We start from the raw sequence: 43,783 nt of genomic DNA on the forward strand, positions 1-43,783 counted from the left end.
GCGGCGGGCCGGATCGGTCAGCAGCGCCTGCAGCGCGTCCCGCAGCGCGGCGGCGTCGGCGGGCGGCACGAGCTGGGCGCACGAGCCGTCCTCGCCGAGCACCTCGGGCAGGGCACCGGCCCGGCTCGCGACGACCGGGGTGCCGCACGCCAGGGCCTCGACGGCCGGCAGCGAGAACCCCTCGTACCGCGACGGCACGCACGCCACCTGCGCCGACGCGACGAGATCGGCGAGTTCGGCGTCGCTGATGCCGGCGACGAAACGCACTCGGTCGCCGAGCCGCAGCTGCGCCAGCAGGCGCCGGGTGCGCGGGCCGGGCGTCGCGACGAGCACGAGTTCGCGCACCGCGGGGGTCTGCGCGACGGCGGCCAGCAGGGTGTCGACGCCCTTGAGCGGGGTGTCGGCGCTGGCCATCGCGACGACGCGCCCCTCGACGCGGGCCCGCTCGCGCGGCGCGAAGACCGTGGTGTCGACCCCGAGCGGCACCACGCTGACCGCCTCCGGGCGCACGCGGAAGTCGGTGGCGATGTCGCGCGCCGAACTCACGGAGACGGTGAGCACCCGCTGCAGCCGGCGCGCCACCCGCCCCTGCATGCGCACGAAGCCGTACCAGCGGCGCAGGCTCAGGCGGCGCCAGCCGCGGGCCGCGGCCAGGTCGGTGCGCAGGTCGCGGCTGATCGGGTGGTGGATCGTCGTGACCATCGGCCAGCGGCGCTGCACGTCGAGGAGCCCGTACCCCAGCGTCTGGTTATCGTGCACGATGTCGAAGCGCTCCCCGGCGCGGTCGAGCTCGCGCAGCAGGCGGGCCACGCGCAGGCTGAACGTCAGCGGCTCGCCGAAGCCGCCGGTGAACATCGTTGCGACCTCGAGCACGTCGATGCCGTCGCGGTACTCGCGCGGCCGCGGCACCCGGAACGGGTCGGGTTCGCGATACAGGTCGAGGCTGGGCACCTTCCGCAGCCGCACGCCGTCGCCGAGCCGGTCGAGTTCGGGGTACGGCTGCCCGGAGAAGACCGTGACGTCGTGGCCGAGCGCGGCCAGCTCGCGGGAGAGGTGGCGCACGTAGATGCCCTGGCCGCCGGAGTGCGGCTTGCTGCGGTACGACAACAGCGCGATGCGCAGAGGGCGTTGCTCGCCTCCACCCATGAGCACCGGCGGCCCCCGATCCGCAAGGGCGCGAGCCGACAGCGGCCGGCGCCTGATTCAGTCCTGTTCACCTGACGCTCCAGTATCCGTCACGGCCGGTACGCCCTCGCACAGGCCCCGATTCGGCCCGTCGCGAAGGCCCCCGACCCGGCTCGGGGCCAGAGCGCCGCCCCGGCCGTCGCCGGGGCCAGAAGACGGTGGGAGATTCCGCCGCGCAGTCGCGGCAGATCTACCACTGTCTTCGGCCGGTCTCGAGCGCGGCCGCGGCACGGGCGTATTTGGCGGTCAGCCGCTCCCTGGTCGCGGCGTCGAGCCGGGCCAATCGAGCCGGGTCGGTGTTGTCGGCGAGGTCGGCGCGCTTGACGCGCACCGCGATCGGGTCGGCCCGCACCGCGGCGTAGTAGTCGTCGAGATCCTGGCCGGGGAGCCGGGTCAACGCCCGCACGGCGGCCACGACCGGCGCCGGGAAACTCGCGGCGAGCTCGGCGGCCTCGATCGGGGTGTCCTCCAGCACGTCGTGCAACCACGCGGCCGCCACCGCGGCGCCGTCACCCCCGTCGCCGGCCACGCGCCGCGCCACTCGAGCCGGGTGCTCGACGTACGCCGCGCCCGCCTTGTCGACCTGCCCGGCGTGCGCACGTTCGGCGAGTTCGCGGGCGCGCCGCACCAGGTCCGCCTCGCTGTTCATGGTCACCGATTTTCTCGCCCGCGGACGCGAACCGGCCCCCCAACCCGTGGGGCGGGGGGCCGGGCGCGTCGGATCAGAAGCCGCCGAACGCGGTGCCCAGCGCGATGACGACGATGAGCGCCAGCACGGGGACCGCCACGGCGACGACGCCGATGTCCTTGTACGACTGCCGGTGGGTCAACCCGCAGATCGCGAGCAGCGTGACCACCGCGCCGTTGTGCGGCAGCGCGTCGAAGCCGCCGGAGGAGATCGCGGTGACCCGGTGCATGAGCTCGAGGCTGATGCCCTGCAGCTCGGCCTGCTGCCGGAACGTCTCGCCGAGCGCCTCGAGCGCGATCGACATACCGCCGGACGCCGAGCCCGTGATACCGGCGAGCACGTTGACCGCGACCGCGAGGTTGATCAGCGGGTTACCGGAGATGCCGAGCACCGCGTCGCGGATCATCATGAACGCCGGCAGCGAGGCGATGACCGCGCCGTAGCCGACCTCGCTGGCGGTGTTGAAGATCGGCAACAGCGAGCCCATCGTGCCCTTGTTGATCGAGTCCTTGGTGCTCTTCAGGCGCTTGAGGTTGAGCAGGATGACGAGCACGCAGGCGAGGACGAGCGAGACGATGATCGCCCAGATACCGGAGACCGCGCTCAGCCGCACGCCGCCGTACTCCTCCTGCGCGAGGTAGCTGGTGTCCAGCGACGGGATGATCCAGCGCACGAGGGCGAAGTTCACCGTGATGACGACGAGGATCGGCAGCAGGGCGAAAAGGAACGGTGCCCTCGGCAGGTCGGTGGCCGGCGCGCCGTCGACCTTGACGTCGGACTCCCGCTCGGGCTCGGCCTCCGCGGTGCCGCCGTGGCCCCCGGCGCCCCGCACGGGGGCGTCGCCCTTGCGCGGCCGCATGAGCGGGCCGTCGTCGTAGCCCTCGCCGGCCGCGTGCGCGCGGCGCTGGACCCACAGCAGCCAGGCCATGCCGCCGACGAACATGATGATGCCCGCGATGATGCCCAGTCCCGGGGCGGCGAACGCGTTGGTGCCGAAGAACGGGTTGGGGATGGCGTTCTGGATCGCCGGGGTGCCGGGCAGCGCCGTCATCGTGAACGTGAACGAACCGAGGGCGATGGCGCCGGGGATGAGGCGCTTGGGCACGCCCGCCTCCCGGAACAGGGCCGCGGCGATCGGGAACACCGCGAACGCCACGACGAACAGCGAGACCCCGCCGTAGGTCAGGATCGCGCAGGCCAGCACGATCGCGAGGATCGCGTGGCGGCCGCCGATCCGGTCGACGATCGCGTGGGCGATGGCCCGCGCCGATCCCGAGTCGTCCATGAGCTTGCCGAAGATCGCGCCGAGCATGAACAGCGGGAAGTACGTGACCACGTACTTGCCGAGCGCCGGCATGAACACCTGCGTGTAGGTGGCCAGCAGGGGCCCGGCGGCGAACAGCGTCGCGAACAACGCGCAGAGCGGAGCCAGCACCAGCACATTGACTCCGCGGTAGGCGAAGAAGATGAGCAGTACCAGCGACAGGATGATGCCGATGAGGCCGAGCATTCTGTCTCCTTAGAAGGGAGTGACGCGTGGCGTCCTTGTCTCACGTCCGGTGCCGTCGATCCGGCGGCGCCGTCGCGACAAGGTAGCCCGCGCCCGCCCCGCCCACCACACACCTTGCTGCCTCGTAGCGCAACCGTGATCCGCGCTCGCCCCGCTGCCCGGGTCGGCTGCGTTCGGCGGCCCGGCCCGGTCGGCGTGGTGTTGCCGACACCCACACCGCCATCGAGAATGGCCGCGGGGGTGGGGCAGATGAACAAGAACATGCTGCGGTACGCGGCGGTCGCGGCCGGTTTCGTGGCGTCCGCGCCGGCGATGGCCGCGGGGTTGCGGTGGCTGGTCACCGGCGCGCCGCCGCCCTGGGTCGAGCAGATCGACCGCCGCCGCTCCGCCCCCGCCGCCGGCACCGACTCCATGCCGCAGGTGCTGCACGAACTGGAGTTGGCGCGGCTGGCCGACGAGGTGCAGCGGGTGCGAGCGCAGGACCGGCCCGGTCGGCGCCTGCAGGTGCGCGCCACCACCGCCGCCTACGACGACGCCCTCGTGCAGGCCTGCCGGGCCCTGGGCCTGGAGTCGCCGGCCGGTACGCCGCCGCTGTCCGACGCGCAGCGCTACGAGGTCGAGACCGCGCTCATGGCGGCGGGCGTGCAGTGGTGAGGCCCGGTTCGTGACCGCCTCGGGCGTCGGGTTGTCGCCTCAGCCCGCGGGCGGCTCGTCGTCGATGTAGAGACAGAAAGGGTGACCTTCGGGGTCGAGCAGCACCCGCACGTCCTCCTGCGGTTGATGCGCGGCGAGCCGGGCGCCCAGCTCGAGCGCGTCGGCGACCGCCGCCTCCAGGTCGGTGACGCCGAGGTCGAGATGCAGTTGCTGCGTGGGCGATCCGGGCTCGGAGGGCCAGGTGGGCGGTTCGTGGTGCGGGTCGAACTGGAACGCGAGGTTGGCCGGGTGCCCGGGCATCGCGATCGTCACCCACGTCGGATCCTCGCTGCTGATCGGCCAGCCGAGCAGCCGCGAGTAGAAACCGGCCAGCGCCCGCGGGTCGCGGGCGTCGAGCGCGATGCCGAGCCAGCCGGACAGGCTCCTGATTCCGGTCATGGGTCGAGGGTGGCACGGCGGGCTACCGTGACTGCACCACACGTGTCAGGAGGCGGTCATGCGGTTCGCCACGCGCATGGAGCGGGTGCAGCCCTCGGCGATCCGAGAACTGCTGCGACTGGGGGACGACCCGACGATCACCTCGTTCGGCGGCGGCTACCCGGACCCGGCGACGTTTCCGGTGACCGCGCTGCGGGAGGCCTACGAGCAGGTGCTGACGACCTCGGCCCGCACCGCGCTGCAGTACACGGCGACCGTCGGGCTGCCGCAGCTGCGGGCCCAGGTCGCGGCCCGGCTCACCGCCGACGGCGCCCCCACCGGCTCCGACGACGTGCTCATCCTGCAGGGGGCGCAGCAGGGCCTGGACTTCGTCGCCAAGCTGCTGCTCGACCCGGGTGACCTCGTCGTCACCGACAACCCGACGTTCCTCGGCGCGCTCATCGCGTTCAACCCGTACGAGCCGAGCTACCTCGGCGTGCCCGGTGACGACGAGGGCATGGACACCGCGGCGCTGGAGTCCGAGCTGTCCCGCGGCGCCCGGCCCCGGTTCGTCTACGTCGTCCCGGATTTCGCGAACCCGACCGGCACGACGATGAGCCTGGCCCGGCGCCGCCACCTGCTCGAGCTCGCGGCGCGGTACGACTTCCTCGTGCTGGAGGACACCCCGTATCGGGCGCTGCGCTTCGCCGGGGAGCCGGTGCCCACGCTGCGCGCCCTCGATACGGCCGGGCGGGTCGTGCACCTGGGCAGTTTCAGCAAGATCCTCGCGCCCGGGCTTCGGCTCGGCTGGGTCGCCGCCGCGCCCGAGCTGCTCGAACCTTTGGGTCTGCTCAAGCTCGCCGCCGACACCCAGACCGCGACGCTGAGCATGAGCGTCACCGCCCGGCTGCTGACCGACTTCGACCTCGACGAGCACATCGCGGAGATCCGCGAACGCTACGGACACAAGCGGGATCTCATGGTCAAGACGATGCGCGAGACCTTCCCCGGCGAGGTGAGCTTCACCGAGCCCGACGGGGGCCTGTTCACGTGGGTCACCTTCCCGGAGGGGTTCGACGCCGCCGACTTCATGGCGCGCGTCGCCCTCCCGCAGGCCCGCGTCGCTTACGTGCCGGGCGCGACGTTCTACCCCGTGCGCCAGGAGGCCAACCACGCCCGGTTCAGCTACTCCGGGGTGGCCGACGACGTCATGGTCGACGCGGTGGGACGGCTCGGCGAGCTGCTCGGCGCCGAGTTGTCCCGGCGCTGATCCTCGCGCGGACGCACCCCGACGTAGACGCCGGCGATCCGGTAGCGCAGCGGCTCGGCCTCGTACTCCTCGAGCGCGTGCGCGACCCAGCCCGCCGTCCGGGCGAGCATGAAGACGAGCGCGCCCGCCTCCGCGCGCCAGCCGAGCACGTGGGCGAGGGTGCCGAGCCACAGGTCGCTGTTGCCGAAGGTCTGCGCCCACGGTTCGATCGCCTCGGTGAGCCGGTCCGTCGCCAGCACCGCGGGATGCTCGGGGGCGTAGGCGCGCAGCAGGCGGGCCAGGCACTGCGCGCGCGGATCGCGTTCGCGATACATCTGATGCCCGAAACCGGTTGGTGCCGAGCCTGATTCGACGATGTGCGCGATGCATGCGTCGGGTGAGTCGATGGCTTCGGCGACGATCCGGTAGGTCGCCCGCGGGCTGCTGCCGTGCATCGGGCTGTCCATCGCGCCGAGCGCGGCCCCGACGACCGCGTAGGGGTGCGCGCGGGTGCTCGCCGCCACCCGCGCCGCCCGCGTCGACATCGCCAGGTCGTGATCGGCCATGAGCACGAGCACCGCGTCGAGCAGCGCCTCCGCCTGCGGGGTCGCCGGGCCGCCGAGGGCACGTACGAGCCGCCCCGCCAGGGAGCCGGTGTGGCCCGGCCGGTCGGTGTCCGTGCCTCGCGGCTGGTTGGCGTCGGTGTGGCCCGGCCGGCCGGTGTCGGTGCTTCGAGGCCGGTCGACGCGGGTGCGGTCCGGCGGGTCGGCGTCGGCCGAGGCTCGCAGCGCGAGCGCGTCGACCGCGGCGCCGAGAATCCGGGCGCCCGCGCCGACGACTGCCTCGGGGCGCAGGTCGCCGCGCATCGCGTCGTTGGCGCCGAGCAGGTCGACGCTCACCTTGAGGAGGTCGATGGCGCGCGCCCGCGCGGGCATGGCCGACACCGCGGCGGCTACCAAGGGGGCGTCGGCGGGGCGCGCCCGCAGCTCGACCGGCTCCCCGACGCCCCACAGCAGGCCGCACACCTCCTCGTAGGAGACCTCGTCGGCGACGAGACGCTGCACCTCGCGGCCGCGGTAGGAGAGGGTGTCGTCCGCGCCGATGAGGGTGATCTGCGTGTGGATGCGTTCGCCCCCGCCCGCCGCGCGCGGGGTGCGGCCGCGCGAATGCAGTTCTTCGATCTGCGCGAGCGGAAAGTAGCTGCCCCGATGGCCGGCGATCGTGGTGCGCCGTAACAGGCCCCGGCTCACGTACGCGTACACCGTCTGGGTTCGTACCCCCAGGTAGGAGGCGGTCTGCGCGGTCGTCAGGTGGTCTCGCCCGTCGATGACCACCGGCTCCAGGCGGCCTCGTCGCCCCGCTCGCATCGCGCCTCCGCTCCCTGCCGGTCAACCCCGATGTTGACTAGATCAACGTTGACAATAGCGCGCGGGCAGGACGAACGTGTGCCGCAACGGCGGCCGGACCGAGCCGCCGACCGACAGGAGGGTTGCGTCATGACCGCATCCACCAGCACCCCGCCGATCACCTCGCAGACCATCCCGGTGGCCACCCCGGCGACCAGCCCGGGCGGCCTCATCGACGTGCCCGCCGGGCTGGCCGGTGTGCGCGCCGCCGACACCGCGCTCGGCGACGTGCGCGGCTCCGAGGGCTTCTACCACTACCGGCAGTACTCGGCCATCGACCTGGCCCGCACCCGCACGCTCGAGGACGTGTGGTTCCTGCAGTTCGAGGGGCACCTGCCCGACTCCGCAGAGCTCGTCGACTTTCGTGCGCAGATCGACGAACTGCGAGACCTGCCACCTCAGCTCGCCGACATGCTGCCGGCGCTGGCGACCGCCGGCAGCAGCAGCGCGATGCTGCCGCGGCTGCGCACCGCCCTGTCGATGCTCGCCTCGATCGAGGGCTCGCGGCCCGTCTACGGGGCGCGGCCCGAGGATCGTCGTCGCGACGCCATGCGGGTCGCCGCGGTCACCCCGACGCTGCTCGCCGGCATCTACCGGTTGCGTCGCGGGGAGAGCCCGTTGGCGCCGCGCCCGGGCCTGTCGGCGGCCGCGCAGTGGCTCTACCTGCTCACCGGGCAGGAGCCCGAATCCCGCGACCCCCGAGACGTATCCGCGATCGACCAGTACCTCGTGTGCACGGTCGACCACGGCTTCAACGCCTCGACGTTCACCGCGCGCGTCGTGACGTCGACCGGCGCCGACGTCGCCTCCGCCGTGTGCTCGGCCATCGGCGCCTTCAGCGGCCCGCTGCATGGCGGGGCGCCGGACCGGGCCCTCGCCGCGCTCGACGACATCGGCTCCCCCGACCGCGCCGAGGAATGGGTGCGGGCCCGGGTCACCTCCGGGGAACGGATCATGGGGTTCGGCCACGCGGTGTATCGCACCGACGACCCGCGGGCGGCCCTGCTGCGTGGCATCGCGCAGGAGCGCGGCGGCCGCCTGGCCGAATTCGCGACCGAGGTGGAGAAGACCGTCATCCGCGTGCTCGCCGAGCTGAAGCCCGGCCGGTCGCTGAACACCAACGTCGAGTTCTGGGCCGTGGTCGTCATGGAGCAGGCGGGGCTGGCCCGCGACCTGTTCACGCCCACGTTCACCGTGAGCCGGGTCATCGGATGGACCGCGAACGTGCTGGAGCAGGCGCAGGATTCGAAGATCATCCGACCGAGTGCGCGGTACACCGGGCTCCCGGCGCCGCAGCCGGTGCCGGAGCTCGATCAGGTGTCGGCCGCCTGAGCGTCGGGCCTGCCGCGCCGGTCGCCTCCGTCGGCGTCCGCGAGCGCCTGCCGGTAGGAGCGGGAGGCGGTGACGACGCGCCGGATCGTCACCGCCATCCGTTCCAGCTCCTCCCGCCCCACCGCGTCGCCGACCGCGGTGCTCCACGCGTGCTGCGCCTGGCGCAGCTGCCCGAGGACGCGGCGCCCCGACGGGGTCGGCGCCAGCAGGCGGGCGCGTTTGTGCGCCGGATTGTCTTGGTACTGCGCCCAACCCCGCGTGACGAGCAGGTCGGCGACGCGTTGCACGCTCTGCCGGGCCAGCCCCAGACCGACCCGCCGCGCGATCTCGGCGACCGTCAACGGCTCCTCGAGCGTGGCCCCGAGCACCTGCCACCAGGCGGGCGTGAGCCCGCTCGGCGCGGTGATGTCGGCCGCCGCGGCGAGAAACTCGCCGTTGAGCTCGAAGACCGGCAGCACGATGTCGGTCAGCGCGTCGCCGGCCGCGCTGCGGCTCACGAGCCCGCGCCGGTCAGCTGCTCGAAGTACCGCTGCTCGCCGGTGGAGTACAGGCCGTACCAGGCCGCCAGCACGTCGGGCGGGAACGCCTGCAGCGTCGCGAAGACCTCGCGCGCGAACTCCAGCGGCGCGGTGCCGCCCGCGGTGATGACCGGGCCGTCGGTGACCGCCCGCTCGGCGCGGTAGTGCGCCTGCCCCTTGTACTCCGGTGCCGCGGTGAGGAATTCCGGCGCGTTCGAGGTGTGGGCGCGCTCGTCGAGCAGCCCGCGACGGGCCAGTCCCAGCGTGGCGCCGCAGATCGCCGCGACGTGCCGGCCCGCGGCGATGAGTTTCTCCGCGAGGTCGAGCGCCTGGTCGTGGCCCGACTCCCAGGTCTGCGCCCCCGGCAGCACGAGCAGCGCGATGTCGGCGGGGTCGACGTCGGCCAGCGTGATGTCGGGCAGCAATCGCACGCCGCCCATCGTGCTCACCGGCTCCGTGTTCTCGGCGACCGTGAGGAAGCCGAACCTCGGCTGCTCCTCGTTGGCGAACGCGAGCCCGCCGGTGACGTAACCCGTCTCCCAGTCGGCCATGGAGTCGGTGAGGTAGAGCAGCACAGCGTTCATCGTGAGACCTCGCTTTTGACAGTGTGCTGTCACAGTACTGGATGACAGCACACTGTCAAGAGCCGAGTATCGATGAGCCTCAGGAGCCCTTGCGGCCTACCGCCCGTCGCGGCCGAGCAGGGCGAGGAGGCGCGTCTGCCGGTCGGCGTCGTCGCCGACGTCGACCGGGCGCCGACAGATGCCCTCGGAGTACAGCGCGTCGCCGAACCCCTCGACGGCGTTCTCGAGGATCGCCAGCTCATGGCCGGTGAACCGCTCGTCGCGCCCCTGCGAGCGGGCGATGTCCCAGCGGTGGGCGAGCAGGTCGAAGCCGTAGAACCGCACGGGGGTGTCGCCGACGCTGGCCGGCCCGAAGTGGCCGTCGAATTCGGCTGCGGCGACGGACTCGTCGGCGAGGAGTTCACGCACCCGGTCGTCGTGTGCGCGCCAGGCGGCGGCCGGATCGGCCGAGACATCCGGCGCGGCGCCGACGTCGGCGTGCGCCCCGAGAAAGCTGCGCTCGGTGCTGATCACGTGCTCGACGACGTCTGCGGCACACCAGCCCTCGCACGGCGAGGGTGCCGTCCAGTCGTCCGTCTGGGCGACGATGCGCCCGAACGGCTCGGCGAGCCTGACGTACTGCTCCAGGTGGGTGGTCATGCCGGTCTCCTACCGTCGATCGCTGTTGCCCTCGACGGTAGGAGACGGGTGCGCCGACGTTCTTGTCGTTTCCCGACAGGGCCGTCAGCCGGCGACGCAGGTGACGAGGTCGTGGGCGCCGTCGGGGCGGGCCGTCTCCAGGTAGTACCGCGTGGAGCCGTCCGGCAGTTCGACGGAGGCGGCGTAGCGGCAGGCGCCGTCGGAGTGCGGCGAGGCCAGCGGCTCGCCGCCGACGGGAGTGAGGCGGGCCGACCCCGACAGCGGGTCGCTCGTCGCGACGCCGGTGCGTTCGAACCAGTTGGAGGCGGCATCGGCGCGCCCGTCGTAGAGCGCGGTCACCGCCTCCCCGTCGGCGCCCAGTTCGAGCACGGTCGCGACCCGGGCTCCGCGCTCGTCCCACTCCCCCGCCCGGCCGGCGAGCACCTCGACGCGGTCGGTCCACTCGAGGCCGTCGTCGCTGGTCAGCCAACGGGTGGTCATGCGGTCCTCGGCGCCGGCGACGTCGAGCGGGTGGCAGCACAGCCACATCGACCAGGCCGTCGAGCCGTCGGGCCGCGGCCAGGTGCGGATGACCGGATCCTTCACGGCCACCTTGTCATCACCGGGCAGTACAACGCGCCGGTGCCCGTCGGGCAGCTCCTGGGGCGTCGGGGCGGTCAGACTGTCGACCCACCAGCGCTTCGACCCCTTTGTGGCACACGACAGGTATAACCGCCAGCCGCCGCCGGGCAGCGGCACGAGCACGGGCCGCTCGAACGACTCGCTGCCGAACTGATCGCGGTGCACCTCCGCGACGGTCTCGAACTCGATGCCGTCGTCGGAGCGCGCGACGGTGACCGTCACACCGCGGCCTTCGACCAGCGGGCGACGCACCCGATAGGTGAGCCAATAGACGCCGTCGACGAGCGCGGCGCTGGCGGCGCCGGCCCAGTTGCCGGGCCCGGCAGCGGGCGCGGCGACGACGACACGGGCATCAGCCAGGTCGGGCAAGGTCAAAGTACGCGGCATGTGTGCTTTTATCTCACGCCCGCGAGGCGAACGATCCGCGGCCCCGAAGGCCCTTCCAGTCCGAGCAGTCGCGGCCGAGCACCTCACCGAGCCGGTCGATGTCGTCGGCGAACGCGGGCAGGAGCCGCTCGCGCTGCTGCGGGGTGAGGGCCGGGCGTGGGAGCGGCGTGCGGTCCTGCAGCACCCGCACGATCGGCTTGGAGGCGGCCCGCCACACCTGCGGGCGCACGTGCGCGCCGGCCCGGGCGCCCACCCGCACGACGGGCGCGACGAGACTCGTGCGCAGTCCCGGCGTGGCGTAACCACGCGAGTTGCTCGGCGGGATGCGGTCGACGACACCGGGCTGTACGCCGATGAATTCGCTGACGCGGTCGAGGGTTTGGGCGGGCTCGTCGATGAGTTCGCGGTAGCGCAGCACCATGACGCGCGAGCGGTCGATCCGCTCGAACAGATCGGCGAGTTGACCTCCGTACAAACCGAGTTCGCGGTAGCGCCAGAACGGCGCCCAGCCGTCGTCGATCCGGCCTTGTTCGGCGGCGAAGGCCTTCTCGAAGTCGGCCTCCGGCTCCAGACCGTCGGACCACAGGTGCATCCAGTTGCTGTAGGCGCGATCGATCGGGTCGCGGATGACGGCGATGAACCGCGTGTTCGGCAGGCGCTCGGCGATGCGACGGCGGGCGCTCGGGCTCCACAGGTAGAACGGCGTGCTCTCCCCGCGTACCTGATCGGGGGCCGCCCCGGCGAACAGCGCCTCGTAGTCGCGTTCGCGCCAGACCCACTCCTGCTGGGAGTGGGCGTCACCCGGGCCGCGCCACGCGGGCGGCGGGGCGTCGTCGCACATCCAGTACTTCGGCTCCTTCGGCGTGGTCGTGAAGACCTGGGGGTGCTGCGTGAGGGCGGCGTGCAACGCCGTCGTGCCCGCCTTGGGCGCGCCGATGATGATGAAGTCCGGGCCGGTCGAACGGGCTGTCATGTCGGATCCCTGGAGGTGCGTGAACCGCTGATGGGGCGGGCGGACACCGCGCGTGAGGCGGGCCGCCGATGTCGATCGCCATGACCCTAGGCGCACCCCGCGGTCGCGGTCAAATTCCCATTAAACAGCTAGGAATAGCCGATGATTTGGCCGCTTCGGAGGCGGTCAGCGCATGACGGATTTCGGCAGGTAGGCGCTGACGACCCAGGTGCCGAGGTCGACGACCTCGCTGATCTTGAGGTCGACGGCGACGCTGCACAGCAGGTAGGCGTCGGCCGGCTCGAGCCCGTACTCGCGCCCGAGCAGGTCGATCATGGCCCGCACCGCGTCCTGGGAGGCGGTCATGAGGTCGGTCGTCACGCCCATCGTCGCGTGGTAGCCGGCGTCGCCGATGCCGGCGCGCAGCGGCCCGGACGTCTCGAACTGCGGGCCGGGGATGGCGCGGTCGCGGTGCAGCCGCACCCGCACCCGGCCGCACATCGAGCCGAGTTCGATGGCCGACACGCACACCTCGCCGTCGCCTTGGGCGGCATGGGGGTCGCCGAAGGCGAGCATCGCCCCCGGCACCTGCACCGGCAGGTAGAGCGTGCTGCCGACGACGAGGTCGCGGCAGTCGAGGTTGCCGCCGAAGCGCCCGGGTGGCATCACCAGCGTGGGCTCGTCGACCTGCGGCGTCACCCCCATGACACCGAGAAACGGCCGCACCGGGATCCTCGCGACGTCGTAGAAATCGGTCGAGACCGGGTTGTCGAGGGTCCAGCGGTACAGGTGCGACTCGGCGAAGTCGTCGGGCAGGAGCCCGAGGCCGGGGTAGGAGGCGGTCCAGCCCCAGTCTCCGGGCGCGTACTCCAGCGGCTCGAGTTCGACGACGTCGCCGGGGCGGGCGCCCTCGACGAGCACCGGGCCGGCCAGCGGGTAGATGCGGTCGAGGTCGAGGTCGGGCACCGGCCCCCCGGTGCGGGCATCGTCGAGGGCGCCGCCGGAGGCGTCCTGCACCTCGAACTCGACGATGTCGCCGTCGCCGATCGCGAGGACGGGCTCGTGCTCCTGGCTCCACAGCCGGAAGGGTGGTTCGGGGATCTCGTACGTCGTCATGTGCCGCCTCCTCGGGCTGTTGCACGGCGCCAGGGCTGCTCGGTCGGGGCCTGACGCTCCGTCCGGCGGTCGCTCTGTGACCGAATTGCTCCATTTGTACACCTGCTCGGGTGCCGTCGGCTTCCTCATCGGCATAGCGTGGGAGTTTGTGCCGCGACTACCCGGCGAAATCTCCCACGCTGATTCACGGGCTCGGCGGGTAGCGTGCGCACGGTGTCGAGCAGCGACCCGGCCCGCGGCTCCGCGGCCCCGACCCCGGACGACATCGAGCGCGCTCACCTGCGGGATCCCGCAGACCGCACGTTCTCGATCGCCCGCCACGGCGTCGCCGCCGACCTGTCCGCGCTCGCGCGTCGGTTCTGGATTCCGGTGTGGCACGTGCTTCCTGGGCGGGAGGCGCCGCAGCGGGTGCTGCAGTACCCGGTGTGCCTCGTGGTGGTCGCCGATTCGTACGCGCGGTTCTACGGAGTCGTCTCCGGGCTGTCGACGACGACGCTGCGCGGCCGCGGCTGGGCCGTCGGGGTGATGCTGCAGCCGGCGGCCGGGCTCCTGCTGACCGGGCGGTCGGTCGACGAATTCACCGACCGCCACGTCGATCTCGGTGAGGTGGCCGACCTGGGCGCGCTCGTGCAGCCGGTTCGCTCGGTGATGTCGGCGGCCCCGGACGACCCGGCCTCGCAGGCCCGGGCCAGGTCGCTGGTCGAAGCCGCGTTGCGGGAGCATCTGCCGGTGGATGACGAGGGCCTGCTCGTCAACACCGTCGTCGAGACGGTCGAGGGCGACCCGCAGCTGCTGCGCGTCGCCCAGCTGTGCGAGCGCTTCGGCATGACCGAGCGCACCCTGCAACGGCTCACCCAACGTCGCCTCGGCCTGTCACCGAAGTGGCTGATCCGGCGCCGCCGCCTGCACGAGGCCGCCGGCCGCCTGCGCGATCCGGCCATCGAACTGGCCGCTCTCGCCGCCGATCTCGGCTACACCGACCAGGCCCACCTCACCCGCGACTTCCGCGCCGCCACCGGCCTGACCCCCGGCCGCTTCGCCGCCCGCTTCAGCTGAGATCCGCAGCGTCAGCGGTGTCAACGTGCGGGCACCGCCGCGTGCTGGTCGTTCGTGGTCCGCTCCGTGACGACATCGAGCGGCGGCTCGACCGCCGTGGGTGGCGCGGTCAGGGACACGATCAGCGAGATCTGGCGGAACACCACGGACGCGAGGAAGGCCAGCGCGCTTCCGAATTCGACGACCTCTTCCGCTGTTTGCTCGACGCGTTCGAGGGTCAGAGCCATCGATTCGGGATCGATGCTGTCCATCGCGACAGCAACAAGGGCCAGGCCGATGCCGACGAGCAACGCCGTGCGCGCCCACGCGTCGCCTCGGTATCCACGCCAGAGCAGCGGCAAGACGGCCAGACCGGCGACGGCGAGCAGGATCATGAGGAAGTCTCCCGGTCCAACCCACGGCAGGAACGGGATTCGCACACCACTCGGGGCGAGGATGCGGTCGCGAACACGCTCGTGGATGGCGAACCGCTCGTCGAACGCCAACGCCGCGAATCCGAACGACAACAGGGCCCATGAGGCGCCGATCGGCAGCTGCAGGCGCCTGACCAGAACCGCGACCTGCAGGCTCGCCGCCGCCGTCAGCACGAGAACCACGCTTTGCAGCCAGGTCATCGGCGACTGCTCCAGCGCGATATAGCGCCACCAGGAGTCGCGGCCGGCGACGAGCAGGAGAGCCGTCGACACCACCCAGAACAGCACGAATGCGAGAAGCACTCGTACCCGGGCCGATCCTCCAGAGACGGTGTCGCGGTGTGCTGCGGAGACAGTGGTCTGCCGGGTCAGGCGCATGTCGGTTCCTCCTGGAGTCGAAGCGATTCGGCGCTCGGCGAGGCGGGCAGGGAGGCAGCCGGCTCCGTGGGCGGTGGGGCGGGAAGAGGGACCACGTTGATCGGGCGGCCCGCGGCCGCGGCGATGAGCGATTCCGCGAACATCCGTGCGCCTCGGGCGAGTACCTCATCGCGCCACCAGGCACTGTGGCCCGTCTGCAGGATCCGCCCCTGCGTGAGCAGGTCACCGTCGCGGGTCGTGTCGATGACCGCGTCGTCGATCGCGAAACCCCTTAGCCGACCGCCGCGCACCGCCTCGACGGCGGCCTCGGTGTCGGTGAGGGCGGCGCGAGCCACGTTGACGACGAACGAACCGGGCCCCATCCGAGCGATCTGGTCGCGACCGAGGATCGGCGGTGCGCCGCGAGCGTGACTGGCACACAGGATGACCGCGTCGCTGCGCTCCAGCAGGTCGCGTTGCGAGGCCATCTCGATGCCCAGCTGACGCGCCAGGAAGACCGCGTTGGGGTCGATGTCGCAGCCCAGCACCTTCATGCCGACTCCGGCAGCAAGGTGCGCGACCCGGCGACCGATCCGTCCGACTCCCAGGACGCCCGCGACGCGGCCGTGCAGCTCCACGCCGCGCAGGGAGGTGTCGTCGGGCACCAGGCCCCGGGCGCGATCGTGCGCGAGGTGGCTGCGGGTCGCCAACGACAGGGTCATGCCCAGGGCGTGCTCGGCGACCGCGGTCGTCGCGTACTCCGGGAGCACGCTCAGGCCCACGCCGTGATCGCGCAGCAGCTCAAGGTCGATGTGGTCGTAGCCGGTGGCGTAGAGCACGAGCCAGCGCAACCGCGGCAGCCGCGAGAGCAGCGCCGCATCGATCGGTGGCAGGCACCGATTCGTGCACCCCAGCACGTCGGTGTCGCGAAGCAGAGCGACGGCCTGCTCACGGTCCGGGCCGCGGTCGCACTCCCTGATGCGCACCTGTGCGAGCTCAGCCAACCGCGCCCAGGCCGGCTCGGCGATGCTGCCTCGGCCACGGTGGCTCATGACCGTCAACACAGGTCGCTGCGCCGCAGGTCGCGGGGCGTGACGAGCCGTCAGTGCCTCGGTGCGCATGGTGAGCCTCCGACTCGAGACGTGGGAAGTACCACACCCTTCGGAAGCCCCCGCTCCGGCCCGCGCGGCCTGGCCAAATCTTTGCGATTGTCAGACCTTTTCTTGACGGTTCAGCGCCCGCTGCGCCCGAGGAACTCCCGCAGCGATCGCGGGTCGGGCTGGTCGGCCTGCGCGAGCCAGGCCTCGTAGCCGGGGCGCAGGCGCGCCCAGTCTCCGTCGGTCATCGCGAACCAGGCGGTGTCGCGGTTGCGGTTCTTGTAGAACGCCGCGTTGCGCCAGGTGCCCTCGTAGGTGAAACCGAGGCGTGCGGCGGCTCGGCGGCTGCGCTCGTTGAGGGCGTCGCACTTCCACTCGTAGCGACGGAAGCCCAGGTCGTCGAACACGTGCCGGGCCAGCAAGTACATCGCCTCGGTGGCGGGGGTGGCGCGCCGCGCGCCCGCGCCGTACATGATCCAGCCGACCTCGATCGTGCCGCCGGCGGGCGCGATGCGCAGGTAGGAGGCGGTGCCGACGACCCGGCCGTGGTAGCCGCCGGCTTGGGCGTCGGTGACGATCGCAAAGGGCAGCACATCGGGGTCGTCGATGAGCGCACCGATCCCCTGCGCGTATCCGTCGGGCCCGTCCACGCGGTGGAACGGTCCGAATGGCATGTAGGTCCACTGCTCGTCGCCGGCCCCGGCCTGCAGGTCGGACAGGAGGCACCCGGCATGGTCGCGGGTCAGCGGCTCGAGGCGGCAGGAGCGACCCGTCAGCGTCACCGGCTGCGGGGTTTTCGCGCCGGCGTAGGTCAGCTGCTCGCCGATCGGCTGGCCGAATTCGTTGACTCGCGGCTCGGGCATGGGGAACCTCCGGTTCGGGCATCGAGGGCGGGCGGGCCCAGATCTCCGTCACCGTAGCCCGCCGCGCGGGTCGGGCGCCGCGGGGCGCAGGACGTGAGGCTGGACACCGGGTCCGGACGCCGCCGGGCGCCGGGCGCGTTGAGGAACAGCGGGTCCGGACGTCGCCGGGCACCGCAACTGGGCGCATTCCAGCCCTCGACCGGTTATCCACAGGGGTGTGGCCACCGTTCGGACTATCACCGCGCTCGGCCGGCGGGATCCGTTCTGGCAAAGGTGCAGGTCAGCGTGGTGAGACCTTCGGCGGACCGCGCGCGGTGATAGTCCGAACGGTGGGCGCTCGTAGTGAGCCAGGCGCAATTCGTGCAGAGCTGTCACGACTCGCGCCTTCGCGACATGTAGGGGCATGCACACCGATGTCACGATGAGAGTCGTGCCAGACGCGCCGCCGCCGCAGGCCCGCGGCGCCACAACCAATTCGGCGACGCGGGACGATCCGGCGACGCAGGACGATCCGGCGCCGCAGGACGATTCGACGCCGCAGGGCGATCCGGCGACGAGGATGACCGCGCTGTTCGACGCCGCCTACGCCGACCTGGTGCGGTTCGTGCGGGCGCGGGCCGCGAGCCGCGTCGACGACGTGGTGGCGGAGGTCTTCCTCACCGCGTGGCGCCGGTTCGACGCGGTGCCGACCGAACTCGACGGCGCCCGCGCGTGGCTGTTCACGACCGCGCGCTATGTGCTGCTCAACGACGCCCGGCGTGCGGCGAGCGACGCGTTGCCGCTGCTCATCGAGGTCGCGCAGCTGCCGCCGGACGACGACGTCGCTGCCCGTCTCGACATGGCCGCCGCGCTGCGCGCGCTCGACGCCGCCGACCAGGAGGCGCTCGGGCTCAGCGTCGTCGACGGACTGAGCAACGCAGAGGCCGCGAAGGTGCTCGGCATCGGCATCAACGCGTACGCCGGCCGCCTGTCCCGGGCGCGCCGACGGTTGCGCGCCCGCCTCGAGCCCACGCCTGACGACCGGAAGGGAGTGCAGCGATGACACCCGAGAACCCCCAGACCGATGCCGAGTTCGACGCCCGCACCGCGACGCTGCTGCGCTCCGTCGTCGCCGGCCACCGCGCCGACGGCACGCCCGAGCCGGCCGACCCGCAGGGCCCCGCCGCCCGGGCGCTGCTCGAGCGGATGCTCGCCACCCCGGCCGGGGCGGCGACGAGCGAGCGTCACGCCGCGACGCCACTCAAGCGGCCCGACGAGCGGCCCGGGGTACGGCCCGTCACACCTGCCGCCTCCCGGCCCGCCACCCGCGTCGATTCCGGCCCCGCCTCCCGCGTCGAAGCCGGCCCCGCCTCCCGTGTGGATTCCGGCCCGTCCTCTCGTGGCGGTTCCCGGCCCGCCTCCGGGTCGGGACGCGCGCGGATCAGGCCTCTCGGGCGCCGCACCGGCCCTCGCACCGGCTCCCGCGCCGGCTCCCGGGTCGGCCGCCGAGCCCTGCTGGCGCTGGGCGCGCTGGTGCTGGCCGCGGCGTTGGGAGTGGCGGGCCTGGCGAGCCCGCAGCAGGCCTTCGCGACGTGGACGAGCACCCCGACGCACATCAGCGACGACCGCGCGCTCGCCACCATCACCCAGTGCCGCGACGACCTCCTGCGCGGAGGCGACTGGCCCGGCGCGGACGGCGCCCCCAGTCGCGCGCAGGTCGAGGGGCTGACGCTCGTCATCGCCGAGCGGCGCGGACGCAACACCTTCGGCGTGCTGGCCGGTGACGGCTGGATGATGGATTGCCTCGCGACCGACTCCTGGCTGCCGTTCACGGGTGTCGGCGGCTCCGCGTCGGGCCTGTCCCCCATCCCGCGCGGGCAGGTGCCGGCGAACGGGTTGGGGATGGTGTGGCGGTCGGGCTCCATGACCTCCGGCCTGGGCACCTCGGCGTCGTTCGAATCCGTTGTCGCTCAGGTTGGTTCGCAGGTTCGGTCGGTGCGTCTGCAGACGCAGCGCGGGCCCGTGCAGGCGTCGGTGGCGGGCGGTTTCGCGGCAGCATGGTGGCCGGTGGACGGCGACCCGCAGGTCGACTCCCCCGTCTCGGCGACCCTCACGCTGACCGACGGGCGCACGGTCGAGGTGCCCGACGTCACCGCGGCGGGGGCCGACTACGCCAGGCGCCACGGCGCCTCGTGAAACGGCTGTCGCAGCGCCCCCGATCGACGCAAGCCCGATCGGTGCGTGGCACAGTGGCGCCCGTGAGCGACTCACTGAATTCCCTGCCTCTCAACACGGACGGCACCGATCCGGCGACGCCCCCGCGCCTGCCGATCTGGTCGATGTGGACCGGCTCCGACGGCCTCAGCCACATCGACGCCTCCGAGCTGGCCGGCTTCGGCCTCAAGAGCATCGGTGGTGGCGCCGACCCGCAGTGGCTGCGACCGTTTCCCGGCACCGTGACGAACGTGTCGTTCGCGGTGTTGCCGGTCGGATGGGTCGGCGACTGGCACGAGAGCCCGGCGCCGCAGTGGGTCGTGCCGCTGCGGGGTCGCTGGTTCATCGAGACCCAGGACGGGAGCCGGGTCGAGATGGGCCCCGGTGAGATTCACTTCGGGCAGGACCAGGGCACGAGCGAACGGGACGGGCACACCGGGCACCGCTCCGGGCAACTCGGCGACGAACCGTGCCTGCAGCTGCTCGTTCAGTTCGCACCCCCGGTGGCGGCGTCGACGCAACACCCGTTCGCATGAGTTCCCCTGTGCTGCTGCGCCCGCCGGGCCCGCCGGTGGCGAGCGAGCCGACTCTCGTGCGGGTCGACGACGCCCGCTTCGAGGCGGTCGTGAGCGGCGCCCGGCTGACCACGCTGTACGACCGGGCGATCTGGGCAGAGGGTCCCACCTGGTGGGCCGCGCGGGACATGCTCGTCTTCAGCGACGTGCGCGGCCGTCGGCTGCTCGGGTGGCGCGAGGACGGCGCGGTGGAGGTGCTCGTCGACGTCACGCCGTTCGGCAACGGCAACGCGGTCGACCCGCAGGGCCGGCTCGTGCATTGCGAGCACGGCCACCGTGCGGTGACGCGCACCGAATCCGACGGGCGCCGAACGGTGCTCGCCGACAGAGTCGACGGGCGGCGGCTGAACACCCCGAACGATCTCGCGATCGGCCCCGAGGGCCGGTTGTGGTTCACCGACCCGACCTTCGGTCTCCTCGACCCGCGGGAGGGTTACCCGGCGCAGCCGGAGCTCGACGTCATGGGCTTGTACCGGATCGACCCCGAGGGCCTTTGGCTCGCTGCGAAATTCGACTATCCCAACGGCCTCGCGTTCGCGCCCGACGGCTCCCGGTTGTACGTCTCGCAGACGCCGCCGGGCGGCGAGGCCGGGATCATCGCGTTCGACGTGACCGCTCGCGGCCTGACGAACCGTCGCTGGTTCGCGACCGTGCCGAGCGGCATCCCGGACGGCTTCACGGTCGACCGCCGCGGCTGGGTGTGGACGTCCTCGGGCGAGGGGATCTGGGTGTTCGACGAGGCGGGCACCCGCCTGGGCCTCGTGGCCACCCCGCACCTGACGAGCAACTGCGTGTTCGACCCGACGTGGCGTCGCCTCTCCGTCACCGGCGACGACTCCCTCTGGCTCATCGACCTCCCCCACGCCTGACTCAACGCCGACCCACCCGTCCCCGAAAACTGCGTGTCACGGTGAGAACTGCTGTCCGTGCTGCAGTTCCGAACGCGACACGCAGTTTTCACGGACACGGGAAGTCATCCGTGGATCGCTGTGAGGAAGTCGTCCATCTCCTGCTCACTCAGAGCCAGATCTTCGGAAAAGCGCCTCAGTTCGATGCGATGACCAACGTCGTCTCGCAACCTGAAATGGTCACTATGCAGGGCCTCCAATTGACCGACGAGAGTCGCCTCCTGCACGGGCCCCGCCGGCTGTTGCCACACCGTCCGGTCGACGCGCCCAGTCTCCAGCCGCGCGACGGTGCGCCCCGACAACGTCACGTCGGTTTGCGGTGATGCCTTCTGCAGGGAAGCGACGAACCGGCCCGTCGCCTCGGCGATGGTCTCCGTCACGAATGCGGGACGTCGATTCTGTGCGATCCCAGTAACCAACTCGGTGAACATGCGATCTGTCGCACCACTCAGCGGATCGACGTCCAGGGCTGACGGGTCTCCGAGGCGGAAGATGAGCCGCGTGCTTCCCTGGGTGACCCCTGCGAGGCGCACCTCGCCGAGTTGCTCGAGCACGCGCGGAGGGCGACCCAGACCGGCCGCGTTCGCGGCCTCGCGCGTCAAGCGAAGAATCACGTCCTGCAGTGCCTCTCCGACCCGCGCGGCAGCATCAGCCCGCAGCTCCCCCGGCGGATCCGCCTGACCGTACATCCGCAGCTCGATCTCACGCATGGCGCAGCACCTCCTCGTCCGTTCATGGTGCCATCGACCGCCGACAAGACCGAGAGGAACACTGACGCGCAGGTCAGCGCTTCGAGTAGGTGCTCTGGCGCGACAGACTCACTACCTCGACCTGGACACCGCGCGCGGCGGTCGGCAGGCACACAGCCTCCGACGCCGAGAGACGCCGAGAACTGCGTGTCGTGGTGAGGACTGCGGCACGAACCGCAGTTCTCGTCACGACACGCAGTTCTCAGGGTCGTTGTGTTCGGGGCGTGGGTGGCTCGGGGACGGGCGCTCGGGAGCGTTGGTCAGTGGCGTACGTCGTCTTGGATGTCGTCCTCCTCGTCGTCAAGGCCGTCGGCGAGGAGGCGGTACAGGTCACGGCGGGCGGTGTCGAGCACCTGCGCCGCGGCGGCGGCCATCTGCTCGTCACCGGTCTGCATGACCGCGCGGGTTGCGAGTTTGACCTGACCGTAGGCGGTGCCGAGGTCGGCCAGGCCGCCGGACAGCTCCGGCTCCGGCTCCTCGGACTCCCACGGAGCCCGACCCTCGGCGGCCTTCTCGGCCTGCGCCCGACCCGCGTCCGTGAGCCGGAACGCCTTGCGGCCCTCGTGCTCGCAGGCCTCGATGAGTCCCTCGTCCTCCAGCTGGCTCAGCGCAGGGTAGACCGCACCGGGGCTGGGCTTCCAGGCACCGCCCGAGCGTTCGCCGAGCTCCTGGATGAGCTGATAGCCGTTGCGTGGGCCTTCCGCGAGCAGCAGCAGGGCCGCGTTGCGGACGTCACCGCGCCGGGCCCGGCCACCGCGTCGACCGCGGCCTCGGCCCGGCCCGCCGAACGGAGCCGGTCCGAACGGGCCGCCGGGACCGAACGGACCCTCCGGGCCGAACGGGCCTTCCGCTCCGAACGGGCCGTCGGCGCCGAACGGGCCGTCGGGCCCGAACCACCCACCTCGACGACCGGACGGGCCGCGACCGCGACCGCCCTGGGCACCCCGACCGCCGCCACCACCATGGGCACCCCGACCGCCGCCACCACCATGGGCACCACGACCGTCGCGACCTCCTCGTCCACCGGTGCCACCGGGGCCACCGGGGCCGCGCCGATCCTGGGGACCGTCCTCAGCCTCCGCGCGCCAGGGACCCTGGCGACCGGAGCGGCCTCGTCGCTCCTCGAAGCCCGAATAGCCTTCCGACTCACCGAAGCCCGCGAAACCCTCGGCACTGCCGGGACCCCACGGCCTCCGGCCGCCACGTCGACGGCCGCGTCGACCCGCACCAGGCCAACCTGACTTTCCAGACCCGCCAGACCCGCCCGGCCAGCCAGGCCCACCGCGCTCACGACGCGCCGGCTCCTCGAACCGCTCGCGTCGCTGCCAGGGCCCGCAGGCCCATTCCCCGGACCACCCGGGGTTCATCGCTGCGTCCATGACGCACCTCCTGATGTCTGCGGGGCGCCACATCGGCGCCCGTTGCCACCAGCATGCGGCAAGCTATCGCGATATGTCCACGATATATCTAGATGATCTTTCGAGAATACAGGCGGAGGGCCGCCGCGCACGCAGCGCGACGGCCCTCCGTTGCCCGGGAAACCCGGATCAGTCAGCAGGTCAGAGCATCTCGAAGATGACCGCGATGCCCTGGCCACCGCCGATGCACATCGTGGACAGACCGTACTTGCCGCCGGTCCGCTTGAGTTCGTACAGCAGCTTCGTGGAGATGACCGCGCCGGAGGCGCCGATCGGGTGGCCGAGCGCGATCGCGCCACCGTTGGGGTTGGTCTTGTCCATGTTGAGCTCGAGGCCGCGCGACACGGCGAGCGCCTGGGCGGCGAACGCCTCGTTGGCCTCGATGACGTCCATCTGGTCGACACTCATGCCGGCCTTCTGCATGACGGCCTTCGTCGCCGGGATCGGGCCCTCACCCATGACGTCGTTCGGCACGCCGGCCACCGCGTAGGCCACGATGCGCGCGATCGGCTTGTGACCGTCCTTCTCGGCGGTCGCCGCATCGGCGAGCACGAAGAACGACGCGCCGTCGTTGATGCCGGAGGCGTTACCGGCAGTGACGGTGCCGTCCTTGGCGAACGCCGGGCGCATCTTGGCCAGCGACTCCAGGTTGGTGTTCGGCTTGACGTGCTCGTCGGTGTCGAAGGTGACCTCGCCCTTACGGGTCTTCTTGACGACCGGGATGATCTCGTCCTTGAACTTGCCGGCCTCGATGGCCGCCGCCGCGCGCGAGTGGGAGTCGACCGCGAGCTGGTCCTGGTCCTCGCGGCTGATGCCCCACTTCTTGGCGACGTTCTCGGCCGTGTTGCCCATGTGGCCGGCGCCGAACGGGTCGGTCAGCGTGCTGGTCATCGTGTCGAGAATCTGCGTGTCGCCCATCCGGGCGCCCGTGCGCATGGCGGTCGAGAGGTAGCCGCCGCGGCTCATGACCTCGACACCGCCACCGATGCCGTAGTCGGCGTCGCCGAGCAGGATGTTCTGCGCGGTCGTGACGATGGCCTGCAGGCCGGAGGAACACAGGCGGTTGACCTGCATCGCCACCGACTCCATGGGCAGGCCGGCACCGACGGCCGCGAGCCGCGAGACGTAGGCGAACTTGGCGTCGGTCGGGATCGTCGTGCCGACCGTGACGTAGGAGATCTGATTCGGGTCGACTCCGGACCGCTCGATGGAGCCCTTCATGACCTGGGCGCCCAGGTCCTGCGGGGCGACGTCCGCCAGCGAACCGTTGAACGTGCCGATGGCGGAGCGGGCTGCGGACAGGACGACGACGTCGCGATCAGTCATAGCGTGATGCCTCGTTTCCGATTTGGGGGACCGGGCAGCGACGCTGCTGCCGTGCCCGGGGTCGCGGGGTACGCGCACTCAAGGCCGAACCTAACGTGTTTCGGCGCCCGACGGCGAGGCATCGCCCACATCGCAAGAGAGGGATGCACGCCCGTTCGCATCGTGAACGGCGCGCGAACCCCGCACGAACGCCAGGATCGAGGCCCTGCCGATTGCGCACCGATGACGTAGCCTTGGCTCAGGAATCTTTTGAAAAGTTTACTGAGGTGATGTCATGCCGACTCCCGCCGGACCGAGCAGCCTGCACGGCCGACCGTTGCTGGATTCTCGCGCCGACATGGCGCTCTATCTGGCGCGCCCACACCTCGAGTCACGCCTCGACGCCGCCGTCGATCGAGGGCTCAACGTGCTGGTCACCGGCCCGCGCGGAGGCGGTCGCACGACCCTGCTGCGCGCCCTGCTGTTCCGCCGACGCCGGCACGCCAAGTCGGCGAGCGCCCCGGTCTACGTGCGCGCGGCCGCTGCCGGTTCGGTCTCCGAGCTGGTGCGGCTGGTGCACACGGCTCTGCTCCCGGGCGCCGAACCGCCATCCGACGAGGGGGCGCTGGCGCTGGTCACCGCACTCGGGACGGCGCTGCGCGCGGAGGGGGTCACCGACTCCGAGCGGCGGTTGCTCTGCCTCGACGACGTCGACCCGCGCATCGGCAACCAACTGTTCGGGGTGCTGCGCGACGAGGTGTGGGCGCTGCCGGTGCAGTGGGTGGTCGCGGTCGACTCCGACGGCGCCGCCACCCTCGCCCTGCCGCCGGCCGACGCCTTCTTCGAGACGCGCCTGGACCTGCCCGAGCTCACCCGCCAGGAGGCCGAACGCCTGCTCGCGCTGCGGCTACCCAGCCCCATCGCGCTCCCGGAGGCCGTGCAGCGGTGTACGCCTCGAGAGGCTCTGGACCTCGCCCGCCTCGCCCCGGCCGAGCGCGCCGGTGCCGTCGACGAGCGCGCCCGGCGCGACGACGCCGCGGCCCGGCTGGGGCGCCCGGCGACGATGCTCGTTGCGGCCCTGGAGGAGCTGGGCCCCGTCAGTCCGTCCGACGACCGCCTCCTGGCGCGCACCGGCTGGACGAGTTCGCGTGCCAGCCAGGTGTTTCGACAACTCTTGGATGTCGGACTCGTCGCCTACCGTGAGGTGCGTGGAGATCGACCCGGCCGCCCCGCGCGGCTCTATGAGCTCACGCCGCTGCGCGGCTGAGGCGAGCCCGTGACGCCCGGCAAGCCGAAGCGGGCGGCTCGGGCGACGCCCGCGCGTGCGCAGGGGCCCGGCATCGAGTTGCTGCGGCGCCTGCAGGAGGGGCACGCGTTCAACCCGAGCCCGCGTCACGACCAGCTGTACGCGGTGCACGTGCCGTACGACGAGCTGACCGGCGGGTCGAGCTGCGAGGCGGCCCTGGAACGGGCGCTGCGCCAGGGGCGGCGGGTGGCGCTCGTCGGCGCCTCGGGCACCGGCAAGTCGTCGGTCACCGAGCACGTGCTCGGCCCGCTCGTCGAGGGGCTCGCGCCACTGCGCGTGCCGGTGACCATGGAGCGCACGGGGATCGCCACGGACCCGGTCGAATTCGCGCGACACCTGGTCGCGCTCGTCGGACGCTGGGTCGACGTGGCCCTGCCGCAGCGGAGCCGGGACGCGGCCGACCTCGCGCCCGCCCGCCGGGGCCCGGCCACCCACAAGGTGTCGGTGGCGCCGACGTGGATGGAGACGAAGGTCGAGCTCGCCTACGAGCTGAGCCAGGCCGCGGCGCTCGACGCCCCGACGAGCACGCAGGTCGTCGAGCAGGCGCGCGGGCTGCTCGACCTCATCCGCGGCGACGAGCTCGTGCCGGTCGTCGTGCTCGACGACACCGACCGCTGGCTCTCGACGAGCTGGCAGCCGGACAACCCGGGCGTACGGGCCGCGTTCTTCGGCCGCGTCGTGCGGGTGCTCGCCGAGGAGCTCGACGTGGCGGCCGTCGTCGCCGTGCACCCGACCTACCTCACCGACGCCGACTACCAGGCGAGCGCCGGCTTCCTCGACACGACGCTGCACGTGCCGCAGGTGCCCGACGCGGCGGCGGTCGGGCGAATCCTGCACCGGCGCACCGCCGACGACCTCGGGGAGGAACGCGACGACCTCATCTCGCCCGAGGCCCTCCAGGTGCTCTTCGAGCACTATCGGCACGCGCCGAACGTGCGCCGCCGGCTCCTGCTCATCGCGAACGCGGCGCTGACGCTCGCGGTCGACGCGGGTGCGGACCGCATCGAGCGGAACCACTGCATCGCCGCGATCACGCAGGAGAACCTCGTCGACTGAATTCATTGAGTTATGCGTATCCCTGCGTTAGGTTATGAATCGTGACCGCGCCGACTCCCTCCCCCGCCTTCGTGGCGCATCGGCGTCGGCACATCGACCTGCTCCGGGTCACCTCCTCCTCGTGTCGGTAGGCGCGCACGTCTCGCACCCACCGACCCGACCCGGGAGCCCCGCATGACCATCACCGCCCCTGCCGGCACGCCCGGCGTCACCACCTTCACCCCCGCCCAACTCCTGCGCACCGCACGGCTGCTCGCGCGCAATCCCGAGCTGCCGCAGCTCATCGCGCAGGCCCCGGTCGACCCCGACAGCGGCCGGCCGTGGGTCCGGCTCGACCACACCCAGCAGTTGGAGGTCTGGCTGCTCGGGTGGCCGCCCGGCACCTCGACCGGGTGGCACGACCACGGCGTCTCCGGCGGCGCGTTCGTCGTGGCGCAGGGGTCGCTCACCGAGCACTCGACGCGCAAGCCCGGCGACGCGGGTCGCCCCGGCGGCCCGCCCGTCGCGGTGCGCACCGAACACCTGGCGCCGCAGATGGGCCGGGCGTTCGGTCTCCGGCACGTGCATGATGTCGTGAACAACGGTGTGGCGTACGCGGTCTCGGTGCACGCCTACGCCCCGGCGCTGGGGGCGATGACGCGCTACCGGCTCCGGGACGGGCGGTTGCACATCGTTGAGACGGCACGGGAGGGAGTGGACTGGTGAGTGACCAGGACACCGGAACCGACGCGCTGCTCGCGCGGGCGCGCAGCGTGTACACGCCCGTCGACCCGTCGGAGGCGGCCCGCGAACTCGCGACCGGCGAGGCGCTGCTCGTCGACATCCGTCCGGAGGCGCAGCGGCGCGAACACGGCGAGATCGCAGGCGCCCTCGTCGTCGAACGCAACGTGCTCGAGTGGCGCTTCGACCCCGCCGGCGCGTGGCGCCTGCCGCAGGCCGGCGCCGCCGCGCGCGTCATCGTGCTGTGCCAGCAGGGCTACGCGTCGTCGCTGGCCGCCGCCAACCTCGTCGCCCTCGGCGTCACCCGCGCCACCGACGTCGCCGGCGGCTACGAGGCCTGGCGCGCCGCCGGCCTGCCGACGACGCCGTAGCGCTCGTCGCGCCGGTTCGCCGGAGGCGGTGACGCCCGCGCGGCTACCGTGGCCGGATGAGTGACTTCAGCGAGGCGGGGGCGTCGGCCTCCGCGGACCTGCACGATCCGTACACGCTGGCGCGGCAGGCGGCGGCGGGGCTGCAGGAGCGCACCGGCCTCGAACGACACGACATCGCGGTGGTGCTCGGGTCGGGGTGGGGCCCCATGGCATTGGCGCTGGGGCAGCCGAGCGCGCGCATGAGCGCCACCGAGCTGCCCGGGTTCCACGGCGCCACGGCGGTCGGGCACGCGGGCACGTTGAGCAGCATCGACGTGGCCGGCCGGCGGGTGCTCGTGCTGCAGGGGCGCACCCACTTGTACGAGGGGCGCGGCGTCGCGGCCGTCGTGCACGGGGTGCGCACCGCCGCGGCCGCCGGCTGCTCAACGATCGTGTTGACCAACGCCGCCGGCAGCCTGCGCACCGAATGGCCTCCTGGCACACCGGTGCTCATCGCCGACCACATCAACCTCACCGCCCGCTCCCCGATCGTCGGGGCGCACTTCGTCGACCTCACCGACCTGTACAGTGCCCGCCTCCGCGAGGTGTGCCGTCAGGTCGATCCGTCGCTCGCCGAGGGTGTCTACACCCAGCTGCCCGGGCCGCACTTCGAGACGCCCGCCGAGATCCGCATGGTCCGAGCCGTCGGCGGCGACCTTGTCGGCATGAGCACCGGCCTGGAGGCCATCGCCGCCCGAGAGGCCGGCTGCGAGGTGCTCGGTCTCAGCCTCGTCACCAATCTCGCCGCCGGCATCAGCGGACCCCTCAGTCACGAGGAGGTGCTGGAGGCCGGCGCCGGCGCCGCAACCCGCATGGGCTCGCTGCTCGCCGAGGCCATCGCCCGCATGTGACCGTCTCCGCCCGCTCGGCGTTGCGCGTGCAGCCGACGGTTGCGACTACAGCCGCACCGGCGAGCGCCCAGCGCAACGCCCCGCATGCGGACGCGCCAGGCGGGTCCGCCTGTTGCGGCCCGGGCCCGAGGCCGGCTACTTCAGCAGCTGCTGCATGTGCTGGATCTCGGCCTGCTGACCGCTGATGATCTGCTCGGCCAGCTGAACGGCGGCCGGGTTCTCGCCGGAGTCGATCTCCTGCTGCGACATCGTCACCGCGCCCTGGTGGTGTTCGATCATCATCTGCAGCCACATCCGGTCGAACGACTCGCCCTGGGCCTGATGCAGCTCGGTCATCTGCTGCTGCGACATCATCCCGTCCATGGAGCCGTGCCCCATGTGGCCCTCGCCCTCGGCGGCGGCCGTCGGGGCGGGCACCGGCTGCCCCCACTCCTGCAGCCAGCCGGACATCGTCTGGATCTCCGGGTCCTGCGCGTCCTTGATCTGCTGCGCCAACGTCTTGACCTCCGTGCTCTGCGCGCTCGCCAGCGCCATGTCGGCCATCTCGATCGCCTGGCCGTGGTGCGGGATCATGCCCGTCGCGAACGCCACATCCTGGTCGTTGTGCGCCGCGGAGGCGGCTTCGGTGCCCGCGCCTGTCTGGTCCGCCGTCGGGGTCGTCGGGGAGGCGGTGGCCTGGCCCTCCGCCCCCGCGCCGGAGCCGCCCTCGCCCGAGGAACCGCACGCCGTCGCGGCCAGCAGCACCGCGGCGCCAAGGGCCACCGCGCGTAGACGTTTGCTCATCGTCAGATCCTCTCGCCGAGACGTCCGTGAGTTGCTCTGCGGCCCAGCCTAGTTGGCGCCGAGTTCGAGGGCAGCGCGGTAGGCGTGGTAGCCGCCGAGGCCGCTGACGCCGCCGCCCCGGCGCGAACCGGCTCCGCCGAGCAGCACCCCGGGGAGCGCGCTCTGCACGCCCCACCGCCGCGCGGGCGTGTCGGCCGGCTCGTCGTCGTCGAGAAACGGCCAGGTCAGCGGGCCGTGGAAGATGTTGCCGCCGGGCATGGCCAGGGCGTGTTCGAGGTCGCGGGTCGTCTTCGTCTCCACGCACGGCCGACCCGCCGAGTCGGTCGCCAGCACCGGCTCGATCGGCTCGGCGAGCACGCTGTTCAGCGAGTCGCGCACCGCACGCTCCAGCCGGCGCCGCATCGCCTCGTGCCCCGCCTCGCTCAGGTCGCGGACCAGGCGGTGCGGCGCGTGCAGCGCGAACACCGTCATCGTGTGCGCGCCGCGTTCGGCCAGCTGCGGCCCGAGGATCGTCGGGTCGGTGATCGAGTGGCAGTAGATCTCCGCCGGCAGCGGATCCGGCACCGCCCCGCAACAGGCCCTCTCGAAGGCCGACTGCAACTGCCCGTAGCCCTCGTTGATGTGGAACGTGCCCCCGAAGGCCGCCGCCGGGGGCACCGTCTCCCGCAGCCGCGGCAGCCGCTCGAGCAGGAGATTGACCTTGACCTGGGCGCCCTCCACCGGCCCGGAAGCCGACCCGATGAGTCGGTCGAGCCCAGCCGGGGCCGCGGCCCACACGACGAGCCGGGCGTCGACGGCGTGCTCGGTCTGCGTGTGTTCGTCGCGCCACGTCACCCGGTCGGGTTGCACGGCCGTGACCTCCGAGCCGGCGCGCAGCTGCGCCCCGGCCGCCGCCGCGACCCGCGCGAGTTCGTCGCTGACCTGCCCCATGCCGCCGACCGGCACGTCCCAGTCGCCGGTACCGCCGCCGATGACGTGGTAGACGAAGCAGGCGTTGTGGCGCAGGTCGGGCTCGTGCGCGGCGGCGAAGGTGCCGATGAGTCCGTCGGTCAACGCGACGCCGCGGGTGAGGTCGTGCGACAGATGCCGCTCGATGAGTTCCCCGAGCGGCCGGGAGAAGACGTCGTCGAACAGGTCCGGGTCGCCGGTCGCCGCCAGGGCGCGAGCCAGGTCGGCCCGGCGCGGCAGCGGCCGCGTCAGGCTCGGCCACACGACCGAGGCGAGGGTGCCCGTGCGCTCGGACAGCCGAGCCCAGCCGGTCACGTCGGCACCGGCCCCGACCCGCTGGAAGGAGGCGGCGGTCGCGGCGGGGTCGCCGGTGTCGATGAGCAGCCCGGTGTCGGCGCCGAGGACCGGGGTGTAGGAGGAGTACCGGCGCCGGCGCAGCGAGATCCGCAGCCCGAGGTCGTTGATGACCGCCGGCGGGAGCAGGCTGACGAGATAGGAGTACCGCGACAGCCGCGCGTCGAGTCCGTCGAAGGCCGGCGCGGAGACCGTCGCACCGCCCACGTGGGGCGAGCGCTCCAGCAGGAGCACCGAGCGGCCGGCCCGAGCCAGGTACGCCGCGGCGGTCAGTCCGTTGTGGCCGCCGCCGACGATGACGACGTCGTAGCTGGTCGCGTGGTCGGCGGGGGTCGGCATCGCCTCAGCATAGGAGTCCTCCCGAGGCGTCGACGGGCCTCGCCGGGGCGTCGACGGGGCGTCGACGGGCGTCGACGGGCGTCGCCGGGCCTCGCCGGGCCTCGTCGCCGCCGACGATGAGGGTGGTTTTTGGGACCCGAGACGAAGTTGGCTTACATACTCGCGGCCGAGCTCGAACCGGGGCGCCGCGACCTGCGGCTTTACCGTGCCGACTCCTCGGTCTGGCCGAGTATGTAAGCCAACTTCGTCTCGACCCAGGATTGCGGGGGTCTGGGAGCGTCCGAGACAACGGAAAGACTCCGGGCGGGCGACCCCCCGGGGGTCGGCACGTTCTGGAATGGACCGGACCGGGGCAGGCAGAGGCTGGAATGGACCGGATCGGCGCGGGCAGGGGCCGAAATGGGGACGGAGGGGCGAGCGGACTCCGGGATAGACCAGGAGCGGATCTGGGAGCCCGGGCGTGGACCGCCTCGACCCAGGAGGCGAAGCGAGGGAGAACCGGCCGGCGGGGACCGGGACGAGGCTCGGAAGCGTGGACAGGCACAACCGGGAGGCCGAAGGCTGCCCTTTCGGTCGAGGGCTCGGGCTGCAACCCTAGCCCTCGACCGAAAGGGCAGCCTTCGGCAAGATGGGGCGGCTCACCAGCGCAAGCCGGCGGCCATGAGCCGGGTCTCGACCTCGAAACGCTCCTGGGTGCTCAGCGGCGGGCGCGACTGCGGGGCCGGCACACCGATGTCGTGCGCGCACGCGAGCAGCACGTCGTCGTAGGCGGCGGTGCAGGCGCGCACGCGGGTGGCCAGGCCGGGCTGGTTGGCCTCGCGCACGCGGCGCAGTTCGCGGGCGAGGCGGGCGAGCTCCAGCTCGTGCAGCACCGGCGGGACGGGCTCGGGCGGTCGGCGTCGGCGGGCGTCGACGTAGTCGATGAGCGGCACGAGCAGGCGCGGGGGCGTGCCGAAGACGAACCACACGAGGAGCCGCGTGCAGGCATAGATGCCTGCGAACATGACGCCGACGACGGCGAGGTACTCGAGCATGGCGGCCACCTCTTTGCGCCAGTGTCGCCCGGGGCCGCGCGCCGGGCAAGAGGTAATCCGCACGCGGCAAGGCCGGTCTACGCACGACAAGGCGGATCCGCACGCGGCAAGGGAGGCCTACACGCGATGGGGAGTGATCCGCACGCGACAAGGGGGATCCGCACGCGACGAGGCCCCGCCCGGGTGGGCGGGGCCTCGTGGTCGGGGGAGGTGCTTCAGGCCCTACACCGTCGAGGGGAGGTCGTCCCCCGGAGCAACCTCCCCTCGACCCGTGCGGCAGGGCCGTACGCGTGTGTCAGCGGCGCGCGGTCACCAGGCGCACCAGCCACAGCAGGATGCAGGCGCCCAAGATCGCGGTGAGCATGCTGAAGATGAGACCGCCACCGGCCACGTCGAGGCCGAACAGGGAGAGCAGGAAGCCACCGAGCAGACCGCCGACGATGCCGACGACGATGTTCAGGCCGATGCCCTGCTGGGCGTCGGTGCCCATGATCTTGCTCGCGATCCATCCGGCGATACCACCGAGGATGATCCATCCGATAATTCCCCAGCTGATCATTTGCTGATCCCTTCCTTAGGTTGCTTGTCGTGCGGTCGACGGCACACAGAGGGGCCGACGACGACAGTGATGCGATCGGACTCGCATGACCATCGCTCCCCACGCCATACCCAGGTTGACCAGACCCAATGCGCGCGAACGCGCCTGCGCCCATTCTCTCGCCGATATCCGGATCCGCCAGCCGAGAAAACACCCATAACACCGGGTGCGGACCCTCATCGATCGATGTCGGGCTCCTGCGCGAGCTCCTGCGGCCGGGTGTGCGAGCTCACCTTCGCCCCGGACAGGTAGGCCGCCCGGGCCAGGATGTTGCTCGCGACCGAGGAGACGATGAGCAGCGCGGCCACCGTCACCAGCGTCTTGAGCAGGTCGATCCACGTGAACCCGACCGCCGCCCAGCGGTGCAGGAACGCCGCGACGACGATGAGCGGCAGGCCGGTGCCGGTGGCCGGGGTGAGCACGTTGATGCGGGAGATCGCGTCGTGCTGCCGGTGCATCGCAACGGCGCTGACGAGCACGAACAGCGCGCCGACGACGACGAGCACCCCCGCCAGGGTCTCCAGGATCACGAACAGCGTGCCGTTCATCGCCGCCCCCTCGTGATGATGCGGGCCAGCGCGATCGTCGCGAGGATGCCGAGCAGCGCCGCGAGCATCGCGGCGTCGACGACCGCCGCCGACCCGTAGAGGATGCCGAACAGCACGAGCAGGCCGATGGCGCTGAAGAACACGAGGTCGCCGACGACGGCCCGCGTCGCGTTGTCGGGTGCGGTGACGACTCGCACGAGGCCGAGCACGATCGCGACGCTGAGGATGCCCATGGCGATCCAGGTCCCGATGATCATCAGCGCCCTCCCCACTCGTCGCCGGGCCGCAGGTCGTCGGCCGGCTCCGGCGCCCGCCCGCGGGTGGCCGTCAGCAGCCGGGTCTCCATGTCGCGCAGCCCCTCGATGATCTCGGCGCGCGAGCGGCCGTAGAGGCTGTGCACGAACAGCGCCGGTCCCACCCCGTTCTGCGCGGAGGCGGTGCCGACCACCAGCGTGCCGGGCGTGATCGTGATCGACGAGGCCATCGCGGTGATCTCGAAGTCGGAGCGGCAGCGCAGCGGCAGCTCGACGATCGCGGGGGTGGCACCGTCTCCGGGGGTGAAGGTGTCGCGGGCCACGGCCCAGGAGCCCTTGCCGACCTCGACGACGATCCACGCGATGTAGCTGATCCAGCTCAGAATCCTCATCCCAGCACCGCCTGCACGTAGGGCGCGAGGTCGGTCAGGGCGAGGCCGGCCGACTGCGCGATCGGGTAGAGCACGCCGCCGAAGACGAACATCAGCACCGACACGACGATGAGCACGTAACCCGGGGCCGCCAGGCTCGTCGGCACCCGCACGTCGTCGGTCAGGGCGACGAGCGGAGCCCGACCGGCCAGCGGGTCGTCGGGGGCGTACCGCTCCATCGGCGGCCCCCAGAACACCTGCTCCCACAGCCGTTGCAGCGCCATGAGCGAGGCGAGCGAGGCGAGGATGATCGCGCCGATGAGCACGGCGGCCACGGCCGCGGGCGGCTGGGAGGCCCCGACGACGAGGCCCACCTTGCCCCACAGGCCCGAGGTCGGCGGCAGGCCGACGAGCGAGAACAGCCCGAGGGTGAAGGCGACCGCGATCCAGCGTTCGCGGCGCATGAGCCCCCCGAGCCGGTCGTAGCGCCCCGACCCGTAGGTCTGCTCGAGCGCGCCGGTGAGCAGCAGCAGCGCGCCCATCGTGATGACGTGGTGGGCCAGGTAGAACAGGCCCGCGGCGAGGGCGTCAGTGGTGAACACAACGAGCCCGAGCAGGATGTGCCCGACGCCGCTGACCATCTGGAAGGCCATCGCCGGGCGGATGCGGCTGACCCCGGCGGTGCAGATCGCGCCGACGAGCATCGTGGCCACGACGACGACGATGAGCACCCACACCCACGGGGCGACCTCGCCGAACGTCGTCGCGTAGATGCGGTAGACCGCGTACAGCGCGACCTTGGTGTGCAACCCGGAGAAGAGCGCCATCATGCCGGCGGAGGTGGCCGGGTAGGAGGTCGGCAGCCAGCCGTGCACGGGCACCGCGCCGGCCTTGATCGTCAGGGCGAGCAGCACGGTGATGATCGCCATCGCGACGCGCGGGTCCTCGGCCGCCCGGCCCTGCAGCACCGCGAGGTTGACGCTGCCGGCGACGCCGTAGACGAAGCCGACGCTGATGAGCAGGAACGTGCTGGTCAGCAGGTTGACGAGGATGAACACCCGGCCGATGCCGAGGCGCCGCCACGTGCCGGTCACCGCGATGAGCGCGTACGACGGCAGCAGCATGACCTCGACGAACACGAAGAGGTTGAACAGGTCGCCGGTCATGAGCGCGCCGTTGACGCCGGCCATGAGCATGAGCGCGAGCGGCGGCACGAACCGGTAGCGGTCCTCGCCGGTGGCGACGAGGAACCAGCCGCACATCGCGGTGGTCAGGCCGGTGACGACGAACATCATCGCGGTCACCGTGTCGGAGACGAACGGGATCGCGACCCCGGGCACGAAGCCGGCGACGTTGTGCGCGAGCACCGGGGTGCTCTGGTGCACCCCGATGAGCCAGGCGCCGCCGGCCGCGACCGCCAGCGGCACCCCGACGAGCAGCACCCGGTCGAGCAGGGGGTGCCGCACGACGACGGTGAGTCCGGCCGCGAGCAGCGGCAGGGCGGCGAAGAGAGCGAGGTTGGCGGCGTTCATCAGGTGTGGCTCTCCCCCGTCGACGGCATGCGGTGGGTGTCGTCGTTGTGGCCGATGACCGCCAGCGTCAGCATGACGACCGTGACCGCGAGGGTGATGACGATCGCGGTCAGCACGAACGCCATCGGCAGCGGGTCGCCCATGAGCTCGGGGCTGTTGATGTCGCTGAGCGGTTCGGCGCGCCACCCGGGCACGCCGGTGCTGAGCAGCACGAAGTTCGCCGCGTGCGAGAGCAGCGTGATGCCGAAGACGATGCGCACCATGCTGCGCGAGAGCAGCAGGTAGGTGCCGCCCGCGACGAGCACCCCGACGGTGACGGACAGGATCATCATCGGCCCGGCTCCTTCGGCTTGGTGCCGTCGGCCAGATGTCGCGTGCGCAGGCCGACGCGTTCGCGCGACTCGCCGCGGACCGTCTCCATCGGGCCGGTCAGTTCGCCCTCGACGGCCTCGTCGGCGCGCTCGCGGGTGCCCTCGGAGCCGGGCTCGAGCAGGGCCTCGCCGCTGGTGCCGAGCAGGTTGAACGCGAGCATGACCAGGCCGATGACCGCCATGTAGACGCCGACGTCGAAGAGCATCGAGGTGACCAGGTGCACGCCGCCGAGGTAGGTGTGCATCGGCTCGAGGAAGGAGCCGGCGAAGATCAGGCCGGCCAGGCCGGTGACGACGGCGACGGCCACACCGCCTCCGATGAGGACGATGGGGGCGCGCGGCGGGCCGATCTGGCGGTCCTTGGAGGTGGACAGGTAGTACAGGCCGACGATCGCGGAGCCGACGAGCGCGGCGATGAAGCCGCCGCCGGGCGAGTTGTGGCCGCGCCAGAAGATGACCGCCGAGAGCACGACGAGGATCGGCGCCATGAAACGCACCGCGAGCTGCATCGGCAGCACGTTCGACCACGCGTCGGTGATCGCGCGGTAGGCGGTGCTGCCTTCGGCGCGCAGGTCGAGCTGCGGGCGGCGCACGTTGCCGGCGATGCGGTTGCCGTCGGGGTCGAGGTTGCGGTCGCGCACGCTGGAGACGATGGCGAGGATCGCGATGCCGGCCATGCCGAGCACGGCGAGCTCGCCGAGGGTGTCGAGCGCGCGGAACTCCACGAGGATGACGTTGACGATGTTGTTGCCGCCGGTCACCTCGGTGGCCTGCTCGGCGTAGTAGGTGGCCACGTCGGAGCGGGGGCGGCGGGCCGAGAACGTCCACGTCGCGAGGAACGCGGCGACGCCCATGCCGGCCGACAGGATGAGCGCCCGGGCGTGCCGCGGCTTGGTCGAGCGGCCGAAGTCGCGGGGCAGCTTCTGCAGCACGAGCATGATGACGATGACCGTCAGCGACTCGACGAGCAGCTGGGTCAGCGCGACGTCGGGGGCGCCGAGCGCGAGCAGCTGCACGGTGGCGACGATGCCGACCGCCGACAGGGAGACGGTGGCCGCCAGCCGCGACACCGAGCGGCACACGCTGACGACGGCGCAGACGATGAGCGCGAGCAGCAGCACGTCGATCGGCTGCGTCAGGGCGACCGGGCCCTGCGCCCACGGCGGGGTGTCGCCGGAGATGAGCAGCAGCCCCGGGATGACGACCGCGATGAAGCTGCTCAGCAGCATGACCAAGTGGCGCTCGGGGCGGTCGACGACGAAGGCCCGCACGAGCGGCAGCGCGACGTCGCGGAGGCGGTGGTGCACCCAGGCGATGACACCGGCTCCGTCGGTGGCGAAGGTGGGCTTCTCCAGGGCCGGCCACAGCGCGCGGCGGCGGGCGATGACGACGGCGCCGAGCGCGAAGATCGCCAGGGTGGCGAACAGTTCGGGCGTCACCCCGTGCCACAGCGTCAGGTGCGACTCGTAGCCGGAGCCGGGCCGCATGGCCTGCGTCGCGAGCGAGACGGGGGTGTCGAGCACGAACGCCGCCAGGCCGAGTGGGATGCCGAGCAGGATCGGCAGCGCGGCCGACCACAGCATGACGTTCTCGTGGCGGTTGACGGGCGCGGGGCCCTCGTGGTGTTCCTCGCCGCGGCCGTCGACGAAGGCGCCGAAGAGGATCTTCGTGCAGTACGCGAAGGTCAGCACGCTGGCCGCGGCGGCGGCGATCATCGCGGCCCACCCGGCCCACGCCGGGCCGGGCGCCTCGAGCAGGCCGGCCAGGACCGACTCCTTGGAGACGAAGCCGAGCAGCGGCGGGATGCCGGCCATCGAGGCGCAGCCGACGGCCATGACGGCGAAGCTCGCGGGCATCTGGCGGCGCAGGGCCGGGAGCCGGCGCAGGTCGCGGGTGTGCGTGGAGTGGTCGACGACGCCGACCATCATGAACAGGCCCGACTTGAACAGCGCGTGCGCGATCGTGTGGGTGATCGCGGCCGCCAGGGCCGGGGCGGTACCGACTCCGAGCACGGCGACGATGAGCCCGAGCTGGCTGACCGTGGAGTAGGCCATGAGCTTCTTGAGGTCGGTCTGCTGGCAGGCGAAGAACGCGCCGAGCGCGGCGGTGAACAGGCCGACGGTGATGAGCGAAACGTTCCACACCGGGGTCGCGTGGAACGCCGGGGAGAACCGCATGAGCAGGAAGATGCCGGCCTTGACGACCGCCGCGGCGTGCAGGTAGGCGCTGACCGGGGTAATCGCGGCCATCGCGTCGGGCAGCCACACGTGGAACGGAAACTGGGCGCTCTTGGAGAAGCCGGCGATGAGCACGAGCGTGGCGACGAGGCCCGCGAACGCCGGGTCGGTGCCCCAGACGGGGTGGGCCAGGGCCTCGGTGACGTTCGTCGTGCCGGTGCGCACCATGATGAGGCCGACCGCCGCCAGCAGCGTCAGGCCGCCGATGAACGTCATGAGCAGCGTGCGCATCGACGCCTGCTCGCCGGCGTGGCCCGAGCGCGCGATGAGGAAGAACGACGCCAGGCTCGTCAGTTCCCAGCAGATGAACAGCAGCACGAGGTCGTCGGCGAGCACCAGGCCCACCATCGACAGCGTGAACGTCGTCATGACGAGGTAGAAGCTCAGCTGCGGACCCTTGCCGAGGTACTCGGTGGAGTACGCGAAGACGACCGCCCCGATGAGCAGCGCGATGAGGCTGAACGCGACGCCGATCCCGTCGGCCCGCAGCGCGAAATCGACGCCGAGCGGCTCCACCCACGGGACCCGCCACACCGCCTCCCCGGTGCCCTGGCTGCCCGCGCCGGTGGTGCCGGCCGTGCCGCCGGCGAAGACCGCGGAGATCGCGGGCCACAGGGTGGCGGTGGCGACGAGGTAGAGGGCGGCGAGGGGCCAGCCGGCCGCGCGGCCCATCGCGCGATCCAGCACGGGCGTCGCCGCGACCGCGACGGCGAGCACGCACAGCGTCCAGACCATGCTCATCGTCGGCGTCAACTCCTTGGGCTCGATGCACCGGTTCCGTGTGGCCACAACCTTGCCCGGCTTTATGCGCCCGATGCCCTCTTCACCTGAATCGAATTCCGACAGCACCTGTGTGCAATGCGGCGGGGGTTTGCGGGAGCCGGTGGCGGTGACGCCGCGCGGGCAATGACCGACATCCTTGTGCATCCGCCCGTCGCCGCGCATCCCTGCGGACGCCCTCGCGGGGCAGGTGCGGGTGTCGTCGGCGCAGGCTGGGTGAGGGCACCCACGGGCGCTTTGGCGGGCCCCGGCCTTGACGTGGCTCTCGCCGGGATCAGTCGGTGCGACGGGTGCGGCTCTCGCGTGGGGCCTCGCCTGGGTGGTCGCCCGGCTTGGCGTCGGCGAGCGCCCGCCCGCGACGCACCCCGAACTCGAAGGCGACGAGCCCGACCGCGACGACGGCCAGCAGCGGGAGCACGAAGCCGGCCATGACGAGCGTGAAGCCCTCGAGCGCGTCGTGCTCGGACGCGGCGAGCACGACGTACGCGACGTAGGCGGCGTAGAGGACGACGAACGCGGCGCCCTCCCAGCGGGCGATGACGTAGCCGGTGAACGCGACCGGCAGGAGGGCCGCCATGGCCGCCAGCATGAGCGGCGCGTCGAGGGCGATGACCGCGCCGGGCACGGGGATTCCCGCGGGCGCGTCGCCGGGCGCCGGCAGCAGGGCGGGCAGACCGAGCACGAGGCCGAGGTTGGCGATGTTGCTGCCGACGACGTTGCCGAGCACGAGCCCGGGGTCGCCGCGGCGGGCCGCGGAGATGCTCGAGACGATCTCCGGCAGCGAGGTGCCGACCGCCACGATCGTCAGACCGATGACCAGGCCGCTGACGCCGAACGCGGTCGCGATGCCGATCGCCCCGGTGACCAGCACGTTGGCCCCGACGACCAGGCCCGCCAGACCGAGCACCAGCCACAGGATCGCCTTCGGCAGTGGCAGCGGCTCGTCCTCGTCGGTCTCGCCTGCCTCGTCGGGTTCGCTTGCCTCGCCGGGCTGCTCGGCCTCGGTGGCGGCGTCGCGGCGGCCGACGACGACGGTGATGACGACGTGCGCGACGAAGCAGGCGATGAGGATCAGGCCGTCGATCGGGCTCAGGTGTCCGTCCAGGCTCAGCGCGAGGAAGGCCACGCCGAGGAAGACCATGAACGGCAGGTCGAGGCGCAGCAGTCGGCGCTGCACGGCCAGCGGCGCCACGAGCGCGGCGAGCCCGACGACGAGCAGCGCGTTGGCGGTGTTGCTGCCGACGATGTTGCCGACGGCGAGGTCGGGCTGGCCCTGCAGCACGGCGTCGACGGAGACGGCCAGCTCGGGCGCGGAGGTCGCGACCGACACGATCGTCAGCCCCACGACCAGCGTCGACATGCCGAGCCGCCGCGCGATCGAACTCGCGCCGGAGACCAGCAGCTCACCGCCGACGACGAGCAGCACCAACCCCCCGACGATGCGGACGAGGTCGAGCAGATCCAGGGCTGGCACGAGCGCGAGTGTAGGTGTCACCGCCTCCCCCCGCCCGCCCGCCGCCCACGTCCCTGAGAACTGCGTGTCGTGGTCGCGACTGCGGTTCGTGCCGCAGTTCTCACCGTGCCCCGCAGTTCTCAGGGACGTTGAGGGTCGTTAGGGGGCGTTGTTGTTAGGGGCGTCGCGGGGTGCGGGGGTCTCGGGGGTTGCGGGGCGTTCGCGGGGCGCCGGGTGGCGGGTCAGTGAGCAGCGGCCTTCTTCGGCAGGGGCAGCACGTGCATGATGCCGACGACGACGAAGCCGACGACGAGTCCGATGATCGCCGAGAAGAACGTGTTGACGAGCCAGCCGACGAAGGCGCCGGCGCCCCCGGTGGCGTGCGCCGCCGCCTCCTCGAGGTGGTGCACGAAGCCGTAGAGCGCGTGCCAGCCGAGGGAGTCGGTGCCGACGAGCAGGATGTGCCCGCCGACCCACAGCATCGCCACGACCCCGACGACCGTGAGCACCTTGAGCAGCTTCGGCATGCCGGCCACGAGCCCGCGGCCGAGGGAGGCGATCGCGCCGGACTTCGTCTCGGCGAGGTGCAGGCCGATGTCGTCCATCTTCACGATGAGCGCGACGACGCCGTAGACGAGGATCGTGATGGCGATCGCGACGACGACGAGGATGATCGCCCGCGTCCAGAACGCCTCCGCGGCCACCTCGTTGAGGGAGATGACCATGATCTCGGCCGAGAGGATGAAGTCGGTGCGGATCGCGCCCGCGACCATCTGGTCCTCGCGCTCCTGGCTGCGCTCGCCGTCGGCGGCCTCCTGCGCCGACTGCTGGCCGGTGGTCTCGTGGCCGCGCACCGAGTGCAGGATCTTCTCCGCGCCCTCGAAGCACAGGTAGGTGCCGCCGAGCATGAGCAGCGGGGTCAGCAGCCACGGCAGGAACTGGCTCATCAGCAGGATGGCCGGGAGGATGAAGACCAGCTTGTTGCGCAGGCTGCCGATCGCGATCCTCTTGATCATGGGCAGCTCGCGCTGCGGGGAGAAACCGGTGACGTAGCGCGGCGTCACCGCCGTGTCGTCGACGACGACGCCCGCGGCCTTGGCGCTCGCCCGCCCGGCGGCGGCCCCGATGTCGTCGACGGACGCGGCGGCCATGCGGGCCAGCGCCGCGATGTCGTCGAGGAGCGCGACGAGCCCGGCGCTCACCGCGCCACCCCCACCCCGGCCGCCCCGACCCCGGCCGAAGGCTGCCCTATCGGTCGACGGCTAGGACTGTGGCAGGAGCCCTCGACCGAAAGGGCAGCCTTCGGCCAGGTGGGTGGGGCCCCCGGGAGGCGGGTGAGCGGGGGGCCCGGGGGGCCGGGGAGGCGGTGGATGCTCAGCACCGTCTCAGGGTAACCAGGGCGCCGGGGGCGCACCCGCTGAGCGCACGCGTCACGGTGCGGTCTGGTGATGCCGCGCGACGAGGCGGCGCACCGACGGGGTGGCCAGCTGGGTGCCGAGCACGAGGCCGGCGCCGATGCCGAGCGTCGACAGCATCGCGGTCGCGAAGTCGTACCCGGCCTGCGGGGTGCCGGCGACGAGGTTGAGCAGCGAATACGCCACCGCCAGCGCCGGCAGCAGCGCGCCGCAGTACGCCGGAACCGCGAGCACGAGCACGGCCGTGCGCATGCGGGCGGCGGCCAGCGTGCAGATGACCCCGAGCACGGTCGCCGCCGCGAACGTCGCGAACAAGGCGGTGAACCCGAACGCGAGAAACGCCCGCTGCGCGCACGAGGTGACGGCCGCGGCCACCGCGATCATCGGCATCGTGCGCCCCGCCGCCCCCTGCCCGACGGCGTTGGCCAGCGCCGCGACCGTCGAGGCGAGCAGCGCCCACGGCAGCGTCAGCGGCACCAGCTCGATGCGGGTCGGGTCGACCTCCACGTGGAACCACGACGACGTGATGACCAGCCCGGCCGGCATGCCGAGCAGCACGCCGAGCACGACGAGCGCGATCGAGAGCCCGCGCGCATTGGCCGGGTCGCGAAAGCCGGTGATCGCGTCCTGGGCGAACGCGACGATCGCGGGGTGCGGCAGCAGCAGCACGAGCAGCGGCGCCACCGCGGAGGCGGTCTGGCCCGGGCTGAGCCAGCCGAGCGCCAGCGTCGTCGTGCCGAGCGCGAGCCCGATCGCCGACTGCGCCGCCACCGTGAAGAACGACGGCACCGCGTAGCGGGAGATGACCAGCCCGGCTCCCATCGCGGCGAGCACGAGCACGAAGGCGCCGATCGCCGAACGCCAGTCGCCGCCGGCGAGAAACTCAGCGTGATGCCGAGCACCCCGTTGGCCAGCAGGAAGTACGGCGCCGACCAGCGCGGCCCGAGCGATTCGATGATGTCGAGCCGCCGGGAGGCCCCGGCCATGTCGATATCGCCGGCGACGATCTCGTCGACGAGGCGGTAGATGCGCGACAGCGCCGACAGGTCGCTGCCGATGTTGCGCACGATGCGCATCTCGGTGATCGGCGCCTCCCCCGCCGGGGAGTACTGCAGGCGCACCGCCGCGGTCGTGATCTCGAGTTCCAGCGGCGCCAGCTCCCACGTCGCGGTGATCGCGACGACCGCAACCTCGGTGTCGCGGCCGTTGGCGCCGGCGCGCAACATGGCCTCCGCGAGGTCGAGCGCGAACCCCATGACCTCGCTGATCGGGTACTGCTCGGGAGGCGGGTGCGGCACCAGCCCCGAGTACAGCGAGCCGCGCAGCAGCGTGCGGATGTCGCGTTTCTGCGCGGCTGTCGTGATGCGCGGCGCCCCGTCGATGAGCGGAAACGACGAGGTCGTCGGCGGGCCGAGCTCGAGGGCCCCGGTGTAGGCGAGCGTGCTGCGCCGGGCGGCGCGCACCGGACCCCAGCTGGCCACCCGACGGCTCAACCGGCCCTTCGAGCGGCCGGGCTCGGCCGGCTCGTCGTCCCCGGCCTGCGCCCCGCGCCGCGCCCGCCGGGCCGCCTCGAAGGCGGCGAGCTGGGCGGGGTCGAAGGGCTGGTCCGGGATGGTGGGCACCGGGGCTCCTTCCGGTCGGCGGTCGAGGGGCGACCGCCGACACGGGCGGCCGCGCGACGACGCCGTCGGCAGAGCTTCAGTGTAGGAGCCCCCTGCCACATCGGTCGCGCTCGGCGGTTCGGGCGGGCGGGTCTCCCGAACGGCGAAGCAGGCGGTGCAAACGCCCGAGCAGAAGGGGCCCCACACGGGCCGGGGGGCGAGGATGGGCCCATGGCAGTCACGCTCATCCGGCACGTCGGCGCGAGCCCGCGCGCACTCTGGGAGGCGGTCACCGACTTCGTCGCGCACGCCGAGGCGGTGCCGCTGACGACGATCCACCCGGAGCCGGGCCCGCCGGCTCCCGGCTGGCGGTTCACCGCGCGCACGGCGCTGGGGCCGCTGGGCTTCGACGACCCGATGCGGCTGACGCGCTGGGCCCCGCCGGGCAGCGACCCGGACGACCCCGACTCCGGCTCCTTCGAGCTCGTCAAGGAGGGCCGGCTGCTCGGCGGCTGGGCCGGCGTGCGCGTCGGGCCCGGCACGAGCGAGCGCACGAGCCGCCTGGAATGGCGCGAGGAGATCTGGTTCGCGCCGCTGCCGGCCCTGACCCGCCCGCGGCCGCTGCGGCGC

Annotated in this window: 45 protein-coding genes and 1 pseudogene; 15 read left to right on the top strand and 31 right to left on the bottom strand. The window is 72.3% G+C overall.

Annotation, left to right across the window (positions count from 1 at the left end; translation table 11 throughout):
- From PINTE_RS07360 to PINTE_RS07370, 3 genes are all read right to left on the bottom strand, one after another.
- On the bottom strand, nucleotides 1-1,146 hold a 1,146-nt coding region (locus PINTE_RS07360), incomplete at its 3' end, for a glycosyltransferase family 4 protein (protein ID WP_068428041.1).
- Nucleotides 1,147-1,375: 229 nt separating this feature from the next.
- A complete protein-coding gene (locus tag PINTE_RS07365; protein ID WP_068428160.1) occupies nucleotides 1,376-1,834 on the bottom strand; it encodes an HD domain-containing protein in 459 nt (152 codons plus the stop codon).
- A 73-nt stretch (nucleotides 1,835-1,907) separates the two neighbouring features.
- Complete coding sequence (locus tag PINTE_RS07370; RefSeq protein WP_068428044.1) at nucleotides 1,908-3,383, bottom strand: GntP family permease; 1,476 nt, start codon at nucleotides 3,381-3,383, stop codon at nucleotides 1,908-1,910.
- A gap of 249 nt (nucleotides 3,384-3,632) precedes the next feature.
- Here PINTE_RS07370 and PINTE_RS07375 point away from each other — a divergent pair, with 249 nt between their 5' ends.
- On the top strand, nucleotides 3,633-4,037 hold the full coding sequence (locus PINTE_RS07375; protein ID WP_068428047.1) for a hypothetical protein: 405 nt from the start codon (nucleotides 3,633-3,635) through the stop codon (nucleotides 4,035-4,037).
- A gap of 39 nt (nucleotides 4,038-4,076) precedes the next feature.
- Here the strand turns inward: PINTE_RS07375 and PINTE_RS07380 are convergent, their stop codons facing one another.
- Complete coding sequence (locus tag PINTE_RS07380) at nucleotides 4,077-4,475, bottom strand: VOC family protein (RefSeq protein ID WP_068428050.1); 399 nt, start codon at nucleotides 4,473-4,475, stop codon at nucleotides 4,077-4,079.
- A 58-nt stretch (nucleotides 4,476-4,533) separates the two neighbouring features.
- Here PINTE_RS07380 and PINTE_RS07385 point away from each other — a divergent pair, with 58 nt between their 5' ends.
- Complete coding sequence (locus tag PINTE_RS07385) at nucleotides 4,534-5,724, top strand: aminotransferase-like domain-containing protein (RefSeq protein ID WP_068428052.1); 1,191 nt, start codon at nucleotides 4,534-4,536, stop codon at nucleotides 5,722-5,724.
- Here PINTE_RS07385 and PINTE_RS07390 read toward each other — a convergent pair.
- Nucleotides 5,640-7,070, bottom strand: a complete 1,431-nt coding sequence (locus PINTE_RS07390) for a citrate/2-methylcitrate synthase (protein ID WP_084343349.1) — start codon at nucleotides 7,068-7,070, stop codon at nucleotides 5,640-5,642. The genes PINTE_RS07385 and PINTE_RS07390 overlap by 85 nt on opposite strands.
- Nucleotides 7,071-7,199: 129 nt before the next feature.
- On the opposite strand from PINTE_RS07390, the gene PINTE_RS07395 reads away from it, so the two are divergent.
- On the top strand, nucleotides 7,200-8,441 hold the full coding sequence (locus PINTE_RS07395) for a citrate/2-methylcitrate synthase (RefSeq protein WP_068428056.1): 1,242 nt from the start codon (nucleotides 7,200-7,202) through the stop codon (nucleotides 8,439-8,441).
- On the opposite strand, the gene PINTE_RS07400 is transcribed toward PINTE_RS07395, so the two are convergent.
- From PINTE_RS07400 to PINTE_RS07425, 6 genes are all read right to left on the bottom strand, one after another.
- Nucleotides 8,423-8,938 (bottom strand): MarR family winged helix-turn-helix transcriptional regulator, encoded by a 516-nt coding sequence (locus tag PINTE_RS07400; RefSeq protein ID WP_068428059.1) that lies wholly within the window; start codon nucleotides 8,936-8,938, stop codon nucleotides 8,423-8,425. The two genes, PINTE_RS07395 and PINTE_RS07400, sit on opposite strands and share 19 nt — an antisense overlap.
- Nucleotides 8,935-9,543, bottom strand: a complete 609-nt coding sequence (locus tag PINTE_RS07405; RefSeq protein ID WP_068428061.1) for a DJ-1/PfpI family protein — start codon at nucleotides 9,541-9,543, stop codon at nucleotides 8,935-8,937. The genes PINTE_RS07400 and PINTE_RS07405 overlap by 4 nt, the downstream gene beginning before the upstream one ends.
- A gap of 96 nt (nucleotides 9,544-9,639) precedes the next feature.
- Nucleotides 9,640-10,182, bottom strand: coding sequence for a maleylpyruvate isomerase family mycothiol-dependent enzyme (locus PINTE_RS07410; protein WP_068428065.1), 543 nt, complete (start codon nucleotides 10,180-10,182; stop codon nucleotides 9,640-9,642).
- Between the two features lie 84 nt (nucleotides 10,183-10,266).
- Nucleotides 10,267-11,190: a hypothetical protein gene (locus PINTE_RS07415; RefSeq protein ID WP_068428068.1), complete on the bottom strand. Its 924-nt coding sequence runs from the start codon at nucleotides 11,188-11,190 to the stop codon at nucleotides 10,267-10,269.
- A gap of 13 nt (nucleotides 11,191-11,203) precedes the next feature.
- On the bottom strand, nucleotides 11,204-12,163 hold the full coding sequence (locus tag PINTE_RS07420; RefSeq protein ID WP_068428071.1) for a sulfotransferase family protein: 960 nt from the start codon (nucleotides 12,161-12,163) through the stop codon (nucleotides 11,204-11,206).
- A gap of 165 nt (nucleotides 12,164-12,328) precedes the next feature.
- Nucleotides 12,329-13,258, bottom strand: a complete 930-nt coding sequence (locus tag PINTE_RS07425) for an acetamidase/formamidase family protein (protein WP_068428074.1) — start codon at nucleotides 13,256-13,258, stop codon at nucleotides 12,329-12,331.
- A gap of 213 nt (nucleotides 13,259-13,471) precedes the next feature.
- Here PINTE_RS07425 and PINTE_RS07430 point away from each other — a divergent pair, with 213 nt between their 5' ends.
- Complete coding sequence (locus PINTE_RS07430) at nucleotides 13,472-14,314, top strand: helix-turn-helix domain-containing protein (RefSeq protein WP_068428164.1); 843 nt, start codon at nucleotides 13,472-13,474, stop codon at nucleotides 14,312-14,314.
- A gap of 20 nt (nucleotides 14,315-14,334) precedes the next feature.
- Here PINTE_RS07430 and PINTE_RS07435 read toward each other — a convergent pair whose 3' ends face one another.
- From PINTE_RS07435 to PINTE_RS07445, 3 genes are all read right to left on the bottom strand, one after another.
- Nucleotides 14,335-15,105, bottom strand: a complete 771-nt coding sequence (locus PINTE_RS07435; RefSeq protein ID WP_157087121.1) for a DUF8692 domain-containing protein — start codon at nucleotides 15,103-15,105, stop codon at nucleotides 14,335-14,337.
- Nucleotides 15,096-16,136: a 2-hydroxyacid dehydrogenase gene (locus tag PINTE_RS07440; protein WP_068428080.1), complete on the bottom strand. Its 1,041-nt coding sequence runs from the start codon at nucleotides 16,134-16,136 to the stop codon at nucleotides 15,096-15,098. The genes PINTE_RS07435 and PINTE_RS07440 overlap by 10 nt, the downstream gene beginning before the upstream one ends.
- Nucleotides 16,137-16,315: 179 nt before the next feature.
- On the bottom strand, nucleotides 16,316-17,044 hold the full coding sequence (locus PINTE_RS07445; protein ID WP_068428083.1) for a GNAT family N-acetyltransferase: 729 nt from the start codon (nucleotides 17,042-17,044) through the stop codon (nucleotides 16,316-16,318).
- A gap of 430 nt (nucleotides 17,045-17,474) precedes the next feature.
- Here PINTE_RS07445 and PINTE_RS07450 point away from each other — a divergent pair, with 430 nt between their 5' ends.
- From PINTE_RS07450 to PINTE_RS07465, 4 genes are all read left to right on the top strand, one after another.
- The gene (locus PINTE_RS07450; protein WP_245642841.1) at nucleotides 17,475-18,086 is read left to right on the top strand and encodes an RNA polymerase sigma factor; all 612 of its coding nucleotides are present in this window, start codon (nucleotides 17,475-17,477) and stop codon (nucleotides 18,084-18,086) included.
- Nucleotides 18,083-19,219, top strand: a complete 1,137-nt coding sequence (locus PINTE_RS07455) for a hypothetical protein (protein WP_068428086.1) — start codon at nucleotides 18,083-18,085, stop codon at nucleotides 19,217-19,219. The genes PINTE_RS07450 and PINTE_RS07455 overlap by 4 nt, the downstream gene beginning before the upstream one ends.
- A 62-nt stretch (nucleotides 19,220-19,281) precedes the next feature.
- A complete protein-coding gene (locus tag PINTE_RS07460; RefSeq protein WP_217996528.1) occupies nucleotides 19,282-19,773 on the top strand; it encodes a cupin domain-containing protein in 492 nt (163 codons plus the stop codon).
- On the top strand, nucleotides 19,770-20,681 hold the full coding sequence (locus PINTE_RS07465; RefSeq protein WP_068428093.1) for an SMP-30/gluconolactonase/LRE family protein: 912 nt from the start codon (nucleotides 19,770-19,772) through the stop codon (nucleotides 20,679-20,681). Before PINTE_RS07460 ends, PINTE_RS07465 begins: the two co-directional genes overlap by 4 nt.
- A gap of 104 nt (nucleotides 20,682-20,785) precedes the next feature.
- On the opposite strand, the gene PINTE_RS07470 is transcribed toward PINTE_RS07465, so the two are convergent.
- The 3 genes from PINTE_RS07470 to PINTE_RS07480 all read right to left on the bottom strand — a co-directional run bounded on the left by PINTE_RS07470 (nucleotide 20,786) and on the right by PINTE_RS07480 (nucleotide 24,213).
- Nucleotides 20,786-21,430 carry a hypothetical protein gene (locus PINTE_RS07470; RefSeq protein WP_068428096.1) on the bottom strand — a complete coding sequence of 215 codons (645 nt, stop codon included), beginning with the start codon at nucleotides 21,428-21,430 and terminating at the stop codon, nucleotides 20,786-20,788.
- Nucleotides 21,431-21,729: 299 nt separating this feature from the next.
- Entirely contained in the window at nucleotides 21,730-22,848 is a 1,119-nt protein-coding gene (locus PINTE_RS23875) for a PadR family transcriptional regulator (protein WP_245642842.1), read from the bottom strand.
- A 180-nt stretch (nucleotides 22,849-23,028) separates the two neighbouring features.
- Nucleotides 23,029-24,213 (bottom strand): acetyl-CoA C-acyltransferase family protein, encoded by a 1,185-nt coding sequence (locus PINTE_RS07480; protein WP_068428104.1) that lies wholly within the window; start codon nucleotides 24,211-24,213, stop codon nucleotides 23,029-23,031.
- Nucleotides 24,214-24,487: 274 nt separating this feature from the next.
- Between PINTE_RS07480 and PINTE_RS07485 the strand changes: the two genes are divergently transcribed.
- The 6 genes from PINTE_RS07485 (at nucleotide 24,488) to PINTE_RS07505 (ending at nucleotide 28,535) form a co-directional block, all read left to right on the top strand.
- The gene (locus tag PINTE_RS07485; RefSeq protein WP_157087122.1) at nucleotides 24,488-25,459 is read left to right on the top strand and encodes a hypothetical protein; all 972 of its coding nucleotides are present in this window, start codon (nucleotides 24,488-24,490) and stop codon (nucleotides 25,457-25,459) included.
- 9 nt (nucleotides 25,460-25,468) lie between these two features.
- Nucleotides 25,469-26,554, top strand: coding sequence for a hypothetical protein (locus tag PINTE_RS07490; protein ID WP_068428111.1), 1,086 nt, complete (start codon nucleotides 25,469-25,471; stop codon nucleotides 26,552-26,554).
- Between the two features lie 71 nt (nucleotides 26,555-26,625).
- The gene (locus tag PINTE_RS25010; RefSeq protein ID WP_373280148.1) at nucleotides 26,626-26,685 is read left to right on the top strand and encodes a putative leader peptide; all 60 of its coding nucleotides are present in this window, start codon (nucleotides 26,626-26,628) and stop codon (nucleotides 26,683-26,685) included.
- A 43-nt stretch (nucleotides 26,686-26,728) separates the two neighbouring features.
- Nucleotides 26,729-27,259 carry a cysteine dioxygenase gene (locus PINTE_RS07495; RefSeq protein WP_068428114.1) on the top strand — a complete coding sequence of 177 codons (531 nt, stop codon included), beginning with the start codon at nucleotides 26,729-26,731 and terminating at the stop codon, nucleotides 27,257-27,259.
- Nucleotides 27,256-27,645, top strand: coding sequence for a rhodanese-like domain-containing protein (locus tag PINTE_RS07500; RefSeq protein ID WP_068428117.1), 390 nt, complete (start codon nucleotides 27,256-27,258; stop codon nucleotides 27,643-27,645). The genes PINTE_RS07495 and PINTE_RS07500 overlap by 4 nt, the downstream gene beginning before the upstream one ends.
- A gap of 56 nt (nucleotides 27,646-27,701) precedes the next feature.
- On the top strand, nucleotides 27,702-28,535 hold the full coding sequence (locus tag PINTE_RS07505) for a purine-nucleoside phosphorylase (RefSeq protein WP_068428120.1): 834 nt from the start codon (nucleotides 27,702-27,704) through the stop codon (nucleotides 28,533-28,535).
- 135 nt (nucleotides 28,536-28,670) lie between these two features.
- Here PINTE_RS07505 and PINTE_RS07510 read toward each other — a convergent pair whose 3' ends face one another.
- The 14 genes and pseudogenes from PINTE_RS07510 to PINTE_RS25015 form a co-directional block, all read right to left on the bottom strand.
- A complete protein-coding gene (locus PINTE_RS07510) occupies nucleotides 28,671-29,318 on the bottom strand; it encodes a DUF305 domain-containing protein (RefSeq protein WP_068428122.1) in 648 nt (215 codons plus the stop codon).
- A 48-nt stretch (nucleotides 29,319-29,366) separates the two neighbouring features.
- Nucleotides 29,367-30,959 carry a phytoene desaturase family protein gene (locus PINTE_RS07515; RefSeq protein WP_068428125.1) on the bottom strand — a complete coding sequence of 531 codons (1,593 nt, stop codon included), beginning with the start codon at nucleotides 30,957-30,959 and terminating at the stop codon, nucleotides 29,367-29,369.
- A gap of 638 nt (nucleotides 30,960-31,597) precedes the next feature.
- Nucleotides 31,598-31,993, bottom strand: coding sequence for a hypothetical protein (locus PINTE_RS07520; protein ID WP_068428128.1), 396 nt, complete (start codon nucleotides 31,991-31,993; stop codon nucleotides 31,598-31,600).
- 295 nt (nucleotides 31,994-32,288) lie between these two features.
- Nucleotides 32,289-32,552 carry a GlsB/YeaQ/YmgE family stress response membrane protein gene (locus PINTE_RS07525; protein ID WP_068428131.1) on the bottom strand — a complete coding sequence of 88 codons (264 nt, stop codon included), beginning with the start codon at nucleotides 32,550-32,552 and terminating at the stop codon, nucleotides 32,289-32,291.
- Between the two features lie 215 nt (nucleotides 32,553-32,767).
- Nucleotides 32,768-33,139, bottom strand: a complete 372-nt coding sequence (locus PINTE_RS07530; protein WP_068428134.1) for a cation:proton antiporter — start codon at nucleotides 33,137-33,139, stop codon at nucleotides 32,768-32,770.
- On the bottom strand, nucleotides 33,136-33,396 hold the full coding sequence (locus PINTE_RS07535; protein WP_068428137.1) for an MrpF/PhaF family protein: 261 nt from the start codon (nucleotides 33,394-33,396) through the stop codon (nucleotides 33,136-33,138). Before PINTE_RS07535 ends, PINTE_RS07530 begins: the two co-directional genes overlap by 4 nt.
- A complete protein-coding gene (locus PINTE_RS07540; protein WP_068428141.1) occupies nucleotides 33,396-33,785 on the bottom strand; it encodes a Na+/H+ antiporter subunit E in 390 nt (129 codons plus the stop codon). Before PINTE_RS07540 ends, PINTE_RS07535 begins: the two co-directional genes overlap by 1 nt.
- The gene (locus PINTE_RS07545) at nucleotides 33,782-35,296 is read right to left on the bottom strand and encodes a proton-conducting transporter transmembrane domain-containing protein (RefSeq protein WP_068428144.1); all 1,515 of its coding nucleotides are present in this window, start codon (nucleotides 35,294-35,296) and stop codon (nucleotides 33,782-33,784) included. The genes PINTE_RS07540 and PINTE_RS07545 overlap by 4 nt, the downstream gene beginning before the upstream one ends.
- Nucleotides 35,296-35,625, bottom strand: a complete 330-nt coding sequence (locus PINTE_RS07550; protein WP_068428147.1) for a sodium:proton antiporter — start codon at nucleotides 35,623-35,625, stop codon at nucleotides 35,296-35,298. Before PINTE_RS07550 ends, PINTE_RS07545 begins: the two co-directional genes overlap by 1 nt.
- Entirely contained in the window at nucleotides 35,625-38,645 is a 3,021-nt protein-coding gene (locus tag PINTE_RS07555; protein WP_068428149.1) for a DUF4040 family protein, read from the bottom strand. Before PINTE_RS07555 ends, PINTE_RS07550 begins: the two co-directional genes overlap by 1 nt.
- A 313-nt stretch (nucleotides 38,646-38,958) precedes the next feature.
- On the bottom strand, nucleotides 38,959-40,158 hold the full coding sequence (locus PINTE_RS07560; RefSeq protein WP_306304848.1) for a calcium/sodium antiporter: 1,200 nt from the start codon (nucleotides 40,156-40,158) through the stop codon (nucleotides 38,959-38,961).
- 221 nt (nucleotides 40,159-40,379) lie between these two features.
- Nucleotides 40,380-41,339 carry a DUF808 domain-containing protein gene (locus PINTE_RS07565; protein WP_068428150.1) on the bottom strand — a complete coding sequence of 320 codons (960 nt, stop codon included), beginning with the start codon at nucleotides 41,337-41,339 and terminating at the stop codon, nucleotides 40,380-40,382.
- 228 nt (nucleotides 41,340-41,567) lie between these two features.
- Nucleotides 41,568-42,392 (bottom strand): threonine/serine exporter family protein, encoded by an 825-nt coding sequence (locus tag PINTE_RS07570; RefSeq protein ID WP_068428153.1) that lies wholly within the window; start codon nucleotides 42,390-42,392, stop codon nucleotides 41,568-41,570.
- 101 nt (nucleotides 42,393-42,493) lie between these two features.
- Nucleotides 42,494-42,808, bottom strand: a pseudogene (locus PINTE_RS25015) (threonine/serine exporter family protein); the annotation flags it as partial.
- Nucleotides 42,809-43,384: 576 nt separating this feature from the next.
- Between PINTE_RS25015 and PINTE_RS07580 the strand changes: the two are divergent.
- On the top strand, nucleotides 43,385-43,783 hold a 399-nt coding region (locus PINTE_RS07580), incomplete at its 3' end, for a hypothetical protein (protein WP_068428158.1).

The sequence above is a fragment of the Piscicoccus intestinalis NBRC 104926 genome, from assembly GCF_001515525.1.
Lineage (GTDB): Bacteria > Actinomycetota > Actinomycetes > Actinomycetales > Dermatophilaceae > Kineosphaera > Kineosphaera intestinalis.

Coding starts and splice junctions, on each gene's coding strand:
- PINTE_RS07495 (WP_068428114.1), top strand. CDS start 26,729: ATGACCATCACCGCCCCTGCCGGCACGCCCGGCGTCACCACCTTCACC.
- PINTE_RS07410 (WP_068428065.1), bottom strand. CDS start 10,182: ATGACCACCCACCTGGAGCAGTACGTCAGGCTCGCCGAGCCGTTCGGG.
- PINTE_RS07375 (WP_068428047.1), top strand. CDS start 3,633: ATGAACAAGAACATGCTGCGGTACGCGGCGGTCGCGGCCGGTTTCGTG.
- PINTE_RS07545 (WP_068428144.1), bottom strand. CDS start 35,296: ATGAACGCCGCCAACCTCGCTCTCTTCGCCGCCCTGCCGCTGCTCGCG.
- PINTE_RS07555 (WP_068428149.1), bottom strand. CDS start 38,645: ATGAGCATGGTCTGGACGCTGTGCGTGCTCGCCGTCGCGGTCGCGGCG.
- PINTE_RS07435 (WP_157087121.1), bottom strand. CDS start 15,105: ATGCGCCTGACCCGGCAGACCACTGTCTCCGCAGCACACCGCGACACC.
- PINTE_RS07520 (WP_068428128.1), bottom strand. CDS start 31,993: ATGCTCGAGTACCTCGCCGTCGTCGGCGTCATGTTCGCAGGCATCTAT.
- PINTE_RS07395 (WP_068428056.1), top strand. CDS start 7,200: ATGACCGCATCCACCAGCACCCCGCCGATCACCTCGCAGACCATCCCG.
- PINTE_RS07455 (WP_068428086.1), top strand. CDS start 18,083: ATGACACCCGAGAACCCCCAGACCGATGCCGAGTTCGACGCCCGCACC.
- PINTE_RS07525 (WP_068428131.1), bottom strand. CDS start 32,552: ATGATCAGCTGGGGAATTATCGGATGGATCATCCTCGGTGGTATCGCC.
- PINTE_RS07465 (WP_068428093.1), top strand. CDS start 19,770: ATGAGTTCCCCTGTGCTGCTGCGCCCGCCGGGCCCGCCGGTGGCGAGC.
- PINTE_RS07470 (WP_068428096.1), bottom strand. CDS start 21,430: ATGCGTGAGATCGAGCTGCGGATGTACGGTCAGGCGGATCCGCCGGGG.
- PINTE_RS07440 (WP_068428080.1), bottom strand. CDS start 16,136: ATGAGCCACCGTGGCCGAGGCAGCATCGCCGAGCCGGCCTGGGCGCGG.
- PINTE_RS07415 (WP_068428068.1), bottom strand. CDS start 11,190: ATGCCGCGTACTTTGACCTTGCCCGACCTGGCTGATGCCCGTGTCGTC.
- PINTE_RS07530 (WP_068428134.1), bottom strand. CDS start 33,139: ATGAACGGCACGCTGTTCGTGATCCTGGAGACCCTGGCGGGGGTGCTC.
- PINTE_RS07420 (WP_068428071.1), bottom strand. CDS start 12,163: ATGACAGCCCGTTCGACCGGCCCGGACTTCATCATCATCGGCGCGCCC.
- PINTE_RS07485 (WP_157087122.1), top strand. CDS start 24,488: ATGCCGACTCCCGCCGGACCGAGCAGCCTGCACGGCCGACCGTTGCTG.
- PINTE_RS07365 (WP_068428160.1), bottom strand. CDS start 1,834: ATGAACAGCGAGGCGGACCTGGTGCGGCGCGCCCGCGAACTCGCCGAA.
- PINTE_RS07505 (WP_068428120.1), top strand. CDS start 27,702: ATGAGTGACTTCAGCGAGGCGGGGGCGTCGGCCTCCGCGGACCTGCAC.
- PINTE_RS07385 (WP_068428052.1), top strand. CDS start 4,534: ATGCGGTTCGCCACGCGCATGGAGCGGGTGCAGCCCTCGGCGATCCGA.
- PINTE_RS07380 (WP_068428050.1), bottom strand. CDS start 4,475: ATGACCGGAATCAGGAGCCTGTCCGGCTGGCTCGGCATCGCGCTCGAC.
- PINTE_RS07515 (WP_068428125.1), bottom strand. CDS start 30,959: ATGCCGACCCCCGCCGACCACGCGACCAGCTACGACGTCGTCATCGTC.
- PINTE_RS07390 (WP_084343349.1), bottom strand. CDS start 7,070: ATGCGAGCGGGGCGACGAGGCCGCCTGGAGCCGGTGGTCATCGACGGG.
- PINTE_RS07550 (WP_068428147.1), bottom strand. CDS start 35,625: ATGATCCTGTCCGTCACCGTCGGGGTGCTCGTCGCGGGCGGCACCTAC.
- PINTE_RS07480 (WP_068428104.1), bottom strand. CDS start 24,213: ATGACTGATCGCGACGTCGTCGTCCTGTCCGCAGCCCGCTCCGCCATC.
- PINTE_RS07510 (WP_068428122.1), bottom strand. CDS start 29,318: ATGAGCAAACGTCTACGCGCGGTGGCCCTTGGCGCCGCGGTGCTGCTG.
- PINTE_RS07535 (WP_068428137.1), bottom strand. CDS start 33,396: ATGATCATCGGGACCTGGATCGCCATGGGCATCCTCAGCGTCGCGATC.
- PINTE_RS07425 (WP_068428074.1), bottom strand. CDS start 13,258: ATGACGACGTACGAGATCCCCGAACCACCCTTCCGGCTGTGGAGCCAG.
- PINTE_RS07445 (WP_068428083.1), bottom strand. CDS start 17,044: ATGCCCGAGCCGCGAGTCAACGAATTCGGCCAGCCGATCGGCGAGCAG.
- PINTE_RS07370 (WP_068428044.1), bottom strand. CDS start 3,383: ATGCTCGGCCTCATCGGCATCATCCTGTCGCTGGTACTGCTCATCTTC.
- PINTE_RS07405 (WP_068428061.1), bottom strand. CDS start 9,543: ATGAACGCTGTGCTGCTCTACCTCACCGACTCCATGGCCGACTGGGAG.
- PINTE_RS07540 (WP_068428141.1), bottom strand. CDS start 33,785: ATGAGGATTCTGAGCTGGATCAGCTACATCGCGTGGATCGTCGTCGAG.
- PINTE_RS23875 (WP_245642842.1), bottom strand. CDS start 22,848: ATGGACGCAGCGATGAACCCCGGGTGGTCCGGGGAATGGGCCTGCGGG.